Origin of the sequence: Microvirga sp. VF16 (genome assembly GCF_016864375.1) — a bacterium.
GTDB lineage: Bacteria > Pseudomonadota > Alphaproteobacteria > Rhizobiales > Beijerinckiaceae > Microvirga.
This window is the reverse complement of the sequence record NZ_CP069354.1, coordinates 57,672-113,986: the sequence shown is the minus strand read 5'-3', so window position 1 is coordinate 113,986 and position 56,315 is coordinate 57,672. Positions and strand designations below refer to the sequence as shown.

General features: G+C 62.7%; 53 protein-coding genes (2 of these 53 cut by a window edge). 25 read left to right on the top strand and 28 right to left on the bottom strand.

Annotated features, from left to right (window positions below; genetic code table 11):
* Both JO965_RS00545 and JO965_RS00540 read left to right on the top strand, forming a co-directional pair.
* Nucleotides 1–488 carry the 3' portion of a recombinase family protein gene (locus JO965_RS00545; protein WP_203441796.1) on the top strand. The gene continues 169 nt to the left of window position 1, outside the view, so 488 of the gene's 657 nt are visible here — the last part of the coding sequence; the start codon falls outside the window, past its left edge; the stop codon is at nt 486–488.
* 457 nt (nt 489–945) lie between these two features.
* Nucleotides 946–1,164, top strand: a complete 219-nt coding sequence (locus tag JO965_RS00540) for a hypothetical protein (protein WP_203441795.1) — start codon at nt 946–948, stop codon at nt 1,162–1,164.
* Between the two features lie 68 nt (nt 1,165–1,232).
* On the opposite strand, the gene JO965_RS00535 is transcribed toward JO965_RS00540, so the two are convergent.
* Nucleotides 1,233–1,721 carry a DUF805 domain-containing protein gene (locus JO965_RS00535; RefSeq protein WP_203441794.1) on the bottom strand — a complete coding sequence of 163 codons (489 nt, stop codon included), beginning with the start codon at nt 1,719–1,721 and terminating at the stop codon, nt 1,233–1,235.
* Nucleotides 1,722–2,549: 828 nt separating this feature from the next.
* On the opposite strand from JO965_RS00535, the gene JO965_RS00530 reads away from it, so the two are divergent.
* Nucleotides 2,550–2,813: a hypothetical protein gene (locus JO965_RS00530; protein ID WP_246776695.1), complete on the top strand. Its 264-nt coding sequence runs from the start codon at nt 2,550–2,552 to the stop codon at nt 2,811–2,813.
* Between the two features lie 1,635 nt (nt 2,814–4,448).
* Here JO965_RS00530 and JO965_RS00525 read toward each other — a convergent pair.
* From JO965_RS00525 to hemP, 13 genes are all read right to left on the bottom strand, one after another.
* Nucleotides 4,449–5,372 (bottom strand): GntR family transcriptional regulator, encoded by a 924-nt coding sequence (locus tag JO965_RS00525; RefSeq protein ID WP_203441793.1) that lies wholly within the window; start codon nt 5,370–5,372, stop codon nt 4,449–4,451.
* Nucleotides 5,373–5,474: 102 nt separating this feature from the next.
* Nucleotides 5,475–6,440 (bottom strand): tripartite tricarboxylate transporter substrate binding protein, encoded by a 966-nt coding sequence (locus tag JO965_RS00520; RefSeq protein WP_256451902.1) that lies wholly within the window; start codon nt 6,438–6,440, stop codon nt 5,475–5,477.
* A gap of 62 nt (nt 6,441–6,502) precedes the next feature.
* Nucleotides 6,503–9,202: an aconitate hydratase AcnA gene (gene acnA / locus JO965_RS00515; RefSeq protein ID WP_371826824.1), complete on the bottom strand. Its 2,700-nt coding sequence runs from the start codon at nt 9,200–9,202 to the stop codon at nt 6,503–6,505.
* Between the two features lie 427 nt (nt 9,203–9,629).
* Nucleotides 9,630–10,907 carry a trehalase family glycosidase gene (locus JO965_RS00510; RefSeq protein ID WP_203441792.1) on the bottom strand — a complete coding sequence of 426 codons (1,278 nt, stop codon included), beginning with the start codon at nt 10,905–10,907 and terminating at the stop codon, nt 9,630–9,632.
* 18 nt (nt 10,908–10,925) lie between these two features.
* Nucleotides 10,926–11,975, bottom strand: a complete 1,050-nt coding sequence (locus JO965_RS00505; protein WP_203441791.1) for an ABC transporter ATP-binding protein — start codon at nt 11,973–11,975, stop codon at nt 10,926–10,928.
* Nucleotides 11,976–11,986: 11 nt separating this feature from the next.
* Complete coding sequence (locus JO965_RS00500; protein ID WP_203441790.1) at nt 11,987–12,847, bottom strand: carbohydrate ABC transporter permease; 861 nt, start codon at nt 12,845–12,847, stop codon at nt 11,987–11,989.
* Nucleotides 12,844–13,695, bottom strand: coding sequence for a carbohydrate ABC transporter permease (locus JO965_RS00495; protein ID WP_203441789.1), 852 nt, complete (start codon nt 13,693–13,695; stop codon nt 12,844–12,846). The genes JO965_RS00500 and JO965_RS00495 overlap by 4 nt, the downstream gene beginning before the upstream one ends.
* A 64-nt stretch (nt 13,696–13,759) precedes the next feature.
* Nucleotides 13,760–15,043, bottom strand: a complete 1,284-nt coding sequence (locus tag JO965_RS00490; protein WP_203441788.1) for an extracellular solute-binding protein — start codon at nt 15,041–15,043, stop codon at nt 13,760–13,762.
* A gap of 68 nt (nt 15,044–15,111) precedes the next feature.
* Nucleotides 15,112–16,116, bottom strand: coding sequence for a LacI family DNA-binding transcriptional regulator (locus tag JO965_RS00485; protein ID WP_203441787.1), 1,005 nt, complete (start codon nt 16,114–16,116; stop codon nt 15,112–15,114).
* 258 nt (nt 16,117–16,374) lie between these two features.
* Entirely contained in the window at nt 16,375–17,193 is an 819-nt protein-coding gene (locus JO965_RS00480; RefSeq protein WP_203441786.1) for a heme ABC transporter ATP-binding protein, read from the bottom strand.
* Complete coding sequence (locus JO965_RS00475) at nt 17,190–18,269, bottom strand: iron ABC transporter permease (protein WP_203441785.1); 1,080 nt, start codon at nt 18,267–18,269, stop codon at nt 17,190–17,192. Before JO965_RS00475 ends, JO965_RS00480 begins: the two co-directional genes overlap by 4 nt.
* Entirely contained in the window at nt 18,266–19,135 is an 870-nt protein-coding gene (locus tag JO965_RS00470; protein ID WP_203441784.1) for a hemin ABC transporter substrate-binding protein, read from the bottom strand. Before JO965_RS00470 ends, JO965_RS00475 begins: the two co-directional genes overlap by 4 nt.
* 12 nt (nt 19,136–19,147) lie before the next feature.
* Nucleotides 19,148–19,318 (bottom strand): hemin uptake protein HemP, encoded by a 171-nt coding sequence (gene hemP / locus JO965_RS00465; RefSeq protein ID WP_203441783.1) that lies wholly within the window; start codon nt 19,316–19,318, stop codon nt 19,148–19,150.
* Nucleotides 19,319–19,708: 390 nt separating this feature from the next.
* Between hemP and JO965_RS00460 the strand changes: the two genes are divergently transcribed.
* The 4 genes from JO965_RS00460 (at nt 19,709) to JO965_RS00445 (ending at nt 22,458) form a co-directional block, all read left to right on the top strand.
* Nucleotides 19,709–20,047 carry an antibiotic biosynthesis monooxygenase gene (locus JO965_RS00460; RefSeq protein WP_203441782.1) on the top strand — a complete coding sequence of 113 codons (339 nt, stop codon included), beginning with the start codon at nt 19,709–19,711 and terminating at the stop codon, nt 20,045–20,047.
* Nucleotides 20,048–20,052: 5 nt separating this feature from the next.
* Nucleotides 20,053–20,550, top strand: a complete 498-nt coding sequence (gene hutX / locus JO965_RS00455) for a heme utilization cystosolic carrier protein HutX (protein WP_203441781.1) — start codon at nt 20,053–20,055, stop codon at nt 20,548–20,550.
* A gap of 116 nt (nt 20,551–20,666) precedes the next feature.
* Nucleotides 20,667–21,422, top strand: a complete 756-nt coding sequence (locus JO965_RS00450; protein WP_203441780.1) for a HugZ family protein — start codon at nt 20,667–20,669, stop codon at nt 21,420–21,422.
* A gap of 106 nt (nt 21,423–21,528) precedes the next feature.
* Nucleotides 21,529–22,458 (top strand): YihY/virulence factor BrkB family protein, encoded by a 930-nt coding sequence (locus JO965_RS00445; RefSeq protein WP_246776694.1) that lies wholly within the window; start codon nt 21,529–21,531, stop codon nt 22,456–22,458.
* Here the strand turns inward: JO965_RS00445 and JO965_RS00440 are convergent.
* On the bottom strand, nt 22,455–22,619 hold the full coding sequence (locus tag JO965_RS00440; RefSeq protein ID WP_203441779.1) for a hypothetical protein: 165 nt from the start codon (nt 22,617–22,619) through the stop codon (nt 22,455–22,457). The two genes, JO965_RS00445 and JO965_RS00440, sit on opposite strands and share 4 nt — an antisense overlap.
* A gap of 232 nt (nt 22,620–22,851) precedes the next feature.
* On the opposite strand from JO965_RS00440, the gene JO965_RS00435 reads away from it, so the two are divergent.
* The 3 genes from JO965_RS00435 to JO965_RS00425 all read left to right on the top strand — a co-directional run bounded on the left by JO965_RS00435 (nt 22,852) and on the right by JO965_RS00425 (nt 26,315).
* Complete coding sequence (locus JO965_RS00435) at nt 22,852–23,334, top strand: Hsp20 family protein (RefSeq protein WP_203441778.1); 483 nt, start codon at nt 22,852–22,854, stop codon at nt 23,332–23,334.
* A gap of 78 nt (nt 23,335–23,412) precedes the next feature.
* Nucleotides 23,413–23,928 carry an Hsp20/alpha crystallin family protein gene (locus JO965_RS00430; RefSeq protein ID WP_203441777.1) on the top strand — a complete coding sequence of 172 codons (516 nt, stop codon included), beginning with the start codon at nt 23,413–23,415 and terminating at the stop codon, nt 23,926–23,928.
* 293 nt (nt 23,929–24,221) lie between these two features.
* On the top strand, nt 24,222–26,315 hold the full coding sequence (locus JO965_RS00425) for a PQQ-dependent sugar dehydrogenase (protein ID WP_203441776.1): 2,094 nt from the start codon (nt 24,222–24,224) through the stop codon (nt 26,313–26,315).
* Between the two features lie 142 nt (nt 26,316–26,457).
* Here the strand turns inward: JO965_RS00425 and JO965_RS00420 are convergent, their stop codons facing one another.
* Nucleotides 26,458–27,009, bottom strand: a complete 552-nt coding sequence (locus JO965_RS00420; RefSeq protein WP_203441775.1) for a sigma-70 family RNA polymerase sigma factor — start codon at nt 27,007–27,009, stop codon at nt 26,458–26,460.
* A gap of 288 nt (nt 27,010–27,297) precedes the next feature.
* Between JO965_RS00420 and JO965_RS00415 the strand changes: the two genes are divergently transcribed.
* The 9 genes from JO965_RS00415 (at nt 27,298) to JO965_RS00375 (ending at nt 35,965) form a co-directional block, all read left to right on the top strand.
* A complete protein-coding gene (locus JO965_RS00415; RefSeq protein WP_246776693.1) occupies nt 27,298–27,738 on the top strand; it encodes a hypothetical protein in 441 nt (146 codons plus the stop codon).
* A 207-nt stretch (nt 27,739–27,945) separates the two neighbouring features.
* Nucleotides 27,946–28,560 (top strand): ribonuclease D, encoded by a 615-nt coding sequence (locus JO965_RS00410; RefSeq protein ID WP_203441774.1) that lies wholly within the window; start codon nt 27,946–27,948, stop codon nt 28,558–28,560.
* A 50-nt stretch (nt 28,561–28,610) separates the two neighbouring features.
* A complete protein-coding gene (gene lptC, locus JO965_RS00405) occupies nt 28,611–29,405 on the top strand; it encodes an LPS export ABC transporter periplasmic protein LptC (RefSeq protein ID WP_203441773.1) in 795 nt (264 codons plus the stop codon).
* Complete coding sequence (locus JO965_RS00400; protein ID WP_246776692.1) at nt 29,402–30,046, top strand: LptA/OstA family protein; 645 nt, start codon at nt 29,402–29,404, stop codon at nt 30,044–30,046. The genes lptC and JO965_RS00400 overlap by 4 nt, the downstream gene beginning before the upstream one ends.
* Before the next feature lie 33 nt (nt 30,047–30,079).
* On the top strand, nt 30,080–30,943 hold the full coding sequence (gene lptB, locus JO965_RS00395; RefSeq protein WP_203441772.1) for an LPS export ABC transporter ATP-binding protein: 864 nt from the start codon (nt 30,080–30,082) through the stop codon (nt 30,941–30,943).
* Between the two features lie 278 nt (nt 30,944–31,221).
* The gene (rpoN, locus tag JO965_RS00390; protein ID WP_203443994.1) at nt 31,222–32,646 is read left to right on the top strand and encodes an RNA polymerase factor sigma-54; all 1,425 of its coding nucleotides are present in this window, start codon (nt 31,222–31,224) and stop codon (nt 32,644–32,646) included.
* 114 nt (nt 32,647–32,760) lie between these two features.
* A complete protein-coding gene (hpf, locus tag JO965_RS00385) occupies nt 32,761–33,339 on the top strand; it encodes a ribosome hibernation-promoting factor, HPF/YfiA family (RefSeq protein WP_203441771.1) in 579 nt (192 codons plus the stop codon).
* An 83-nt stretch (nt 33,340–33,422) separates the two neighbouring features.
* A complete protein-coding gene (gene ptsN, locus JO965_RS00380) occupies nt 33,423–33,881 on the top strand; it encodes a PTS IIA-like nitrogen regulatory protein PtsN (protein WP_203441770.1) in 459 nt (152 codons plus the stop codon).
* Nucleotides 33,882–33,976: 95 nt separating this feature from the next.
* Nucleotides 33,977–35,965, top strand: coding sequence for a methyl-accepting chemotaxis protein (locus JO965_RS00375; protein ID WP_203441769.1), 1,989 nt, complete (start codon nt 33,977–33,979; stop codon nt 35,963–35,965).
* A gap of 68 nt (nt 35,966–36,033) precedes the next feature.
* Here JO965_RS00375 and JO965_RS00370 read toward each other — a convergent pair whose 3' ends face one another.
* The 3 genes from JO965_RS00370 to JO965_RS00360 form a co-directional block, all read right to left on the bottom strand.
* A complete protein-coding gene (locus JO965_RS00370; RefSeq protein WP_203441768.1) occupies nt 36,034–36,756 on the bottom strand; it encodes an SIMPL domain-containing protein in 723 nt (240 codons plus the stop codon).
* 92 nt (nt 36,757–36,848) lie between these two features.
* Nucleotides 36,849–37,937: a polyamine ABC transporter substrate-binding protein gene (locus JO965_RS00365; protein ID WP_203441767.1), complete on the bottom strand. Its 1,089-nt coding sequence runs from the start codon at nt 37,935–37,937 to the stop codon at nt 36,849–36,851.
* 99 nt (nt 37,938–38,036) lie between these two features.
* Complete coding sequence (locus JO965_RS00360; RefSeq protein WP_203441766.1) at nt 38,037–39,191, bottom strand: aminotransferase; 1,155 nt, start codon at nt 39,189–39,191, stop codon at nt 38,037–38,039.
* A 767-nt stretch (nt 39,192–39,958) separates the two neighbouring features.
* Between JO965_RS00360 and JO965_RS00355 the strand changes: the two genes are divergently transcribed.
* The 3 genes from JO965_RS00355 to JO965_RS00345 all read left to right on the top strand — a co-directional run bounded on the left by JO965_RS00355 (nt 39,959) and on the right by JO965_RS00345 (nt 43,918).
* On the top strand, nt 39,959–40,963 hold the full coding sequence (locus tag JO965_RS00355; protein WP_203441765.1) for an iron ABC transporter permease: 1,005 nt from the start codon (nt 39,959–39,961) through the stop codon (nt 40,961–40,963).
* Nucleotides 40,960–41,742 carry an ABC transporter ATP-binding protein gene (locus JO965_RS00350; protein ID WP_203441764.1) on the top strand — a complete coding sequence of 261 codons (783 nt, stop codon included), beginning with the start codon at nt 40,960–40,962 and terminating at the stop codon, nt 41,740–41,742. Before JO965_RS00355 ends, JO965_RS00350 begins: the two co-directional genes overlap by 4 nt.
* 211 nt (nt 41,743–41,953) lie before the next feature.
* On the top strand, nt 41,954–43,918 hold the full coding sequence (locus tag JO965_RS00345) for a nucleoside-diphosphate sugar epimerase/dehydratase (RefSeq protein WP_203443993.1): 1,965 nt from the start codon (nt 41,954–41,956) through the stop codon (nt 43,916–43,918).
* Here the strand turns inward: JO965_RS00345 and JO965_RS00340 are convergent.
* The 6 genes from JO965_RS00340 to JO965_RS00315 form a co-directional block, all read right to left on the bottom strand.
* The gene (locus JO965_RS00340; RefSeq protein ID WP_203441763.1) at nt 43,851–44,792 is read right to left on the bottom strand and encodes an NAD-dependent epimerase/dehydratase family protein; all 942 of its coding nucleotides are present in this window, start codon (nt 44,790–44,792) and stop codon (nt 43,851–43,853) included. The two genes, JO965_RS00345 and JO965_RS00340, sit on opposite strands and share 68 nt — an antisense overlap.
* Entirely contained in the window at nt 44,789–45,805 is a 1,017-nt protein-coding gene (locus JO965_RS00335; protein ID WP_203441762.1) for a glycosyl transferase, read from the bottom strand. Before JO965_RS00335 ends, JO965_RS00340 begins: the two co-directional genes overlap by 4 nt.
* Before the next feature lie 3 nt (nt 45,806–45,808).
* Complete coding sequence (locus JO965_RS00330; protein ID WP_203441761.1) at nt 45,809–46,816, bottom strand: NAD-dependent epimerase; 1,008 nt, start codon at nt 46,814–46,816, stop codon at nt 45,809–45,811.
* A gap of 143 nt (nt 46,817–46,959) precedes the next feature.
* Nucleotides 46,960–48,351: a M10 family metallopeptidase C-terminal domain-containing protein gene (locus JO965_RS00325; RefSeq protein ID WP_203441760.1), complete on the bottom strand. Its 1,392-nt coding sequence runs from the start codon at nt 48,349–48,351 to the stop codon at nt 46,960–46,962.
* Between the two features lie 297 nt (nt 48,352–48,648).
* Entirely contained in the window at nt 48,649–49,590 is a 942-nt protein-coding gene (locus JO965_RS00320; RefSeq protein WP_203441759.1) for an MBL fold metallo-hydrolase, read from the bottom strand.
* Between the two features lie 94 nt (nt 49,591–49,684).
* Nucleotides 49,685–52,231 carry an ABC transporter ATP-binding protein/permease gene (locus JO965_RS00315; RefSeq protein WP_203441758.1) on the bottom strand — a complete coding sequence of 849 codons (2,547 nt, stop codon included), beginning with the start codon at nt 52,229–52,231 and terminating at the stop codon, nt 49,685–49,687.
* A 380-nt stretch (nt 52,232–52,611) separates the two neighbouring features.
* Between JO965_RS00315 and JO965_RS00310 the strand changes: the two genes are divergently transcribed.
* The gene (locus JO965_RS00310; protein WP_203441757.1) at nt 52,612–53,166 is read left to right on the top strand and encodes a hypothetical protein; all 555 of its coding nucleotides are present in this window, start codon (nt 52,612–52,614) and stop codon (nt 53,164–53,166) included.
* 11 nt (nt 53,167–53,177) lie between these two features.
* Here JO965_RS00310 and JO965_RS00305 read toward each other — a convergent pair whose 3' ends face one another.
* On the bottom strand, nt 53,178–54,035 hold the full coding sequence (locus JO965_RS00305) for a GNAT family N-acetyltransferase (RefSeq protein ID WP_203441756.1): 858 nt from the start codon (nt 54,033–54,035) through the stop codon (nt 53,178–53,180).
* A gap of 136 nt (nt 54,036–54,171) precedes the next feature.
* Here JO965_RS00305 and JO965_RS00300 point away from each other — a divergent pair, with 136 nt between their 5' ends.
* Both JO965_RS00300 and JO965_RS00295 read left to right on the top strand, forming a co-directional pair.
* Complete coding sequence (locus tag JO965_RS00300) at nt 54,172–54,669, top strand: MmcB family DNA repair protein (protein ID WP_203441755.1); 498 nt, start codon at nt 54,172–54,174, stop codon at nt 54,667–54,669.
* Between the two features lie 227 nt (nt 54,670–54,896).
* Nucleotides 54,897–55,439 (top strand): DUF6790 family protein, encoded by a 543-nt coding sequence (locus tag JO965_RS00295; protein WP_203441754.1) that lies wholly within the window; start codon nt 54,897–54,899, stop codon nt 55,437–55,439.
* A gap of 4 nt (nt 55,440–55,443) precedes the next feature.
* Here JO965_RS00295 and JO965_RS00290 read toward each other — a convergent pair whose 3' ends face one another.
* Together JO965_RS00290 and JO965_RS00285 are read right to left on the bottom strand one after the other, a co-directional pair.
* Complete coding sequence (locus tag JO965_RS00290; protein WP_203441753.1) at nt 55,444–56,001, bottom strand: ActR/PrrA/RegA family redox response regulator transcription factor; 558 nt, start codon at nt 55,999–56,001, stop codon at nt 55,444–55,446.
* 84 nt (nt 56,002–56,085) lie between these two features.
* Nucleotides 56,086–56,315, bottom strand: the final stretch of a protein-coding gene (locus JO965_RS00285) for an ActS/PrrB/RegB family redox-sensitive histidine kinase (RefSeq protein ID WP_203443992.1). It continues 1,126 nt past the right edge of the window; 230 of the gene's 1,356 nt are visible here — the last part of the coding sequence; its start codon lies off the right edge, out of view — the gene reads right to left on this strand; it ends in the stop codon at nt 56,086–56,088.

Below are 56,315 nucleotides of genomic sequence, written 5' to 3'. Positions count from 1 at the left end.
TTCAGGCGGCTATCACCCTCTGTAAGAAACGCAAGGCCACCCTCGTTATCGCCAAGATGGACAGGCTCTCTCGTGATCTCGCGTTTATCGCGAACCTCATGAAGAGTGGCGTTGAGTTCGTGGCCTGTGACAACCCCCATGCCAATAAGCTCACCATCCACATCCTTGCTGCCGTGGCCGAGCACGAGCGGGATATGATAGCCAAGCGCACATCTGAGGCTCTCCAGGCCCTCAAGCGTTCTGGCAAGCGCCTTGGCTCTCCCGAGATCGAGAAGGCACAGGCCAAGAGCCGGGAGGTCAGGACCGTAAAGGCTGACCAGTTTGCGGCAAACGTCCTGCCTGTCATTGAGAAGCTCAAGGCTCAGGGGTTCACGACCCTGAGGGCTATCGCCTCTGAGCTAAACGAGAGGAACGTTAAGACTTCTCGTGGTGGCGAATGGTCTGCCAAGCAAGTGCAGCTTGTCATTGAGCGTGGACACCGCGCCTAATGTCTGAAGGGTAGATCTATCCGTGCTCCTTCCCCTCATCGTCGCTGGATACCCACGAGACCTGAGAGGGCAGAGGCATACTGTGATTGAGAGCTTCTCTTGCTGCCAGTGAGGAGATTGGGTCCCTTTTTGGGTCCCTCCGCTGACCTTTGGCTTTCCTGGACCCACCCACCCGGTTCTTCAGAAAAGAGCTAAAGCCCCAAGCGTTGTTGTTAGCCGCTGCCGTGCAGTGTCGTGAATTTTATGGGTCCCATCTGTAGGGGAAACGCAGGAGCCACCGCTGTCCTCTAAGATTGAGGTAACGGTTATTTGGGTTTCCCATACGTCGCCACAAATAATAGAGATAGGTATTAGTCAGTAATTACTATGTGATTATGTGCGGGAAATACTTATTGCCGACTTTTTTCCTGCGGGTTATAGACACCTTATTGCCTTATTTGAGAAGAAGGAGATGGCAATGACTAAGGGGTCTTATAAGCACTTTCCCGATTTCTATATTACTTGGCACAAAGAACACGGGGCGGCGGCTACCGCGAACACATTAGCGGCAGTAGAACTTCTGCAATCGTCTGGTTACGATCTACACAACGGCCCAAGTATCTTGCTTGCTGCTTCTGAGTTGGAAAGACTGTATGCCGTTATAGATGAGGCCGGGTTATCTACGGTGACTTTATAGAACTAGAGAGGCCCCATTGTTTCCGCAGGGGCCTTTCTTCGGGTAGAACACATACCAATTGCTATATACTATCTACTGCTACTGTACGATTTCCATACAACCCGATTGCTTGGCACCTTAGCGGCTTTAAACTCCGATGCCTTATGAAACGGACCAAAGCGGTTCGCCTCCTGTTGGCTTGGGGCTAGATAGAGCCACAGAGATACACAGATGCCGAATAGCCCTCCAATGACGGCCAGCACCGGCGAAAGCCAAATCATCGCTACTACCCCAACCCACACGGCTGTTAGCCAGATTAGATGTAAGGCTGAGAAGCCAAGGTCATGAAGGCGTTTTGCTTGGAGAGCGTAGAGGCACCAATAGCCTACCGCTTGGAATGTGAGGAAGGTGATCCACCAAGGCAGGGCATTGCCGACAACGCTAATCGATGACGCCATCACTACCTCATGTATGCCGCCTACGATGCTTAAGATCACCAAAACGAGCATCGAATAGCCAAAGTAGGTCAGACGACCAATTCGGCCCTTGAAGCTGAAGAGAATGTCATCGAAAGCCATCGCACCCCCCTTGCGTTAGATAGCTGTTCTAAAGCTAAGCTTAGGGTCCGAGAGTTCCTAGCGTCAATCATGGCAGGCTCCCTTAATCACGTGGTTCTCAGTCAGCCTTGAAAGCTTATCCGCCACGTTCCTGAGCTTGTCTTCGGGGGTTCTTTTGCCTCTCAGAAGCTGGTTCTGCTATAGTCGTTCCAGGGGCGTGCGGTCTTGTATTGAAGATTACAAACTGCGTTTCTCATCCCCCCAAAGGATAACCAAAAGCTTTCTGCCTCATACTTGCCAAGATTTCAGTGAGGCATCTACTTCCTTCTAGTGAATGTCATAGGAAGTGACATGCGTGAGAGTGACCCTTTTCCTATCGAGACGCTTCCACCCAGAATCAAAACTGCTGTCCTTACGGAGTTTCATGGACGTTGCCCCACCGTCCTGGAAGTAGCCAGCACACCTGACTCGCACTGGCTTACAGTACCGAACATGGGTCGCTCATCCCTTGCCCAGCTACGCTCCGTGACAAGGGGGGTGCGCCGGAAGGTTGGGATACCTACCCTATCAGGATTGACCGATACCGAATTGCTGACACACGTTCGGCACTTAGAAACACAACTCAGCCAGTTCAGCGGCGAACTTAAGGCATACCGGGCCGAACTTCACATGAGAGGCATCACCCTTCCTCGTGTCTTATAAGAGCCAGAAGCCTTTAGGTGTTTTGCGCTGCTCTTTGTGCCAATGCTTTCAGCCCTCCTGAAGGCAGAGAGGCGGCTCCAGGGAAGAGGCCCAAGCTTTCCTCATGGAACACTACTTTTCGGAATTGATTGGCTCGCAGGGGAGCCCATGCAGAAAGAAGCCATGCCAAAATACTTCTTCAATATACATATCGGTGAGGATGTTCTCAGCGACCCTGAAGGGCAGACCCTCCGCGATCCCGATCAAGCGTGGGAAGTAGCTAAAGCGATGGCTCAGAACCTGATGGACGCTCAGTTTGAGAGGCCGATTAACTGGGCGTCATCCCATGTTGAGGTGAAGGACGATCTGGATGAAATCGTCCTAGAGTTTCCATTCTTGGAAGCTCTTCAGTTTCCGCAGCAGTCCCACTAGGAACCTTCAAGGCTTCCACAAGGCGTTTCGGGGTAGCAGCCATCCACAGTCTCCCTTACGGCTTATCGACGAACCCACAGGCTCTATGAGATGTTCCATTTTTGTTCTCATGGAGATTCGCCGTGCCCATCCGCCAACGCAAACTGACCGCTGAGCAGGTTCTTGAGGCCCGTCTAAGGTATGCGTCAGGGGAGCGGGAGTGGGGAAAGCTCTCGCGGGATTACAGTGTGAGCCGAGGGGCGATCAAAAGCGCCGTAATGGGCGAAACCTTCAAGGACTTGCCGATGCCACCCAAGAAGGCGCTCCACGATAGGCCCTTCCCGTACGGATAGTTCGCTCAGGAGCCCCGATAGCACCTGTCCATGTCTCTGAGAGACAACCTTCTGTCAGAAGTATTTCTGTTCCACTGTGTGAAGATCTGGGTCAAAAAAACTGTATCATTGCTGCGGCTACCGGGATGTTCTGAACAGTGGCGCAGGCTATCCCCTTGGGCGGCATCTATTTTTCCCAGATTCATTGATGCGCCGGCACAACATTTAGGGCCTTCAGCGAGGCGACCTTGATCCGGCGAAGCGTGGCCGTTGTGAATCCTCTGAAAGGATTCTCAGAGGAATCTCTGTGGCTTAGCTACTTTTCCACATACTTAACAATCTTCCACTATATATAGTTGGAACCGTGAGCCACGACACAAGTTCTTGACGTAGGTGGGGTCCAAAAATTACCTTGCTGAAAGTTCGCGGCTACGTCGAACGAAGGTGATTCGGAGGCCATCTAGAAGAAGAATAACGAGCACACAAGGGTTAGTGTTCAGATAACTCAAGGTTTTCCCGTCGCTGCGGCTGCTCTTTTCCTACGAGCTTCAGCAGCCGCTGAAGGATAGTCGGCATAAGCTGCTATCAATCCGTAAGGAAACCTTATGAGACCACTAACTTGCCCGATCCACCAGCCTGTAAGCGTCACGGACTATCGGCGCTATCGGTTAGGAAAGTGGGAGTATGTGCGCTCTCACTGCCGGGGAATGCCTAAGCGTTAGCCTAAGCACCCCCCGTAGTGCGCAGTCTGGTTGAGGATCAAAGGTTGGTCGCCTTCCTCACCCGGACACCTGAAGGGGGGCGAGAGATCGTCCCCTTTTTCTTTGCTCCACATGGAGCGAAACTGATTGAACAATGCGTCAAACACGCAGCGAATGTTCGGTTCCCACGTACATTGGCTTATCAACTGAATGTTGACAAGCGGGCAACATAAGTGCCGCTCGTGTCAAATAAGACCCCCGCCAGGGAGGCTAAATTCCGCTCCCGACACAAATGCTTACCGGATAGATCGGTGTTGAAGCATTGTGGACAAGGCCACGAACGTGATCCCAGGTATGCAGCTTAGACAATCACCGCCCGCTCTAAAGGAGCCGGCCGAAGGTCACACATTTGCTCACACAGGCTTTACAGGGTGTTACCAAAGTGTTGTAAAATAAGGCTTCTGAGCAACCGATTTCGGTATGTTTGGCCTCTCCTGGGCACCAACCCTTCTCTAAGGGTTGATCTGCAGAGAAATCCAAAGCGATCGAGCTTTGAAGCTCCCCGATGGGGCGAATGGCTCGTTGTGTTCGATTCCGGCCCTTCCTCTTCAATTTGGACACATTCAACGTGAGAGAATGGGCCTGATCTCCTGAAGATTCTCGATGGTATGTTCCAGGTGGCGGCGGAGCGCCTGTGAGGCGTCGTGGTTCCTGCCGCGCTCCAGCAGGTCGAGTATCTGCAGATGCTCCTCGCATTGCTGGCGATAGCGCTTGCGGTCGATCATCGAGCGATAGGAGAGCAGGCGGCGCACGCGGTTGATGCGCCGAACCGCTTCCAGGAAGAACGGATTGCCGGAGGCACCGATGATGGCCTCGTGAAATCGCACGCCGCGTTCATGGAGAGCGTCAGCGCTATCCGTCTCGATGGCGCCATTGAGAAGCCGGAGCTCTGCCTCGCGACAGCGTTCTGCCGTCTCGGGATCGAGATGGTAGGTAGGCTCCAGCAAGGCGGCGGGTTCGAGAGCGAGGCGGACCCGATAGGTCTGTTCCAGGCTCTCGGGCGTCGTCAGCATGGGAGAGAAGGACCAACCGTAGCCGGGGCGGCGCTCGGCCCATCCCTCCTGGGCAATCCGGCTCAAGACCGTGTTCAGCTGCGCCTTCGTGACCCCGTAGGTTTCTTTGAGATAGGCCTCGGAAGCCGGGTCGGGCAGGCCGCCATGAAGATGATCTTCGGCGATCCTGAAATAGATCTCGGAGGTGTCGTCCCGTTTGGCCAGCCCGAGGGCCTCCGCCGACGGAGTCTTCGCATCGGAAACGAAATAGCCGCGGTTGCGCTCATGGACGAGGACGCCCTTGGCCGCGAGGAGCTGCAGGGCCTGTCCTACGGGAAAGCGGGAGACGCTGAACCGCTCCGCCAGTTCCTGGGCGGTGATATGGGCCCCGACAGCCAGTCCCGATCCCCGGATATGATCGAAGATCTGCGCGGCGAGCCCGTCGGTCATCTCCCGCTTGCTGCCTGCTGCACGTTCACTGACCGGGACACTCATCGAAGAAGCCTGACCTCGCCACGGGAAATCACTTTGTCTCTTAAGCGATTCCCCGCGGTATAGCACCGGGAGACCGAAAATCGATCTCCCGGCCAGTCGTTATCAGGACTTCACGAGGCCGATCGACTTCAGGACGTCGCCGACGCGGGTCTGTTCCTCCTTCAGGAAGGTTTCGAACGGCGTACCCGCCAGATAGAAGTCCTCCCAGCCGCGCTGCTTGAGGATCTCGGCCCATTCCTTCGACTTGACCAGCTTGTCGATGGTCTCGGCATGGGCCTTCTTCTGGTCCGCCGTGATGGCCGGAGGCGCCATGATGGCGCGCCAGTTCACGACCTCCACGTCCATGCCCTGCTCCTTCAGGGTGGGAACATCGGCGCCGGTCAGCCGCTTGCCGGACGAGAGGGCAAGCGCCCGCAGCTTACCGGCCTTGATCTGGCTCTCGAACTCGCCGTAGCCGGAGACGCCGGCCGTCACGCGCCCGCCGAGCATGGCCGCGAGAGCCTCGCCGCCGCCCGAGAAGGCGATGTAGTTGACCTTCGCCGGATCGGACCCGGCCGCCTTGGTGAACAGGGCCGCGAGGATATGGTCCGCACCGCCAGCGGAGCCGCCGGCCCAGGTCACCTTCGCCGGATCGGCTTTTGCCGCGGCCGCGAGCTCCTGAACGTTCTTGATCGGCGAATTCGCCGGCACGACGATGACGAGCGGATCGCCCGTGAGACGCGCGATCGGCGTGACCTGATCGAGGCCGACCGGCGACTTGTTGCTGAGGATCGCGCCGATCATGGTGATGCCGTTGACCATGAGCTGGTTCGGATCGCCTTTTCCGTTGTTGACGAATTGCGCGAGGCCGATGGTGCCGCCGGCGCCGGTGACGTTGGTGACCTGAACGCTCTTGGCAAGCCCGGTCTGCGTCAGCACCTGCTGAATCGAGCGGGCTGCGGAATCCCAGCCGCCGCCGGGGCCGGCCGGGGCCATGATCTTGAGTTCCTGCTGCGCGAAGGCCGATGATGCGACGAGCGTCAAAGCGGCCACGGCAACGCCGCGAAGTGTCTTGCTGAAGTGGCTCACGAGTTCCTCCCTTTAAGGTTGCGTGAGATGGTGAGCGCGAAGCGGATTTTTGCCGCTCAGCGTCAGGTGTTCGGCGAAGCCTCTCGCCGGGTTGTTTCACCGTTGCCGGTGAATTCAGGTGCAGGCTTCTCGCGGCTTGTGGCCTCCGCGTTGACGACGCGCTGCAGGATGAGGGGAATGATGCCGCCGCTCTTCAGGATCTCGACCTCGAGGCCGGTTTCGATGGCAGCAATGGCAATGAAGGTTTCGCTCGCGCCCGATGCGCGCCGGATCGTGACGGGCACGGCGCAGCGCGGGCTGATCTTCGCGGCATCGGCATCGATGAGAATTTGATCGCCGGGCAGAAGGTGCAGATCGTTCGGATGCCGCTCTGCAGGCAGGCGGAGAGGCAGGATGCCCATGCCGATCAGGTTCGAGCGATGGATGCGCTCGAAGCTCGAGGCCAACACCGCGCGCGCGCCGAGAAGCGCCACGCCCTTCGCCGCCCAATCGCGCGACGATCCCATGCCGTAGCGCTCTCCCGCCACGACGACGACGGAGGCATTCTCGCTGGCATAGCGCTCGGCGGCGCGCCACAGGGGCAGGTGCTCGTCCGTTCCGACATGAATCGTGAAGCCCGGCGCGATCTGCGGGTCGAGCAGGTTGCGCACCGACTTATTGGTGAACAGGCCCCGGACCATCGCTTCCCAATTGCCGCGACGGGAAGCGAAGACGTTGAGGTCACGCCGGTTCTCGCCGCGCTCGATGAGATAGTCCGCAGCCTCTCCCGTTTGCGGAATCTGTCCGGCCGGCGAGATGTGATCGGTGGTGACGTCGTCGCCGAGCACGAGCAGCGGATGCGCCGCATAAGTGCCGAGCAGCGTGCCCTTGCCGAACCCTGCGAAGGGCGGACGGCGGATATAGGTCGAGGCCGGATTCCAGGGAAAGAGATCGGTGGCAGGCGCATCGAGCACCCGCCATGTCTCGCTGGCCTCGGCCTCGTCGTACGAGGTCTCGTAATCGCCTGCATCGATGGCCATGGCGAGCGCTGCATCGATCTCGCCGCCGGTGGGCCAGAGATCGGTGAGTCTGATCTCCTCGCCGGACGACGCGCGCCCGATGGGATCGGTCAGGATGTTGCGGTTCACGTCGCCCGCAAGGGCAAAGGCGACGACGAGAGGAGGCGAGGCCAGGAAGCCTGCTTCGAGCTGCGGGTGAACGCGTCCCGGAAAGTTGCGGTTGCCGGACAGAACGGCGACGGGAAGGATGCCGCGCTCCGTCATGGCTTGCTCGACCACGGCAGGCAGCGGACCGGAATTGCCGATGCAGGTCGTGCAGCCATAGCCGACGATGCCGAAGCCGACCGCCTCAAGATCCTCCAGCAATCCGGCGCGGCGCAGATAGCGTTCGGCTGTCGGCGAGCCCGGCGCGAGCGATGTTTTTACCCAGGCTGGCGGCGTGAGGCCGAAGCTTCGCGCCTTGCGGGCGACGAGGCCCGCGGCGACCAGGAGCCTCGGATCGGACGTGTTGGTGCAACTCGTGATCGCCGCGATGGCCACGGACCCGTTGCCCAGTTGATCATCCGAGATCGGACGGCCCGCGAGCATGGGAGCAAGAGCTTCGACAGTCTTACCTGCTGGAATGCGGTCCTGCGGTCGGCGCGGCCCGGCGAGGCTGACTTCGACCTCGTCGAGATCGATCTCGATCGTGTCCGTGAAGCGCGGAGACGCTTTAGGATCGAACCAGAGACCCTGCCGCTTGGCATAGTCTTCCACGAGACGGATGTGATCGGCGCTGCGGCCCGTTTCACGCAAATAGCGCAGTGTCTGATCGTCGATGGGAAAGAACCCGGAATTGGCGCCGAATTCCGGAGTCATGTTGGCGATGACGGCGCGGTCGCCGGCGGAGAGTGTCGAGACGCCCTCGCCGTAGAACTCGACGAAGCGGTCGGCGAGATCGATGCGACGGAGGCGCTCGGTGACCGTCAATGCCAGATCGGTTGCGAGTACACCGTGACGTAGGCGTCCTAGGAGGCGCACACCGACGACGTCCGGCACGCGGATCATCACCGGCATGCTGAAGAACACGCTCTCGGCTTCCAGTCCGCCGACGCCCCAGCCGAGCACCCCGATGCCGTTGATCATCGGCGTGTGGCTGTCGGTGCCGATCAGGGTGTCCGGCATGGCCCATGACACGCCATCCCGCTCGGCCGTGGTGACGACACTCGCCAGGCGCTCGAGGTTGAGCGTGTGCATGATGCCGGTGCCGGGCGGATGGACGCGGAATCCAGTCAGCGCCCGTGTCGCCCATTTCATGAAGCGGTAGCGCTCGGCGTTGCGTCCGTATTCGCGCTCCATGTTGAGGCGCAGGGAATCGCGGGAGCCGAACACGTCGACCCCGAGGGAATGGTCGGTCGAGACATCGACCGGCAGGACGGGATTGAGCCGGCTCGAATCGTGCCCGGCCTCGGCGAGGGAAGCCCGCATGCCGGCAATGTCGACCAGAGCCGGGCCGCAGGTGGTGTCATGCATCATGACGCGGCCGGGCAGGAACGGGATCTCCTCGTCGCTGCGCCCGGTCTCCAGCCAGCTCAGGATCGCGGCCCTGGCCCGCGGCGCATCCTCGCCTGCGTTGCGCAGCACGTTCTCCAGCATGATCCGCAGGATATGCGGCATGAGTTCGAGGTCGCCTCCGGCCGCTGCCGGGAGGTCGACGATACGAAGCCGCCGCCCATTGACGTCCATGGTCGATACGCCGGCTCGGATTTCCGATCTGTGGATCATGGGTAGATATTGCATAATGAAATTTAGAAATGCAAATAGTTTTTTGCATTTTATTGATTCAATATGCCAAAGTGGTTCGCCGTGCGCCGCGCCCCAAGCTGGGCGACGCGTCGATGCTGTTGTACAAGAGATCTCAAAAATCCCTCGTAACCACTGATTTTGCTATGAATATGAGCGCTTTGGCACCGTGCCGAGAAGGCGCTATCCCTTCCTGAGGGTTTGCTGCGAAGCCTGAAAAAGGCTCAGCAACAGCACATCGCGCCGACCGTTAAGCTGGCGTTCCTAGCCTTGGTAGAACTGCGGATGCCGTTTTTCGAAGGCGCGGACCGTTGGTCCGCGCCTGACAATGCTCCAGAGCAATTCCTGGACAACCAGACTGATGACCGGGTACGGGTGCCTGACCTTGCAGCCGTCTTGACGCCCGCCGTCAGGTTCGCCGTCCGAGCACCATGTAGGCAGCGGCCGTCCAGGAGAAGGTGTCTCCGCCAAGACCCTCTCCTGTCGTCGGATCGAAATATTCGCAGAAACCTGCCTTCTCGATGGCTCGCACGGTTCCGCGCTCGATCCGCCGCGCAAGATCCTCGGACCCGTTCAGGCGCAGGCCGTCCGAGATAAGCCAGTTGACGACGGCCCAGACGGGGCCGCGCCAATAGCGCTTCGGTTCGAAGGATGGCGAGAAGGCGGGCGTCGAGGGAACGCCGACGACCATGCCGTCGAGCCAGCGTTCGATCTCCTCCGCGATCGCCTTCCGCTTCGGCTCATCGAGGGTCAGGGCGACGAGAGGAATGAAAGCGGCCTGCGTCGGCGTCTCGATATCCTGTCCTGAGATCAGGTCGAGATTGACGAAACGCGACAGCTCCGGCCGCCAGCGGCTGGCAAGACCGTCGAGGAGCTTTTCGTGCATGCGCGCGAGTTCCGACTTCTCGTCGTCGGACCCAAATGTTTCTGCGAGATGCATGAGATCGGCCGTCGCGCGTGCGAGAACGCCGGTCATCTGCACGTCGGCGATCTTGAAGGGGGCAGCCGCCCATTGCCGCTTCGGATCCCAGCCGCAATCGCGATAGGTATCGACGAGATGGATGAAGCGCTGGTAGTCCTCGTCACGCGGACGCATAGAGGCATCCACGTGGCCCGTGTCCTTGCGGCGGATCGTGGTCGTCGTGGTCGTAGGCACGCGGGCGAGCGCCGCGTCCCAAGCCGGCGAGTTGTCGCTGCCGCTCTCCCAGGGATGAAGGATCGAGACGACGCCGAGTCCCTCAGGATCGCGTGCCGATAGCCACCAGCGATGCGAGCGCAGGGCCGCCTGGAACAGCGCCTTCGTGCGTGCCGCGGCATCGGCCCTGCTGGTGGCGAGAGCCGCTTCGTGAACATGACGCAGGGCCATGCCGAAGACCGGTGGCTGCGTGATGCCGGAGGTCGGAATGCGGTGGTGCGTGCCCCACACGTCCGGGCCAGGAAAATACGTATCGCTCGGCGCATGGAACACGATATGTGGGATCATGCCGTCGTCCCACTGGCCCTCGATCAAGCGCTCAAGCTCGCGATAGGCGCGGTCCACGTCGAAGAGGGCAAAGCCCATGGCCACGAAGGCGGAATCCCAGTTCCACTGGAACGGATAGAGCCGGTCGGTCGGGACTGTGTATCCACCGCGATCGTTGCGCGCGAGAATGGTGCGCGCGGCTTCTTCCTTCGGAAGCATGGTCATTTGAAAAATTCCTTTAATTCAAACCCGGGCGAGCGCCCGCCCGGTGGTGCTGTCGATCCAGGTCACGCGCGCGGGATCGACATTCAGGCCCACGCGCTCGCCGGCATTCACTTTTGCCGTCGGCGGCGCGACGATGCGGGCGAGCTGGCCGTCGATGGCACCTGTCAGGAGCAGGTGCGAGCCCATCGGCTCGACGACGCGCACATCGAAGGGAATGCCGGAGCCGTTGGGGCTCAAGCTCGCATCCTCGCCGCGCAGTCCGAGTTCCATGTCCTTGCCTGTCGATGGGCATGGCAGCGCGGCCTCGCCGATCCTCGCTGTGCCATGGCTGCACTGGACCTTGATGAAGTTCATCGGCGGCGATCCGATAAAGCCGCCGACGAAGCGGGTCGCGGGCGTGGCGTAAATCTCGAGCGGCGAGCCGATCTGGTCGATCTTGCCGCCGTACATGACCGCAATCCGGTCGGCGAGGCCCATGGCCTCGGTCTGGTCGTGGGTCACGTAGATGGTCGTCGTGCCGGCCTCGCGCAGAACGGCCTTCAGCTCGGTGCGCATCTCGAGGCGAAGCAGCGCATCGAGATTGGAGAGCGGCTCGTCCATGAGCAGAACGGCCGGCTCGACGGCGAGCGCGCGCGCCACCGCCACGCGCTGGCGCTGGCCGCCCGAGAGTTTCGCCGGGTAGCGGTCGAGATAGGTTTCGATGTGGAGCAGGGCGGCCGCGCGCTCGACCTTGCGTTTCACATCGGCTTGAGAGGCTTTCTGCATGCGCAGGCCGAAGGCGACGTTCTCGAACACGGTCATGTGCGGGAAAACGGCGTAGTTCTGAAAAACCATCGCGAGGCCGCGCTTGCGCGGTGCGAGGTCGCTTACGTCCTGCCCGCCGATCACGACGCGGCCGGCGGTCTGCGTCTCGAGGCCCGCGATGATGCGAAGCAACGTGGTCTTGCCGCAGCCGGAAGGACCGAGCAGGGCGACGAACTCGCCGTCGTTGACGGTGAGCGAAACCTCCTGCAGGGCGCGGAAGGTGCCGAATTCCTTGACGACGCGGTCGATGACGATATCAGCCATGGGACGATCCGTTACTTACTGGCAATGCCCCACACCGCGAACAGGTATCGCCTGACGGCGAAGATGAAGAGCACGGAGGGGATGATGAGGATGAAGCCGCCGGCGAAGCGGTAATGCAGCGGGCTCTCGGCGAGAATCCGGAGCAGATAGGCGGTGAGCGTCCGTTCGCGCACGGTGAGGATCGAGGCGGCGAACACCTCGTTCCACGAGATCACGAAGGCGAAGATTGCGGTTGCGGCAAGGCCCGGCAGGGCCAGCGGCAGGATCACTTTGATGAAGGCCTGGAAGCGCGTGCAACCGAAGACCCAGGCCGCTTCCTCGTATTCGCGCGGGATGCCCATGAACAGGCTCTGCGTGACGAGTGCCGCGAAGGGCAGCGCCAGCACCGTATGGATCAGCGAGACGCCGACGGGCGTGTCGTAGAGTCCTAAGCGAATGAACGAGACGGTGAGCGGCAGCGCCAGGATGGCGAGTGGGAAGGCGCGGGTGAGGAGAACGAGCAGCCGATAGGCGTTCTGTCCGCGGAAGGTATAGCGCGCCAGCGCATAGCCCGCGGGAGCACCGAGCGCGATGGAGAACACCACCGTCAGTCCCGCCGCGATGAGCGAATTGACGAGGGCGTTGAACACGCCCTCGATGGCGAGGAACTGGCTCATGGCCGCAAAGGACAGATCCGTGGGCCAGATCGATTTCGGCCAGCGGAACACGCCGAGCCTGCCGCCGAAGGCGCCGAGCGCGACGAGATAGATCGGCACCAACACCCAGGCGATGAGGGCCGCAAGGCCGGTCCAGAGAAGCAGGCGGCGCGCGGAGGGAAGAGCCATGCTGCGGCTCGTCGAGGTGGATTTCAGTTCGGCAGCGCTGCTTGTCATGGGAGCTGCTCCGGACGCGTTCTCAGCACGCGCAGATAGACGGCGGTGGCGGCGAGCGAGATCGCCATGATGAGAACCGCATAGGCCGCGGCGACGCCGTAATTCTGGTTGTCGTTCTGCCAGACATAGGCCTCGCCGGCGAGAACGGGGAAGTTGCGCCCGCCGAGCGCGTACACAACGGCGAAGACCTCGAAGGCGAGCACCGTGCGCAGGATCAGCGCCGATTGCAGGCTGGGTTTCAGGAGTGGCAGGGTGATCTTCGTGAAGCGCGTCCAGGGCTTCGCACCGAAGATCTCGGCGGCTTCCGCAAATTCCTTCGGGATCAGCTGCAGGCCGGCAATCAGGATCACCAGCACGATGGCCGTGGCGCGCCAGAGTTCGGCCAGAACGATGGCGAAGAACAGGGCGACGGGAGTCTCCTGCGAGAGCCAGCCGACGGGCCCTTGGATGAGCCCGAGCGCATAGAGCGCGGAGTTGAGATAGCCGGTGTTCTGCAAAAGCGCGAGCCAGGCGAGACCGGCGGCGAGATCCGAGATACCGAGCGGAATGGTGAGCACCCACAGGACGAGATCCCGCCCCTTGTCGAGCTTCGTCACCATGGTGGCCATGGCGAGCGCCAGCACCACCTGGAGCGGCACGACCACGAGGGTGAGCAGGAAGGTGTTCTTGACGGCGAACGAGAAGTTCAGGTCGCCGGCCATGCGCCGGTAATTCTCCAGCGACATGCCCTCGCCTGCGGAGAATGACAGCCACACCGTCTGCACCAGCGGCACAAGAAACAGCGCAGCGAGAAAGACGACCGATGGCGCGATCAGCGCATAGGGAATCCAGGATGTGCGCGCAGGCATGGAAAGCCGCTCCACTCGCGAGGAGGTGGCCCGGCGAAACGCATTCCGCCGGGCTTTTGCTATTTTACTGAACGGCGCAGGCGCCCTGGCTCGGCTTGTCGGGAGCCCAGCACGGCGCGCCGGTTTCCTTCATGAGCGCGTCGAGCACTTTCGCCTGGGCTTCGAGCACGTCCTTCACCGGCTCGTTGCGCAGCACGATGCGCTGGAACGAGTCCATATAGACCTTGTTGAACTCGCCGCCCTTGGCGCCGAGGCCGACAGGCAGGAGCGAGACGAGCGCATCCTTTGCATTCTGCGTTGCATCGACCGCGCCGGCGAGCAGCTTGATGCCAGGCGCAAGATCCGGCGGCAGCTGGGCCTTCACGACCGGGAAGAAGCCGACTTCCGCGGCCGTCGCCAGCTGCGTCGCGGGCTTCGTCATGTGCTCGATCACCGCCACGGCGCCTGCGCGGTTCGGCGCATCCTTCGGAATGGCGAGGCCGGCGATCACCGGCATGTAGCCGCGCCCCTTCGGGCCTGCCGGCGCCGGGAAGGCGACGAACTGGTCGGGCTGCAGGGTGAGCGCTTCCTTCACGCGGGCGATATGGTCCCACGCGACCCAAACTTCGCCTGCGAGCAGCGGCTCCTGCATGAAGTTGTAGTTGGTGGAGTTAGGATTCGACACCGCCCAGATTTCCTTCAGAGCATTCCATCCGGCTTCGGCATCGGCCGACTTGAAGGTCGTCACCACGCCGCCGGTGAAGGAGGGATAGAAATAGCCCTGGAAGAAGCGCGGCAAGAGGCCCGTCGGGCCGGCCGGGAAACCGAGGCGGCGCTGGCCGGTCTTGTCGACGATGTTCTTGCCCCATTGCTGCAGCTGCGCATAGGTGAGGTTGTTCACGTCTGCACCCGCCGGCAGGTATTGCAGCGCCTGCTTGTTGGCGACCATCACGTAGGTGGCCTGCATCCACGGGATGTATTGCTGCTGGTTCGTTCCGAGCTTGCCGAGATCCATCAGGCTCGCCGGAATGCCGCGATCGGTCAGCTTCGCGGCGACATCGTCGACGGGCTGGAGATCGGCCGGCACGTGCGGCTGCAATTCGCCGTGCAGCGCGCCGACGACGCTCGCCGTGCGCTTGCCCGCCTGCGTCTCTGCCTTCATGCGGACAGCGAAGGCAGGCGGTTCATCGACGACGTATGTGACCTTGCCGGGCAATCCCTTCAGCAGGACCTCGCGGACTTTCGTCGCTTCCTCGATGGGACGAAGCTGTGTCGAGTAGAAAATCGTTTCCTGCGCCTGAGCGACCGTGAGCCCTCCGAAAAGGGCGGCCGCGGCGGCAATGGCGCGAAGCGATACCGGATGCGTCATTTCCTTCCTCCATCGGTCCCTTCTTAGTGCCGCTCGACCCGGGGCCGGAAAGGTCGAGGGCATCAGGCTCAGTTCGCCGTTCCGTGAGTGGCCCTCGGAACCTGCCGAACCGGCAGAATGGTTTGCAGCTCACGGGCATCGCGTCCGCCAAGCCGCGCAATCAGCATCTCCGCCAGCTGCCGGCCGACATCGGGCGCGGCGATCTCCATGCTCGACAGCGGCGGGTCCGTGAATGCAGCGGACGGCAGATTATCGTGACCGATCACGGCTATATCGCGCCCGGCAGCAAGGCCGCGCTCCTTGAGCGCGCTCAAAGCGCCGATCGCCATGCTGTCGGTCGCGCACAGAAGAGCCGTGGGAGGCGCGTCCTGCTGCAAAAGCCATTGCGCGGCCTCGTAGCCGCCGGCTTCCGTCGGTTGCGCCGTATATTCGATTGGCTCCGAGTTCATCTCTTCAACGGCATCCAGCCAGCCCTTGCGGCGCAGATGAGCGAAAGTGAAGTCCTGCGGAGCCGCGATATGGGCGATGCGCCGGTGGCCGGAGGATGCAAGCTGTCGAGCGGCATCCCGGAAGCCGGCCTCTCCGTCGCCGTCGATGAAGGCGTGCTCTTCCGGCTGGGCGGTGCGGCCATGGGTGACGAAGGGAATGCCGCGCTCCTTCATGAAGGCGACCCGCTCGTCCTCGAGCCGCGTGCGCACGACGATCACCGCATCGGCGCGCCTTCCATCGAGGAGACGTCGGTAGGTGTCCATCTCGCCGGCGCGGCCGGCGGTTGGCAGCAGCATCAGGTCGAGCCCTTCCTCGGCAAGCCTCTGGCCGCAGGCAGCGAGCATGTTCAGGAAGATCGGAGGGCCGAAGCGCCCCGGCTCCGTCGGCAGGGTTACGGCCACCGCTTCGGCCCTGCGCCGGCGCAGGCTGCGCGCGGCCGGGTTCGGCCGGTAATTCATGGCCTGGGCTGCCGCTTGCACCCGCTCGCGGGTGGCCGGCGCCACGTCGGAATAACCGTCGAGGGCGCGCGATACCGTCGTAATCGACAGGCCGAGCGATTGCGCAAGAATCTTCAGGTTCGACACAGGGTTCAAACTCTCCTGGTGCTCATAAATAGATCTCCAAAACGTTTTGGAAAGTCAACATTCCCAGATTAGGTCCTTGGTATAGGGTTCAGACTAATGGGGATGCAGAGGGGCCGGGCCTCAGTGCCTGGCCAGGAATGACACCCCTCATCGCCGGGCTCGTACCGACCCTCGATTAGAAAAACGCTGCACCTTTTGGATCGGGATCACCAGCACAAAGCCCGCGATGACGAAAGTGGTGAGTTTTCGGTCAGAAGCTCAGCCTGACCAGGCCGCATCAGAACGCAGGCCAGCCGGGGCCAGAGTCCACGGGCTCGGTGGCAGGACCGACGGGATCAGGTTCACACCGAAGATCTCCGTCAGCATGGGGGGCGTCAGCACCGTCTCGGGTCGTCCTCGCGTCACGAGCCGCCCTCCATGCATCAGGACCAGGTCGTCCCCCATGCCGGCGGCGAGTTGGAGGTCGTGCAGCACGACCATGACAGCGAGGCCGCCCTGCGCGAGGCTCTTTGCCGTTTGCAGCAGAGCGAGCTGGTGCTTCAGGTCGAGGCTCGCGATGGGCTCGTCGAGAAATAGCATCTGCCGCGACTCGACGGTTCTGCCTGCCTGCAGCTGCGCCAGCACGCGGGCGAAGTGAACCCGCTGCCGCTCCCCGCCCGAGAGCGTCTGATAGTTGCGATGCGCAAGATGCATCACATCGGCCTGCGCCAGCGCATCGAGGACGAAGCGCTGCCGGTCGCTGCGTGACAGCCCGCGTCCGATGCCCTCGACGCCGAGGCTCGCGACCTCGAAGACCGTGAAGGGAAAGCTGAGATCGGAAGCTTGCGGCATCACCGCCCGACTATGCGCAAGACGCCAGGCTGGAAGGGAACGCAGGAGTTGCCCATCGAGGCGAACCTCGCCTTCCGTCGGCGAGAGTTCGCCGCACAGGATGCGCAAGAGCGTCGATTTGCCGGCCCCGTTCGGGCCGATGACGATGGTGAAGGAGCCACTTGCGATGGATAGATCGACGACTTCGACCAGCATGCGTCCGCCGCTGCGATAGGAAACGCCTTTCGCTTCCAGAAGCACGCTCATGGGGCGATGCCTCCCTGACGCCGGAGCAGGAGCCAGAGGAAGAACGGCGCGCCGATGGCGGCGGTGAGAATGCCGATGGGGAGTTCTGCCGGCGCGACGATGATGCGCGCCACCGTATCGGCGGCAACGAGCAACGCGGCGCCCAGAAGGGAGGAGGCGGGAAGCAGCATCTTGTGATTGGCGCCGGCCATGAGGCGCAACACATGCGGCACGACGATCCCCACGAATCCGATCATGCCGGCAGCAGCTACAGAAGCACCGATAGCCAGCGCGACAAACAGGATTGCAGCGGCCTTCACCCGCTGCACTGGGATGCCGAGATGAAAGGCTTCCGCCTCGCCGAGCGACAAGGCGTTCAGCCCTCGCGCCAAAAAGGGCATTGCCAGAAGGGTGGGCAGGACGAACGGCGTCACGGCGATCACCTTCGTCCAGGTCGAGCCGCTCAAGGAACCGAGCGTCCAGAACGTCAGATCGCGCAACTGGCGGTCGTCGCTGAGATACGAGAACAGGCCCATGCCCGCGCCCGCGAGCGCAGCAAACGCGACGCCTGCCAGCAGCATGGTGGCAATCGAGGTGCGCCCGCTGCGGGTGGCGACGAGATATAAACCGAGCATGGTGATCAATCCGCCGGCAAAGGCACCGATGGGCAGAGCACTGAAGGGCAGGGAGCCGACGAGCGGCGCAAGCAGCTTGTCGCCGAGCACGATCGTCGCGGCGGCGGCGAGCGCCGCGCCGGCCGAGACGCCGATGAGACCGGGATCGGCCAGCGGATTGCGGAACAATCCCTGCATCATCGCGCCAGACGAGGCGAGCGCCGCACCGATCAGAAGACCGAGCAGCAGGCGCGGCAGGCGCACCTGGAGGATGATGAGCGCATCGCCTCCCGGCGCGACATGACCGGTAAGTGCATCGCCAAGGACGGAGAGAACGCGGGATAGGGGAATACCCGTTGCGCCGAGACTTAGACCAAGGAGGCTCACCAGGAAAAGCAGCACCCCGAGCGTTACGAACAGAAGCGTCCGACGATCATGCAAGGCTGAACGCCGATGGTCCTGCTCCAGGGCCAACGCCGTCATGGCTTGGCTGCGACGACCTGATCGGGATGAAGCGCCGCCATCAGGTCGCGCGCCGCGGCCGGCGTGCGCGGGCCGAAGCCGAGAAGATAGAGTGAATCCATGACGATCAGGCGCCGCTGCGCGGCCGCCGGCGTTGCGGCGAAAGCTGGCGAGGCGAAGGGATCGGACGCCGCGCCGCCGGGACCGTGGTTCATCATCACGACGGCTTCGGGTGCCGCCGCGATCAGGCCCTCGTCGGACAGGGGCTTCCAGCCGGTGAGTGACGAGGCGACATTGGTGGCGCCGGCAAGCGCGAACATGGCATCGGCAGTCGTTCCCTGTCCGCCGACGAGCGGTCGTCCGTTCTGAAGCGACAGGACGAAGAGCGCCTTGGCCGGCCGCGTCACCCGCGCCCTGGCTTCGGACAATTGCACAAAACCCTTCTTTATTTCGGCGATGAGCTCGGCGCCCTTCTCGGCGGCATTCACCGCCTTGGCGATGACTTCGACCCGCTTCGTGATTCCAGCAGGGCTCGGCTCGTCCGTGATGCGGACGATGGGAACGCCGGCCTGCTCGATCAGGCGCAGGGCATCGGGCGGGCCGGCGCCCTCGGAGGCGATGACGAGTGTCGGATTGAGGGACAGGATGCCCTCGGCCCCGAGCTGGCGGACATAGCCGATATTCTTCTTCGTCTTGAGCGCCTCTTCGGGAAAGAGGCTTGTGGAATCCACCCCGACGATCTCATCGGCCTGGCCGAGGCGGTAGAGGATCTCGGTAGCCGCCCCGCCGACGCTGACGATGCGTTGTGCGGGTTCGGCGCGGAGCATTGAAGCATAGAGCAGAACGGGCGGTGCCAGAAGCAGCGTGCGGCGTGACAGGATGGGCATGAAAGCGGCTTTCTATTTGGTGAGGATCAGCTTGCCATTGGCCGTGATGCGCAGGCGGTAGCGTTCGCCCCTGTGAACCAGAACCACTTCGCGCCCGCTCCCGACCAGGCTCGCAATATCGACCTCTTTCACGAGTGTCGGCCGGTCGGTTTTGGCATTCGAGAGCGAAGGCGGGGTATGCACGGCTGTCTCCAGTTTATACTTGTTCTAAATTAGCAAATATTCGCCACTGTTCAGTATTCGCAGTTTAGAATTATGTAAAACTGCGACCGTCAGAGTTTATATTGACGCAGTTACTTGATTTGGATATCGGATGCAAACTCTTCTCTTCAGGGAGAGGGTTAAGATAGCCAGCCAGCGCGAACCTGATTTCTGCGCAAGCCATCCATTCGCTCAAGAATAACAATGTCAAAGACCGGGATCGTCGGGATGTTTACCTTCCTGTCTGAGGGGCCTCGCGCATCCGTGTCACCCTTCGCCGTTCAGATTGACGCGCCTCCGGCTCCGGTCCGTGCAGACCGTGACAGGCGCCGGCCTCTGATCTCATCCCATCCGATACGGAGATAGGTTTCGATGTTCATCGCCATGAACCGCTTCAAGGTCCTCAAGGACGTCACGCAAGACTTCGAGCAGCGCTGGCTGACTCGCGAGAGCTATCTGCATGAACTCGACGGCTTCATCGAATTCCATATGCTGCGCGGGCCGGAGCGCGAGGACCATGTGCTCTATTCCTCGTACACCCTTTGGGTCTCGAAGGCGCATTTCGAGGCCTGGACGCGCTCCGAGCAATTCCGCATCTCCCACATCCGCGCCAGCAGCGACTCGGACAAGCCGATGACCCTCGCGCATCCGGAATTCGAAGGCTTCGAGGTCATCCAGTCGATCGGCCGCATGCCCACGGCAGCGGAGTGAGCGCGATGGCGTCAGCAGAAGAGCTGATCCGGCAGGATCTTGCGGCAAAGCCTGATGGAATTCTCGAGACGATCGCGGAAGAGCGCGCCGTTCCCATGCAGGCCGTGCTGGATTGCTTGGGGCCGGAGAACACGCAACGTGCCGATGGCGCACGCTTCGAAGAGATCTGGCAGGATCTGACCGGCTGGGGCGAGATCACCTTCGTGATCCACACCCGCGACGGCGTCTTCGAGTGCAAGGGCAGCGTTCCGCCCGGATCCCTCGGCCGCGGCTATTTCAACATTCACGGCGACAGCCCCATCGGCGGGCATCTGAGGATGGACCGCTGCCGGTTCGTCTATTTCATCGACCGGCCATTCTTCGGCAAGCGCTCCTGCTCGGTCCAGTTCGTCAACCAGGATGGCGACGTCATGTTCAAGGTCTTCGTCGGCCGCAACGAGGATCGGAGCCTGAAAGAGGACCAGCTTGCTCGATTCGAGACGCTTCGCGAACGGCATCGCTAGCGCATCAATGGATGCTCCAGCGAAGGAACCGGGCGCCGGACCCAAAAGCGTTGTTCACTTTTGGTTCCGATGCTCTAGGGTGTATAACCCTGATAGAGAAAGCCGGAGGATGCGAGATGGCAAAAGACCCGACTTTGCCCGTCGATGACGAAGCTCGCGCTCTTGCAAAGAAGCTGATGCGCACCGCCCGCTCCGGTGCGCTCGCCACCAACGACGCTGAAAGCGGCATGCCGTTTGCCAGCCTCGCTCAGGTCGGAACGGATCTCGACGGTTCTCCCATCATCCTCACCTCGCAGCTTTCGGTACACACGAAGCTGATCGAAGCCGATCCGCGCTGCTCCCTGCTTTTGTCCTCCATCGGCAAGGGCGATCCGCTGGCGCATCCGCGCCTGACGCTGCAGGCAACGGCAGAGCGGCTGGAGCGGGAAACGGATGAAACGAAGAGCATCCGGCGCCGCTATCTGCTGCAGCATCCCAAGGCCGAGCTCTATGTCGACTTCCCCGATTTCAGCTTCTGGCGCCTCAAGATTGCATCCGGCAGCCTCAATGGCGGCTTCGGCCGAGCCTATCGCATGACGGCGGAGGACCTGCTCACCGACATGTCCGAATTCTTCGATTTCTATGAATTCGAAGCCGGAGCTGTCGAGCACATGAACGCCGAACACAGCGATGCGGTATCGCTCTATGCCACCCAGCTCTGCGGCGCCCGCGAGGGGGCATGGCACCTGATCGGCATCGATCCCGAAGGCATCCAGATGGCACTGGGCGACGAAATCCTCCGCCTAGCCTTCCCAAAGGCCCTGACGGGACCGCACGAGGTGCGCCCCATGCTCATCCGCTTGGCGAATGAGGCTCGGAGCCGGATCTCGTAGACGTCCAAGGACGGGTGGGACAACCATGGGTCTTGCCATGCGGCGTCCTTGACCGCATCAAGGGACCGGATCGCGCAACTTCGTTCGCACGGTCCGCCGATCCACGATGTCCAAGCCGACGATGCGACTAGCCCCCTTTTCTCCCCGCGCCCGATCGATCCTTGCCGCCCTCGCCGATTCCGGCAGGAGCTTTGCGCGCAACGACGGGTTGGCCATGGCAAGCCATGTGGCGCTCTCGCTGGTCATCGCCCTGTTCCCATTCCTGATCTGCGTCGCCGCCCTGGCGGCGTTTCTCGGAGCGGGACGCATCTCGACGCATATCGTCCACCTGCTCTTCGATTTCTGGCCCGAAGGAGTGGCCGGCCCTCTGGCGCGGGAGGCCGATAAGGTTCTGATTCCGCGAAGGAACGTGCTGACAATCAGTATCGTCCTGACACTGCTCGTCGCCACCAACGGCGTCGAGAGCCTCCGGGTCGCCCTGTGTCGGGCCTATGGCGTCGAGCGCTTCCGGCCCTGGTGGCAGGCGAGGCTCATCGGTATCGGCTTCATCCTGATCGGGGCAGGAGCGCTCGTCGCCTCCTCTGTCCTGGTCGTTCTATGGCCGTCGATCTGGCGCTGGGCCGTGTCCTACATGCCGGATCTCAAGGGCCTCGGCCCGACCTATGACGTGGTCCGCTACGGCCTAGCCTCCATCGTTCTGGTGATGGGGCTCTCCGCCACCCATCTGTGGCTGCCCGATACCCGCCCGCGTTCCTGGGACGTGGTGCCCGGCATCGTCGCGACCCTGGTCCTGTGGCTCGCAGGAGCAAGCCTCTATGGCGAGTTCCTGGCGAACATGACCCACCTGAAATCGACCTATGCAGGCTTGGCGGGGATCCTGACGGCCCTGATCTTCCTGCAGCTTTCCGCCGCGATCTTCATCTTCGGGGCGGAGCTCAACGCCGCTCTGCGTCGGCGGAAACAAGCCAATGAGGCGCCGGAGGAATCCTTTTCAGCGTCACCGGATGATGAGCCAGTCTCTGTGCCGCAGCTCTAGGAGCTCACGCCTTCGTCCCGGTTCCTTTCGCAATCCCGTTTAGGGGTCTGCTGCGGAGCCTGTTGCTGCTGGGCCATGATGGGATCGTTATTGGGAGCTTCCGTTGCATGAGACGGAGCGGCGAAAGCTGTCAGGACGGCAAGGGAGAGAATGCGGAGCATGATCTGTCTTTCCTTGGTCGAAGCGCCCGGATGCTAGCGCTCGTCGGATGCGATGGCCAGACAATTTCACAGGCGTGCCGACCCATGATGATTGGCTTTCTGTCTCCTCTTGAAATCCGGAAAATCCGTTCCTAAAATCAATATTGCTGAGGCCTTTCAAAGGCTTGGCATTTCGGGCGCCGGCGGGTGTCCGGCGCTCTCACGTCCATGTTGCTCATTGGAGGATATGGTAATGAGATCAGCTTTCGACTTCTCTCCCTTGTATCGCTCGACGGTTGGTTTCGACCGGCTGTTCGATATGCTCGACCAGTCCGCCCAGGTCGAGTCCATGACCAACTGGCCGCCCTACAACATCGAGAAGGTCGGCGAAGACCAGTATGTCATCACGATGGCCATAGCGGGCTTCTCTCCCGATGAGATCGAGCTCACCCAGAAAGAGAGCCAGCTTCTCGTGACCGGCCAGAAGAAGGGCTCGGACGAGGGCAAGCAATATCTGCACCACGGCATCGCCACCCGCACCTTCAAGCAGACCTTCAATCTCGCCGACCACGTGAAGGTCACGGGCGCGAATCTTGAGAACGGCCTGCTGACGGTTGAACTCAAGCGCGAAGTGCCCGAAGCGCTCAAACCGCGCCGGATTGAGATCAGGTCCGGTGCCGACGCGAAAGGTTCGGGCCGGCATCCGCAGCAGATCGAGCACGGCAAGGCTGCTTAAAGTTCAGCATGACATTCAAAGAGCGCCGGCCTTAAGCCGGCGCCGCAACCCTCAGCTTAAGTGAAGGAGGAAGGCACCATGAACATGCGTGATCTTATTCCCTGGGCTCGCAACCAGCAGATGGCTCCGAGCCGCTATCGCGACGAGAGCGATCCCTTCATGACCCTGCATCGCGAAATGAACCGCCTCTTCGACGATGTTTTCCGCGGCTTCGACATGGCCTCGCCTGGCAGCACCAACCGCATGGCGGGCTGGCCGCATGTGGAGGTCGTCGAGACCGATAAGGACGTGCGTGTCTGCGCAGAACTACCCGGTCTTGAGGACAAGGATGTCGAAGTCCTGATGGGTGACGGCGTCCTGACCATTCGCGGCGAGAGGAAATCCGAGATCGAGGACAAGGAGCGCGCCTTCAGCGAGCGCTATTATGGCCGCTTCGAGCGCCGCATCCCGCTCGCCTGGGAGGTCGAGGAAGACAGGATCGACGCCAGCTTCAAAAACGGCGTTCTCACCGTGACCATGCCCAAATCGACCGAGAACCGCCCGGAGGTGAAGCGCATCGCCATCAACCGCGCGGGCGAGGAAACCAAACACTGATCGTGATCAGGGGCGCCCGGATTGTCGGGCGCCTCGACCGAGCACCCACCTCATTGGTTCCTAAGCCCTGTCTGAACCGGCGGCATGTCCCCTCAGGCGAGAATTCCTTAGAGGGATCAGGCAATCTCCGGGTTACCAAGTGATGGGCCTCAAGGAAATCGAGCGTCCTGGAATCGATGCTATCGAGATGTTCTGTCGAAATCGAGTAATGGTTAGTTATAACGTATAATTTATGTCAATGATTTCCTTTGTTATGACCATGGCGTGGGGGCGTTCACGAAGAGGAAACGCCCATGGTCAGCAAAACAACCATCAATGGTGACAACACGTCGAATGTGCTTCGCGGCACCGATGCCGCCGATGTGATCTACGGCTTCACGGCTCATTCGCAGGCGACTTCGATCCAAGCGACAAAGCTTGCCTCGTACACCCTGGAATCGCTCGAACTTCCGAGGCCTCTGGTCATCGCGAGCACACCGAATGATCCGGATCACTTGTTCATCGCCGATCATACAGGCATCGTGAAAGTCCTGGATCTCAATTCAAACCAGACCCTCACCTCGCCGTTTCTGGACTTGACAGCCGAAGTGGCAACCGCGGGTGAACAGGGCTTGCTCGGTTTTGTCTTCGATCCGAACCATGCCGAAAACGGCTATGTCTATCTCTACATGAGCACCCGGTCGAAGGATGTGGAGATCCGGCGCTATACGGTAGCGGCCGACAATCCGCTCAAGATCGATCCCGATAGCAAGCACGTTGTGAAGAAGATCGATTTTCCTGACAGCGGTAGCGGTATACGCCACCGCGGTGGCTGGATCGGCTTCGGCCCCGATGGCTATTTGTATGTCAGTATCGGCGATGCCGAGAACGGAGCCAATGCGCAGAGACTCGATAACCCGTTCGGCAAAGTCCTGCGGCTCGACGTGAGTGGCGACGGCTTTCCGGGCGATCCCGGCAGAAATTACATTGCTCCCTCAGACAACCCGACCGCCATCGCGGGCATCGCAGGCGATGCGTCCGGTACCGGGATCTACGCGGCAGGACTGCGCAATCCCTGGAAAGGCAGCTTCGACCGCGCCACCGGTGACTTGTATGTCTCCGACGTAGGTCAGGCCACAGCCGAAGAAATCAACTGGATCAAGGCAGGCGCCAATTATGGTTGGAGTCAAACCGAGGGCACGTTCGATCCGGCAGCCTATCCTTTTTATACAAACCCTATCCACGCCTATGGCCGCAGCATCGGAACGGTGATCGTGGGGGGATACGTCTATCGCGGACAGGAGGACGCCTTCCACGGGCAATATTTCTTCAGCGATCTCTACAACAGCAAGGTCTGGACGATGAACGTGGCCGGACCGGATCGGTCGGTGACCGATGTCACGGCGGATGTCAGAAACGATCTCGAGAATTACAGGAATCCAGGCGTCTATGGCGAGGATGCCTTGGGCAATCTCTATCTGGCGATGTTCGGCGGTGACATCATCCGCCTGTCTCCCCAGACCACCTCTCTCGATCAGGCCGATACGCTCGATGGTGCCGGCGGAAACGATGTCATCTATGCCGGCGCCGGCAACGACAATGTTCTGGGAGGATCCGGAAACGACGAACTGAACGGCATGGCGGGCAACGATTCCCTCGACGGTGGAATCGGACAGGATCGCATGATCGGCGGACGCGGCGACGATATCTACGTCATCGACAATGCCAAGGATGTTGTCCTCGAGAGAACCGGGGAAGGGCAGGATACCATTCGGACCAAGGTCAGCTTCGCCTTGGCGGATACGATGTCCGTCGAGATTTTGTGGACGACGAACACCTCCGGCACGGCTGCGATCGACCTGACCGGCAACAAGCTGGATAACAAGATCTCCGGCAACGCGAGCGGCAATGTTCTGACAGGCCTCGGTGGCAAGGATCTCATTCGGGGCCTCGCCGGCGGCGATACGATCGCGGGCGGCTCGAACGACGACGATCTGCATGGCGATGGTGGTGATGATCACATCGAGGGCAATGCAGGCGACGACAAGCTGGAAGGCGGCTCAGGCATCGACCGGCTGACGGGAGGCTCCGGTGCCGATACCTTCGCATGGCTATCCACCGGGGGGACCGGCTCCTCCGCATCGAGTGCTGACATCATGCTCGATTTCGATCGCACCGAAGGCGACCGGTTGAACCTGGTGAAGATCGACGCGAGGGAGGATCGGGATGGCGCGCAGGCCTTCACCTTTGTCGGAACGGCCGAATTTACCCGTTCCGGTCAGGTGCGCTTTGGTGTCGATGGCGAACAGACACTCATCTTTCTCAACACGGATGCAGACGGCGAGGCTGAAGCTGTGATCTGCCTTGCCGGACGGCATGATGTGAAGGCCGATTGGTTTCTGCTCTAACGCATCGTGCGGACCCGACGGATCACGCCAGCGAAAAGTGGACCAGGTTTACGCTGACTCGGCCCTCTGGGTCCGCGTCCAACGATGCGCTCCTCAAAGAACGAAGCACCGTGAGTGCCGGCGTCATTTGGTGAGCCGGCACTCACGGTGCGGCGTGCATGAAAAGAGCGGCCCTCACGAGGTTGTCGGGGCCGAGATCGTTCTCGGCATCGAGGTTCAGTATTTCCGACAGGCGATTGCGGGCACGGTTGATCCGGCTCTTGATGGTTCCGATATTGGTGCCGCAGATCCGTGCCGCGTCCTCGTAGGATAAGCCTTCAGCGCCGACGAGCAGAAGGGCCTCGCGCTGATCGACGGGAAGCTTGCTCAAGGCCTTAAGCATATCGGTGAAATCGAGCCGCGCGCCCTGCTCGGGCATCACCGCCACCTTCTCGGCCCACGATCCTTCCGGATCCTCGACCTCGCGCTTGCTCCGCCGGGCCTGGGTGAGAAAATCATTGCGCAGGATCGTGAAGAGCCAGGCTTGCATGCTGGTGCCGGGCTGAAACTTGTCGAGATTGCTCAAGCCCTTGAGCAGGGTGCTCTGCACGAGATCGTCCGCCCTGTCGACGCTGCCAGAGAGGGAGATGGCGAAGGCCCGCAGATGAGGAATGGCGTTGAGCATCTGCTGCTTCAGGGAGTTTTCGACTGACACTCTTCCAACTCCTCCGATTCGGACCCGTAAGAAGACCCTCCCGAGCAGCTTGCCGCATTAACCTATGCGAAGTCTGACATTGTTCCCTTGAGAGAGGCTTACCCTAGGCCGGAAATCGCCAGAGGGACAAGGGAAAGAGATCCTAGAGCTTGCTCACGAAGACGTGTCCGCGAATACTAAGTGAGGGAGCAATTGGCCTTGTCCCATAACCCAGGTGTCAAAGACAAAAGCGGAACATCGCGGCTTGGCATGCCGTTGTCATCAAAGTTCCAGTTATTGGAGGACGCCATGGGCGTTTCGTTCAAGACTTTGATGGGTGCGGGTTTTATTCTTGTCGGTGCCGTGGCCTTTCAAACCGCTCCGGCCGAAGCCCAGCGGGGCTGGGGTCGGTACGAGGGCGATTACTACGCTCCGCATGGACTGAGACAACGCTATTATGCTCCCCGCTATTATGGCGGTGCTCGTTACGGCTATTATGGGCGCCGCGGTTATTACGGCGGTCGTTACGGCTATGGCTATCCCTACGGCTATTACCGGCGTCCCAACTACGGCGGTGCGGTTGCGGCCGGTGTGATTGGCGGCCTCGCTCTCGGAGCCATCGCAAGTGCTGCGGCCAATCCCTATTATGGTCCGGCCTATTACGCTCCGCCGAGATGCGCCTTCGAGCGTCGCCGCGTCGTCAATCCCTATGGCCGTGTGGTCGTGCGCCGGATCCGGACCTGCTATTGAGGTCCTCCCAAAGGTCGACACTGGGAAAGCTCCGCCTAATGCGGGGCTTTTCTCGTCCATTGAAGCCGGTGCCGAGACAGGTTAGAGGCTTGTCTGGAGCATTTTTCGGCGAAGTGGATCCGGTTCGCCGGCAAAAATGCGGCAAGGTATAGAAAAGAGCTGATTCCACCCACGTGGAAGCAACTCTAGCGCATTTTTGGATTTGCCATGACAGTACGCTTCCACCGCGGCGACCTCCCCGCCAGTTACAAGCCCGGTTCCGCGATCGCCATCGATACCGAGACGCTCGGTCTCAATCCGCATCGGGACCGGCTCTGTGTGGTGCAGATCTCGACAGGGGACGGCACGGCGGATGTGGTGCAGATCCTCAAGGACGGCCCTTTGCCGGAAAACCTGATCCGCGTGCTCTCCGACGAGAGCGTGCTCAAGATCTTCCATTATGCCCGCTTCGATCTTGCGGTTATCTTCCATACCTTCGGAATCATGCCGCGCCCGATCTATTGCACCAAGGTCGCCTCGCGGCTCGTGCGCACCTATACCGACCGCCACGGGCTGAAGGATCTGGCGCGCGAGCAGCTCGGGGTGGAACTGTCGAAGCAACAGCAATCCTCCGATTGGGGTGCGGAGACCCTGACCACGGCCCAGCTCGATTACGCCGCTTCCGACGTGCTGCATCTCCATGCCCTGAAGGACAAGCTCGACCGTCTGCTGGAGCGCGAGAACAGGCTCGGCATTGCCCATCAATGCTTCAGCTTCCTGCCGACCAGGGCCCAGCTTGACCTTCTCGGCTGGCCGGACACGGATATTTTCGCCCATTCTTGACGCGCGCTTAAACTTTCCCGCATAAAACCCATATCCGTCATAACATCGCCATGTCCCTCCGGCATGGCGCCGTGCCGATGATGAGGCGGAAGGGGTTGGACAAGGTGGCGGGAATTCAGGGCACCACGATGCGTGATGGCCCGGCCTCGAGGTCGGCTGTACGGTCGCGCGCCTTCAATAAGGCTCGTCGCCATTCCCGCTGGGTCCGGTTTGCCAAGATTGCGATTCCCCTCGGCTCCCTGATGGGCATGGCCGGCGTCGGCGTTGTGGCTTATTACAACCCGTTCCAGCAGATCGAGAACCTGAGCTTTGACTCCATCGGAGTGAGCGGCACCAACGTCACCATGGAAAGCCCGAAACTGAACGGCTTCAAGAATGACAACCGCCCTTACGAGGTGACGGCCAGCGCGGCCACACAGGATGTGCGCAAGCCCGACCTCGTGCAGCTCAAGGATCTCAGGGCGCGCATCGTGACCGATGAGCGCGGCAGCGTCGCGAAGCTTCAGGCCGATTCCGGCACCCTCGACACCAAGAAGGAGACGATGAGGCTGCGCGACAATATCGTGGTCACCACGGACTCTGGCCATGAGGTCAAGCTCCGTAGGGCCTTCGTGCGGTTCAAGGCTGGTTCGGTGGTCTCCGAGGATCCCGTCAGCGTGTCCTTCGGCAACGGCACCATCGAGGCGGAGGGGCTCGATGTCTCGGACAATGGCAAGGTCATGAGCTTCAAGGGCCGTGTCCGCACCGTCATCCAGCCCTCGTCGGGCTCTGCCTCACCCACCTCGGAAGCAATCGGCACGGGCTCAACAGCGCCTGCACCCCAACAGACAAGTATCCGTCCATGATGAGTTTCACACGCGCCGCCCTGGCCATCGCGCTTCTCACCCCGGTTCCGATGCAGGCCGCCTGGGCCCAGGCCAGCAAGGAGCGCGCCGTTGGCTTCGGCAATTTCGGCTCCAGCAAGGAGCCGATCAAGATCGACGCCAACAAGCTCGACGTCTTCGACAAGGAAGGCCGCGCGGTCTTCTCCGGCGACGTGGTCGCGGTTCAGGGCGAGAGCACTATGAAGTGCACGGTCATGACCGTGTTCTACGAGCAGCGAGACCAGAATGGCGGCCAGGCCGCGCCGGCCGCGCAGACGGCCGATGACAGCGCCATCAAGAAGATCGACTGCAAGGGCCCGGTCACCATCGTGTCGCGCACCCAGGTGGCGACGGGCGAGAACGCGACCTTCGACCGCGGCTCCAACAAGATCCTGCTTTCCGGCAACGCGACCCTGAGCGACGGGCCGAACGTCACCAAGGGCGAGCGGGTGCTCTACGACATCAATACCGGCGTGGCGAATATCGAGACTGCGCCCGGCGGCCGCGTGAGGGCGCTGTTCGTGCCCGGCCAAGGCGGGCCTGCCCCGACCGGAGCCGGTGGCGGAGCGCCTGCCGCAGGCGCGGCCAAGCCGAAGCCTCAGCAAAGGCCGGCCACGAACTAGAGCGGGAGGTTATCTCCCGCTTTTCCCCTTTTCATGATCGACGATGAGCCTGTGAAACCGCTTTTCAACCGTTCTCAAACCGGTCCCTCCGACGTGAGCCTCCTGGAACCCCATCCGGTCAGGTCGAGCCCGCATGTCTTTCATCGCGCCGAGAGCGAAGCCGTGTTCGGCGGCCCTGGAATCCTGGCGGTCAAGGGTCTGCAGAAGAGCTATCGCGGACGCACTGTGGTGCAGGATGCGGGCCTGAACGTACGGGCGGGCGAGGCCGTCGGCCTGCTCGGCCCCAACGGCGCAGGCAAGACCACGATCTTCTATATGATCACCGGCCTCGTCGGCGCGGATCGCGGCGTCATCAGCCTGGACGGGCACGACGTGACGAGTCTGCCTATGTATCGCCGCGCCCGTCTCGGCATCGGCTACCTCCCGCAGGAGGCCTCGATCTTCCGCGGCCTCAACGTGGAAGACAACATCCGCGCCGTGCTCGAGATTGTCGAGCCGAGCCGCAAGGAGCGCGAACGCAAGCTCGATGCGCTCCTCGACGAGTTCAACATCACGCGCCTGCGCAAATCGCCCTCCATCGCGCTCTCGGGTGGCGAGCGGCGGCGCTGCGAAATCGCCCGGGCGCTCGCGGGCGAGCCGACCTTCATGCTCCTCGACGAGCCTTTCGCCGGCATCGATCCCATCGCCGTGGGCGACATCCAGAACCTCGTGCGGCACCTGACCCGGCGCGGCATCGGCGTGCTCATCACGGACCACAATGTCCGCGAGACGCTGGGCCTCATCGACCGCGCCTATATCATCCATTCCGGCCGCGTCCTGACCGAGGGCACGCCCGATGCCATCGTGTCGAACGAAGAGGTGCGACGCCTCTATCTCGGCGAGGATTTCCGCCTCTAGAGCATCGGACCCAAAAAGTGGACCCACTTTTGGGATCCAATCCGATGCTCCACTCTTTGAAGAGCGCATCGTTCGGTGCGGACCCAGAGGGCCGCGTCAGCGAAAACCGGGTCCACTTTTCCGCACGACGCGCTAGCACATCATCGGTGGAAGAGACCTTCCGGCCTTCACACCCGAGGATGTTCTAGGAGAATTCACCTTTTGACCTTTGGCGAGTGAGCGCAGTAAAACTGTTTAGGCATGCAAGAAGCATGCCTGATGGTTCTCCGGGTGCGTTCATGTGTGCGATGCAGCGGCTGGAGCTGCGCCAGGGCCAGTCCCTGACGATGACTCCCCAGCTCGTCCAATCCATCAAGCTGCTACAGCTCTCCCATGCGGAGCTGGCGGCCTATGTGGAGGCGGAGCTCGAGCGCAATCCGCTTCTGCAGGAGGGGGAGACCCCAGCGGATGCGCCTGTGCCGAGCCTCGCCCATTTCCTGCGCGCCAAGCAGAAGGCAGAAGCTGCGAGGCCGAGGCTCGTGCCCGGCCCGCCTCCATCGCGGGGGGAGGCCGTGCCGGCTTCAGGCGGGCAGGCGGCAAGCGCAGGCCACAGCGAGCTCAGGCCCGAAATGGGAGACGTACTCGCCCAGGCGACGAACCTGAGCGCACATCTGGAGGCGCAGCTCGACCTCGCGACGGCAGATCCGAAGCTTCGCATGATCGGCGAGCACCTGATCCACAATCTCAACGAGGCCGGATATTTCACCGAGGACTTGGCGGAGTTCGCAGCCCGGCTTCAGGTGACGCCTGAGGAGGCCGAGACGGCGCTGCGGCTCATTCAGAGTTTCGAGCCGTCCGGCGTCGGTGCACGCAATCTGGCTGAATGCTTGAGTATTCAGTTACACGAACGCGACCGGCTCGATCCGGCCATGGAAGCCCTTCTCGCCCATCTCCATCTCGTCGCCCGCCAGGATTTCTCAGGCTTGAGGAAGGTCTGCGGTGTCGATCAGGAGGACCTCGCCGACATGCTGGCCGAGATCCGCCGCCTGGAGCCCAAGCCCGGCCTCGCCTTCGCGCCCGCTGTCATTGACGTGCTCGTGCCCGATGTCCTGGTGCGGACCACCCCGGAGGGCAGCCTGAACGTCGAGCTGAACCCGGATACCCTTCCCCGCATCCTGCTCAACCGCTCCTACTATGCCGAAGTTGCGAAGGTGGTGCGCAAGGACGAGGACAAGAGCTTCCTCTCCGATTGCCTGCAGACCGCAAGCTGGCTGACCCGCAGCCTGGACCAGCGCGCCAAGACAATTCTGAAGGTGGCCGCCGAAATCGTCCGCCAGCAGGAGGGGTTCTTCCGCCAGGGTGTCGCAGCCTTGCGTCCCATGACGCTCAGGAGCGTGGCGGAAGCCATCGGCATGCACGAATCCACCATCTCCCGGGTGGCGGCGAACAAGGCGATCGGAACCGAGCGCGGCACCCATACGATGAAGTTCTTCTTCAGCGCCGCGACGGGGGAAGGCGAGCATTCCGCCAAGGCCGTCCGTCACCGAATCAGGCTGCTGATCGAGGCCGAGCGTCCGTCCGATGTGCTCTCGGATGAGGCAATTGCCCAGAAATTGAGAGCAGATGGGATCCAGGTCGCCCGCCGCACGGTGGCGAAGTACCGGGAAGCCCTTCGCATCCCCTCCTCGGCGGAACGGCGCAGGAGGTACAAGCTGAAAGCCTGACCTGTCGATTCTATGCCATTTCAAGGCTTGCATTGGCCTCCATTCGGATCATCATCGTCTCAAAGCGTCACTTTGAAGGATCGCAGCAAAGCGACGACGCAGGAGGAGAACACGATGACATTGAGGGTGTCGGGCAAGAATCTCGATATAGGCGAAGCCCTTAGGTCTCAGGTCCAGGATCGGGTGGCCAGCGCGCTGTCGAAATATTTCGACGGGGGCTATTCGGGTCATGTGACCGTCACCCGCGATGGCACCGGCTATCGGACGGACTGCGTGCTTCACCTGACCTCGGGCATGACCCTGGAGGCCTCCGGCGCCGCCCAGGACGCCTACGCCAGCTTCGATCAGACGGCGGGCCGAATCGAGAACCGCCTGCGCCGTTACAAGCAGCGGCTGAAGGGGCGTTCCGGTCCAGCCAGTGGACGTGCAGGCAATAGCGTCGAAATGGCTTATGCCGTCCTGGAGGCTCCCAGCGACGAGGCGGTCGAGGAGGAGGCGTATCATCCGATGGTGATCGCCGAGACCACGAAGCCCCTCCACAATCTCTCCGTCAGCGACGCTGTGATGCAGCTCGATCTCACCGGAGCGGCGGCTCTTGTGTTCATCCACGCTAGCACCGGCCGCGTGAACGTCGTATACCGCCGCGGCGACGGAGCGATCGGTTGGGTCGATCCGCCGCTTGCACAGCCTTGACGGGGGTTACCTCTTCTTGGCCCGGTTCTTGCGTGGAACGGTGAGAGGCCTTCCAGGCTTCACATCATAATGCAGCGTGATCGATGCCTTTGCTGGATTTTCTAGACCCTCGGGCCGTTCTGCCCGCCCTGCGCGTCAGCGGCAAAAAGCAGGCTCTTCAGGAACTGGCCTCCCAGTCGGCCCGGCTCACCGGTCTTCCCGACAACGCCATCTACGAAGCGCTCCTGCAGCGCGAGCGCCTCGGCTCGACCGGGATCGGCGAGGGCATCGCCATTCCTCATGGCAAGCTGCCGGGCCTGACCCGCATCTTCGGCCTCATCGCGCGGCTCGACAAACCGGTCGATTTCGAGGCTCTCGACGGTCAGCCGGTCGATGTGCTCTTCCTGCTGCTGGCTCCTGAAGGAGCAGGAGCCGATCATCTGAAGGCGCTGGCACGGGCGGCGCGGGTGCTGCGCGAACCGGGACTGATCGAGCGGGTTCGGGCGACCAGGGATGCCAATGCGCTTTATGCCATCATGACCGAACTGCCGAAGGCCGCCTGATTCCTGCGGCAAGCAGGCTTCTAACCTAACGTAAATCTCTCTTTAACACGTCCGCCCCAATCTTGCCGCAAAGTCCTAAAGGGGGATTCGGGGGAATGTCGTCTCTTGCTCGTGTGAGGCGGCCGTCGGTGCGGGTGCGCGTTGCCACGTTGAGTGGCGTCATGGTGCTCGGCTTTGCGGTCATCGGTGCGGTGTTTCAGACGGGCCGCAATGAGGTCGAACAGGCGCTGTCGGCGCAGCAGACCTACTCGGCCCTGGCTGAGAAGGCCAACAGATTCCGGGGACAGGCCGACGCTTTGAAAGTGACCGCCGGGGAATGGACGGCGAGCCGCCTCGGTCATCATGGCCAGGCCTTCATCGACCGGCATAAAACCCTCGTCACCCAGCTTGACGAAATGAGCGCCGCCACCGGTGCCGGCCTGATCGAGCCCGAAGTGTCGGCCCTGAAGCAGCATTCCGCGGCCCTGATCAGTCAGGGCACAGCCCTCAACAAGCTCTACGTCGCCATCGGCACCAAGCCCGACGAGGGTGCGCAGGGGCGCCTTCTCAAGGCGGAAGGCAATCTCGAGAAGCTCGTGCGTCCCATGACGGCGAGCGGCGAGGCCATCGCCTGGCGTCTCTGGGCGGCCATGCTCGGCATGTTCAACCAGGAGGCCCGCGCCCGCATTCTGCTCGAGGAGAGCATCCTGGGTGCCTTCGAGGTCGAGCAGGGGCGCTTTACGCGGGCGCTCGCCCAGCTCTCCGGCGATCCGAAAGACAAGGCGGCGATCGAAACCGCGAGTGTCTCTTTCCAGGAGGCCTTCCATGCCTGGGGTGAGCTGGAGCAGCAGGTCTCCGGCCAGGGCGAGAAGCTGATGGGGCAGTTCGATCTGCTCGTGCCTGCTCTCGATCAGCTCCTGGCTAAGGTCCGCGCCGAAGCGAACAAGACCGAAGAGCAACTCACCGCCTCGCAGCATCGCACCTTCGCCCTGATCCTTTGGGCCATGGGCGCCACGCTGCTGTTTGGCCTGATCCTCAATTTCATCGTGGGGCGCTCGATCTCCCTGCCTCTGACCCGCCTTCAGCAGGCCATGCGGCGGCTGGCGGATGGCGATGCGGCGAGCGAGATCCCATTCACCGGCGCGACCGACGAGATCGGCGCCATGGCCCGCACGGTCCTGGTCTTCCGCGACAATGCCCGCGAGCGCGAGCGGCTGACGCGGGAGCGCGAGGGCATGGCGGCGATCGACGCCGAGCGGGCCCATACGATCTCCAACGCGATCATGGCCTTCGATGCCTCGGTCGAGCAGATCCTCGCCGAGGTCAGGCAGGTCACGGGCGATCTCGCCAAGGCCTCCGGGCAGCTCGAAGGATCGGCCAACCACGTGACCCAGCAGGCACAGATCGCGGGGGCGGCGTCCACCCGTACGGCGCATAACATGTCGGCGGTGGCGAGCGCTGCGGAGGAGCTCGACGCGTCCCTCGCCGAAGTGGCTGCCCAGACCAACGCTTCGGCGCAGGCCTCCGAGCGCGCGGTGGCGGAAGCGCGCGGCGCCTCCGGCAGCATGTCGACTCTCTCGACGGCAACGTCGCAGATCGGCGAGGTGGCAAACCTCATCCGCTCCATCGCGGCCCAGACCAATCTGCTTGCGCTCAACGCCACCATCGAGGCCGCACGAGCCGGCGAGGCCGGAAAGGGCTTCGCCGTGGTGGCCTCTGAGGTGAAGGACCTCGCTGGCCAGACCGCCAAGGCGACGGAAGAGATCGCCCGGCAGATCGAGGCCGTGCAGGCAGCCTCCCGCGAGACGCTGGTGGCGCTCGGCACCGTGCAGGCCTCCGTCGAGGATCTGGCCGGGGTCGTCTCCACGGTGGCCGGAACGGTCAGCCAGCAGACTGCGGCGGTGTCCGAGATCGCCCGCTCCGTGGCCCAGGTGTCGACGGAAGCGCAGGCCGGCACCTCCGCCATTGAGACGACTCAAGGAGTCGCCTCGCAGTCGCTCGACGCTGCCCGGAACGTGGCGGATCTCTCGGTGGCTCTGGAGAGCCAGGCCCAGCGCCTCGGCGCCGAGATCGGCCAGTTCCTCCAGAGCGTCAGAGCGGCTTAAGCAATCGGGCGTTGCCGGACGCGAGCGCTATTTCCCTCCCCGCAAGAGGGAGGAGAGCTAAGGCCGCCTCAAGGCTTCTGCGCCATCTCCCAGACGAGCTGGACATTGGCCGTGTAGCGGATCGTGGCCGGCGGGACGATCGGAACCGACTCGGCGCCCTTGGCCATCGCCATGGACATGCGCATGTCGGGCTGCGGCTCGAAAGGCTGGGCCGAGCCGTCTCTGATCTCCAGAAGGCGGCCCAAGGAGACGCCGGCAGCCGCCGCATAGATCTCCGCCTGACGGCGGGCGTCGCGCACGGCTGCCTCGCGGGCCTTGTCGCCACCCTCTTCCTGCTTGTCGAGGCCGAAGGTGACCGACTGGAAGGTCATGTCGCCACTGGCCAGGATCTCGCCGGCGAGGCGTCCGACGCCGTCGAGGTCGCGGGTGGTGATCCGGAGCTGATGGTTGGCCGAGAATTTCGGGGTCTTCACTTCCTTGCCGTCCGGTCCAACCTGCTGCGGCGTCTGGAAGACCTGGAAGTTGGCGGTCCGGATGTCCTCCTTCTTGATGCCAAGGCTCTGGATGCGGGCGAGAACCCGCTCCGTCGCCGTATTATTGGCGCTGGTCGCCTGGGCCACGGTCTCGGCCTGCGTCGCCACGGTCACGTGGATGCGGGCGAAGTCCGGCTTCAGCTCCGCCTCACCGGTTCCCATCACGCTGATCGTCGGCTGGCGCGGCGTCGGGGTCTGGGCGAGCGCCGGGGAGGCGATACTCAAGGCAACGAGAGCGGCGGCAACGGCAAGGCGCATGACGAAACGTCCTTCTTACATAAAAAAAGCTCCGCCCGTAGGCGGAGCTTTCAGGGCATCGGGACAATGCCAAGGCAAACCTGAGCGGCGGATTAACGACCAGTCTTCACGCGGGTCCAGAGCCGGGTGACGGTACGCTGCGAGCGCTCGTCATAGGCTGTGTTGGTGAAGAGGCGCTTCATCGTGGCCTCGTCCGGATAGATGCCGGGATTGTCGAGGATCGCCTTGTCGATATGCTGCTTGGCGGCGAGATTGCCCGAGGCATAGGACACGAAGTTCGTGTTCATGGCGGCGATCTCGGGACGCAGCATGAAGTTGATGAATTCATGCGCCTCGGCGGCATTCTTGGCATCCGCCGGGATCACGAAGCTGTCGAACCACATCAGCGCGCCTTCGCGCGGGATGACATAGCCGACCTCGACGCCGTTCTTGGCTTCTTCGGCGCGGCTCTTGGCCTGGATCATGTCGCCCGAATAGCCCACCGCCACGCAGATGTCGCCGTTGGCGAGCGCGTTGATGTACTCAGACGAGTGGAACTTCTGGATGTTGCCGCGGACGCGGAACAGGGCATCGCCCGCCTTGTTCAGATCTTCGACGCGCTTCGAATCCGGATTGAGGCCGAGATAGGCCAGCACGCCGGGGAAGAGGTCCTCGGGGCTGTCCAGCATGTAGATGCCGCAGGCCTTCAGCTTCGACGAAATCTCCGGCTTCAGCACCAGGTCCCAGGTGTTGAGCGGCATGTCGGCCCCGAGAATCTCCTTCACCTTCTTCACGTTGATGCCGATGCCGGTGGTGCCCCACATGTAATTGACGGCATATTGGTTGCCGGGGTCGAACACGGCGAGACGCTGCGTTACCTCCGGCCATTGATTGGCGAGGTTCGGCAGCTTGGCCTTGTCGAGCTTCTGGAACACCTTGGCGCCGATCAGGCGCTGCACGAAGGGGCCTGAGGGCACGACGATATCATAGCCGGACTTGCCGGCGAGCAGCTTGGTCTCGACGATCTCGTTGTTGTCGTAGGTGTCGTAGACCACCTTGATGCCGGTCTGCTTCGTGAACTCGTCCAGCGCCTTCGGATCCACGTAATCGGACCAGTTATAGACGTTGACCACACGCTCCTGGGCGGTGGCGGCGGTGACAAGGCCGAGGCCTAAAGCAACCGAAGCGAGAAGACGGAACATCAGGGGTGGGAACTCCTCAAGAGCGAGTGACAACAGGGGCAGGCTAGGAAATTCTGAGCAAAGAAACAATGTCCAAGTTGTTGGCAGGCCAGACGGATTTTAGGCGGCCTTTCTGATCGCCTTCGCCAGCCGCTCCAGCCCGGCATCGAGCGTCGAATCTTTCTTGGCGAAGCAGAAGCGGACCACATTCTTGACCGCGCCTTCGGCATAGAAGGCCGAGACCGGGATCGCCGCGACGCCGTGCTCCGTGACGAGGCGGCGGCAGAAGGCGACATCGTCGGTCTCGCCCAGAGGTGCGATGTCGATGTTGACGAAATAGGTGCCCTGGCTCGGGATCACGTCGAAGCCCAACGTCCGCAATCCATCACTGAATCGGTCGCGGCTGCGGGCGAAATTTTTGCGCATGTCCTCGAAATAGGCGTCGTCCTTCGCAAGGCCGTAGGCCACCGCGGCTTGCAGGTTCGGCGCGGTGGTGAAGGTGAGGAACTGGTGTGATTTCGCCAGCACCTTCATGATATGCGGCGCGGCCGCCACGAAGCCGACCTTCCAGCCGGTGAGGCTGAAGATTTTTCCGGCCGAGCCGATCTTCACCGAGCGGTCGCGCATGCCTTCGAGTCCCAGCACTGGCTGATGCTTGTGGCCGTCGAAGACGACGTGCTCCCAGACCTCGTCCGAGATCGCGATGGCGTCGAACTTGCGGCAGAACGCGGCGAGAAGATTCAAGTCCTCGTTCGAGAACACGGTCGCGGTCGGGTTGAGCGGATTGTTGAACACCACCGCCTTGGTTCTGGGCGAGAAAGCCTTGGCGAGCGCCTCCTCCGTCAGGCGGAAATGCGGCGGCTGAAGCGTCACGAATTTCGGCACGCCGCCGGCGAGCCGCACGAGGGGCAGATAGGCGTCGTACATGGGCTCGAACAGCACCACCTCATCGCCCGGCTCGACGATGCCGAGGATCGCGCCCGCGAGCGCTTCGGTTGCGCCTGACGTCACCATCACTTCCGTGGTCGCGTCGAGGTCGACGCCCTGCCAATGCTTGTAATGGGTGGCAATCGCAGAGCGCAGTTCCGGGATACCCATCATCGACGGGTACTGATTATAGCCATTCAGCACCGCATCCGCCGCCGCCCGCCGCACGTCCTCGGGACCGGGATCATCCGGGAAGCCCTGGCCGAGATTGATCGCACCGGTCTCCCGGGCGAGGCTCGACATGACTTCGAAGACGGTAGTGGGCAGGTTGGCAAACAGTCGGTTCATGCCGCTCTCTCGTTGATGGATCGTCGTGGCGTCGAGGTGCTTCGTATCACGGAGTTGTGGGAGATCGAACCGGCATTCATCCAGAAAAGACAAGCACCTTCGGGCTCGGAGCCGTTTTAAGCTCCGAGCCTTTGAGGCAATCGAGGGTGGCGCGACAGGCAGCCCGGCTCGATATGCGCTGGTGTGGGATGGAAGAGCCGAACTGCCTCTTCGCGCACGGCTCTTTTAGGCGGACAGGAGAGGCCGGCTCAGTCGACCGCCGCAGGCGGTGACCGTCTGCGCGACGGCGGCCTGCGACCGATCCCGACTACCAACCCAGCATCCTGGGCCTCCCGTCGAATGAGGCTGCGTCACCTCAGCCACGGGACCGTGCCTGCTCCCACACTGCGACGCCTCGCGAGCGCGCCCCTCGATAGGAGCAGATCTACGCAATGATATAGCCAAGATCAGGATCATTGTCAAGAACAAAATGAGAACATAGCATTACTCCGCTCGGCCGGTCCTCTCCCCGACGTCATGGCCGGGCCTGTCCCGGCCATCCCGCTTTAAAGAGGCGCCGCGCTCCCCCGCATCGGGATCACCGGCACGAGGCCGGTGATGACGGTGGAGAGCAAAGTGTTCTCCCTCCTATCGAGTGGGAGAGGGAGAGGCGCTATACGCGTGCAACGATCTCGGATCGCCTCTGGCGTCCGGAGACGACGCGAGGTGGGGTGCTTTGTCATCTCCGCGTTTCATGCTCTATCGACGAGAGCAACGAAATCGTATCCATGTCCCTCGCCCGGTCGCCCCTCCTCCTCGGTCTGATCGCCTTCATCGGCGCTTTGAGCATCGCGTCCCTCGTCATCGGTCCGGCGCCGATCACGGTGCCCGTGGCGCTGAAGGCGCTCGTGGCGGATCAGGGGGCGGCGAGCATCGTGGTGCGGGAGATCCGCCTGCCACGCACGCTCCTTGCTCTGCTGATCGGCTGGATCTTCGGTCTCTCGGGGGCGGGGCTGCAGGGCCTGCTGCGCAATCCGCTCGCCGATACGGCGGTGTTCGGCGCGCCGCAGGCGGCGGCCTTCGGGGCGGTGCTCGTGATCTATTCCGGGTTGATCGGCACCCTGTCCTGGGTCCTGCCTTTCGCGGCGATTGCGGGAGCGCTCCTGTCCATCGCCCTGGTCGTGGCGGTGGCGGGACGAAGCGCCACCATCGTGGTGCTGGTTCTCGCCGGCCTCGCGGTCGGCAGCCTGGCGGGGGCCGGCACGTCGCTCGCCATCAGCCTCTCGCCCAATCCCTTCGCGGTGACGGAGATCGTGTTCTGGCTTCTCGGCTCCTTCGAGGACCGGTCCATGATCCATGTGGTACTGGCCACGCCCTTCATTCTCCTCGCCTCCATCCTGCTCCTCTCGGCCTCGTCGGGCCTGCGGGCATTGGCGCTCGGCGAGGACACGGCGCAGAGTCTCGGGATCAACGTGCCGCTCCTGCGGGGCCTGATCGTCGCGGGCGCCGCCATCGGCACGGGAGCCTCGGTGGCGGTGGCCGGGTCCATCGGCTTCGTCGGCCTGGTCGTGCCCCATCTCGTGCGGCCCTTCGTGGGCTACGATCCGGCCCGCACCCTCGTGCCGGCAGGACTCGCTGGGGCAGCCCTGCTGCTCGCGGCCGATATCGCCGTGCGGCTCATCCCGTCGAGCGCGGAGATCAAGATCGGCGTGCTCACGGCCCTACTCGGCGTTCCGTTCTTCCTCTGGGTCATTGCCCGGCGCAAGGCGGAACTGGTGGAGACGCCGGCATGATGCGTCTAAAGGCCCGCTCCCTGATGGTGAACCTGGGGGCCCGCCGCGCCCTCGATCGGATCGACCTGTCCCTGGAGCCGGGACGGCTTACGGTGATCATCGGTCCCAACGGCGCCGGCAAGACGACCCTGCTGCGAAGCTTGGCCGGGCTGGCGGAGCCTGCACAAGGCGATGTCAGCCTGGACGATATGTCTCTTGCCAAGATGCGCGCCTCGGAGCGGGCGCGCTCCATCGCCTATCTGCCCCAGGGTGGCAGCGTGGCCTGGCCGCTGCCGGTGGCAAGCGTCGTCGCCCTCGGCCGCCTGCCCCATGGGGAAACGCCTGACGGCCTGTCGAATGCCGGCCGGGAGGCCGTCGCTGTGGCGCTCCAGTCGGTCGGACTGCAGGGCTTCGCGCACAGGCCGGCCACGGCACTATCCGGCGGCGAGCGTGCCAGGGTGCTGCTCGCCCGCGCTCTCGCGACGCAGGCGCCGGTGCTTTTGGTCGACGAGCCCGTTGCGGCGCTCGATCCGCGCCATCAGCTCGTCGTGCTCGATGTCCTGAAGGCCCGGGCCCGGGCGGGCGCGACGGTGGTCGCCATCATGCACGACCTGACGCTCGCTGCCCGCTTCGCCGACGATATCGTGTTGCTGAATCAGGGAAAGATCGCAGCCTTCGGGCCGCCGGAGACGGTTCTGACCGAGGCCCGGCTCGCGGAGATCTTCGGCATCCGGGCGCGGGTTCTGGGGCAGACGGGCGGTCTCGTGGTGGTGGCGGAAAGCCCCCTGCCGGATGCATAGCGCATCGTGCGGAAAAGTGGTTCCGGTTTTCCGCTCCGAACGATGCGCCAGTCAAAAATGAGCATCGGATGGATCCCAAAAGTGGATTTGCACTTTTGGGATCCATCCGATGCTCTGACGATGGCATTTGCGCGCATGCCGCCTGTGATGGTCTTACATTGACAAAGGCATGAGCCCAGCCGATACCCCGGGGCTGGGGTATGGCAAGGTTATGAATCAGCAGGGTCTCAAGAAAGCGCTTATCGTTGTGCATGATCTCGTGATGACGGGTGTGGCCGTCGTCGCGACCTTTTACGTGCGCTTCGAAGGTCCGTTCCTGAATGAGCGCCTTGCTCATCTGCCGGTCTTTCTGCCGCCCTTCATCGCCTTTGCCGGCGTGGTCTACTGGTTCTCCCAGCTCTACAAGTCCAAGTGGCGCTTCGCGTCCCTGCCGGACCTGTTCAACATCTTCCGGGCCGCGACCATCCTGGCGGTCACCCTGCTGGTGGTGGACTACATTCTCGTCTCGCCGCAGCTGAGGGGCACCTTCTTCTTCGGCAAGATCACGATCGCCCTCTACTGGCTGATCCAGATGTTCCTGCTGGGCGGCCCCAGGCTGGCCTTCCGCTACATGAAATATGCCCGCTCGCGCCATACCCTGCAGCGCGACGCCAGCACGCCGACCCTGCTGCTCGGGCGCGGCAGCGACATCGAGGTGATCCTGCGCGCCATCGAGGCCGGCACGGTCAAGAAGACGCAGCCCAAGGGCATCCTGTCCTGGCGCACCGACGATCTCGGGCAATCGATGCGCGGCGTTCCGGTTCTGGGCACGTTCAACGATCTCGACCAGGTCATCCAGGATTTCCACGAGCGCGGCACGCCGATCCGTCGCCTGCTGGCGACGCCGAGCGCCCTGATGCCGGAGGCGCACCCCGACATGCTGCTCGCCCGCGCCCGCCGCCTCGGCCTGCCGCTGGTGCGGGTCACGAGCCTCGGCGAGGGCATGCGCGATGCCGAGCTGGCGCCGCTGGAGATCGAGGACCTGCTCCTGCGTCCCACGGTGCAGATCAATCGGCAGCGTCTCGAAAACTTCATCCGCGGCAAGCGCGTGCTGGTCACGGGCGGCGGCGGCTCGATCGGATCGGAGATCTGCACCCGCGTCGTCGCCTTCGGCGCCAGCGACCTGCTGATCCTGGAAAGCTCCGAGCCGTCCCTGCATCATATCCTGGAAAACCCGACGCTGCTCTCGAGCGACACCAACGTGGATGGCGTCATCGCCGATGTGCGCGACCGGGAGCGTGTGCGTGAGGTGATGAACGAGTTCCAGCCCGAGGTGGTCTTTCACGCGGCCGCCCTCAAGCACGTCCCCTATCTCGAAAAGAACTGGACGGAAGGGATCAAGACCAACGTCTTCGGCTCGGTGAATGTGTCCGATGCGGCGGTGGAGGCCGGTGCCGACACCATCGTCATGATCTCCACCGACAAGGCCATCGATCCGGTCTCCATGCTCGGCGCCACCAAGCGCTTCGCCGAGATGTACGGACAGGCGCTCGATGCCGAGTTCATGGGCCGCAACGGTGCCACCCGCATCATCGCCGTGCGCTTCGGCAACGTGCTGGGTTCGGTCGGTTCCGTGGTGCCGAAGTTCAAGGCGCAGATCGCCCGCGGCGGGCCGCTTACGGTGACTCACCCGGACATGGTGCGCTACTTCATGACCACCCGCGAGGCGGCGGATCTGGTGCTCACCTCCGCCTCCCATGCGGAGGAGAGCCGCGCCGTCACGGAGCGCACCAACGGCGACGAGCGCGCCTCGGTCTACGTGCTCAAGATGGGCCAACCGGTGCGCATCTATGAGCTGGCCGAGCGCATGATCCGGCTTGCCGGCTACGAGCCCGGCGAGGACATCGAGATTTCCGTCACCGGCACGCGCCCCGGCGAGCGGCTGCACGAGATCCTCTTCGCCCGCGAGGAGCCCCGCACCGAGATCGGCATCGACGGCGTGATGGCGGCCAAGCCCATCTTCGCAGACCGCGACCGGGTCGATCAGTGGCTGCAGATCCTCAACCGCGCCATCGCGAATGGCGATCGTGTCCTGGCCGAGCAGGTGTTCGAAGATGCGATCCCGGAATTCAAGCGCCGGACGCCTGCGCCCCAGCCTGCCGTGCCAGTTCAGCAAGTGCGTCTCGCGTCGAACTGACCGGCTGCCAGCCCAGATCTCTCAAGGCCTGAGGGCTGGCGACCAGCGAGCCCGCCAGACGCTCATAGGCCTCGCTCCGGCCTGCGAGGGAGGCTGCCCCTTTGAGGACGAAGGACGGCACCGGGATCAATCCCGGTTCGCGCCCCAAACCCTTGCGCAGAGCCGTGACCATCTCGGGGATCGTCACCGGCTCCGGATCGGTCACGATGAAGGGGCGCTTCAAGGGCCCCGGCGCTTTCAGGACCGTATCCACGGCCGCTGCCAGATTATCGAGGGAGAGAAGCGAGCGCTTGGCCGTCAGCCCGCCAAGCGGCAGCGGCCATGGCGATTGCGCGAGGGTCAGGAGGGCCGCCATGTTGCCCTTCACGCCGGGGCCGTAGACGAGGACGGGACGAAGGGCCGCCCAATCGAGCCCGAGCGCGCTCAAGCCCCGTTCGGCCTCGAGCTTCGAGCGACCATAAGGATCGGTGGGCTGTGGCTCCTGGGTTTCCGTTAGAATGCCCTCGGCCGTCGGGCCGGCCTGGGCACGGATTGAGGACAGGAACACGAAGCGTTTCACGCCGGCCCGCTCGGCCGCCTGTGCCAGCCTGACGGTCGCCTCCGTGTTGATGGTCCGGTAATCGTCCTCCGGCCGCCCCGACATGGCATGCGCCAGGCCCGCCGAGTGGATCACCATGTCCACGTCGCGCAGGGCCGCCGCCATGTTGTGAGGCGAGGCGATATCGCCGATCACCGCGCTCGACGCGCCGGCCGGCACCTCGGACGGGCGGCGCAGCAGCACTCGGATCCGGTAGCCGCGCTTCGGCAGTTCGTTCAGAAGGTGCCGCCCGATGAAACCCGTGGCGCCGGTCAGCGCGATCAGGGGTGCATTCATCGGGAAACCTCCAGTCTGGGCTGAGAGAAGCGTCTGAGAACAAGACCGACGAGAACGGCACCTGCGACGAGCGCCGCGATCTGCACGGCACTCGAGGGCCAGACAAGGGTCATAGCGGCCAATCCCGCCAGGACAAGGTTGAGCCCGAACACATGACCGCTGACCTGCAAGACCGAGAAGCCGTTGTCGGTGGCCTTCTGGTAGAAATGGCTGCGATGCGCCTCCCACACTTTCTCAGCCTTAGCGAGACGACGCAGCAGGGTGATCGTGGCATCCATCAGATAGTAGAGCGGCAGCAGGATCGCTGCGGCGAGCGCCCCCGTGCCCGCAAGCTGCAGCAGCATCCAGCCGACGAGAAGGCCGATCGGCAGCGAGCCGACATCGCCGAGGAAAAGCCGGGCGACGGGCTTGTTGAAAGGTGCAAAGCCGAGGAGCGCACCGCAGAGGGCGGGCGCGATGAAGAGCGTCTCCCATTGAGCGCGCTGAAACAAACATGCAACGGCCAGGAAGGCGGTGATCGGTACCATTTCGGCGACGGTGATCCAATCGAGCCCGTCCATGAAGTTGGTGAGGTTCACGAACCAGACGCCGCCGAAGATAAGCAGGGCGTGTTCCACCGGCAGGGGCACCGAGTCAGGCAGGATGCGAACCTTGCTGCCCACAACAACAACCGCCACGGCCACGATCTGCAGCAAGAGACGAAGGATGGCGGGGAGGGGACGGATATCGTCTACCGTGCCCACAAGAGCCAATCCGAGAGCGGCGGCGGCCACGGGATAAAAGCCGGACAGAGTCCATGCCGATAGTCCAGCTCCGGCAGCGATCAGGGTTGCTCCGACGACCGCGATCCCACCGCCCTGAGGGGTCGGCAGCTTGTGGCTTGAGCGTGCATTGGGCCGCGCCAGCGCGTAGCGGATGAGCAGCGGCTTCAGAACGACAATCAGCAGCGCCGAGAGAGCGGTTGAACCGACCAGAACAGCAATCTGGAGCGCAAACAGCAAGAAGAAATCCATCGCTCAACGCCCATGATATTGCTTGTACCAATCCACAAACCGCGCAACGCCCTCCTCAAGTGACGTCGCGGGCGCGAAGCCCACATCGCGGCGCAGGTCGCTCACGTCCGCACGCGTCTCCAGCACATCGCCGGGCGGCAACGGCACGTCCACGCGGATTGCCTTCTTCCCCAGCGCGTCTTCGATCAGAGCGATCAGGTCGTTCACTTCCTCGGGGCTGTCGTTGCCGATGTTGTAGACCCGGTGCGGCGCCGGGCTGATGGCCGGATCGGGCGATTCCGCATTCCAGGCGGGATCGGGCGCGGGCGGCCTTTCCACCAGCCGTACGATGCCCTCCACGATGTCGTCCACGTAGGTGAAGTCGCGCCAGACCCGGCCCGCATGGGCGACCTGGATCTCACGGCCTTCGGCGATGGCATGGGTGAACTTGTAGACCGCCATGTCGGGACGGCCCCAGGGACCGTAGACGGTGAAGAAGCGCAGGCCCGTCGCAGGAAGGCCGAACAGAGAGGCGTAGGAATGCGCCATCATCTCGTTGGCCTTCTTGGTGGCGGCATAGAGGCTGATCGGGTGATCGGCACTATCGTGCTCGGAGAAGGGCAGCTTGCCGTTGGCGCCATAGACCGAGCTCGACGAGGCATAGACGAGGTGCTGGATCTCCCCATGCCGGCAGGCTTCCAGCATGTTCATGAAGCCCATCAGGTTCGAGGCAGCGTAGGGCTGAGGATCGACGAACCGCACCCCCGGCTGGGCGGCGAGGTGAATCACCTTCTCGAAGCGATGCTGCTGGAACAGCTCGCGGGTCGCCTGCGCGTCGGCAAGGTCCAGGCGCTCGCCGAGAAAAGTGTTGTGCGGGGTCAGGTTTCCGAACCGCGCCTCCTTCAGGCTCACGTCGTAATAGGGCGTGAAGCTGTCGACACCGACCACCTGATGGCCATCGGCCAGGAGCCGCTGCGCCACATGAAAGCCGATGAAGCCTGCCGCGCCGGTGACCAGGATGGGAGCTGACATGAAAGGGTCCGGATGATGAAGTGGCCGGCACCTTAGCGCATCGTGCGGAAAAGTGGACCCGGTTTTCACTGGCGTGGCCCTACGGGTCGCTGACGCGGATCTTCGGTCCGCGCCAAACGCAACCGATCGGCTTCTGTCCGGAATCAGATGACGAAGAAGTCCTTGTAGGTCATGGCCAGCTTCTTGGAGAGACTGGCGATCTCCACGGCCTTGCCCTTGCCGGAGCCGTCAGCGTCGTAATAGAGCACACCCTTCTTGCTGTCGTAGACGATGTAGTCGTTCCTGTCTTTGGCCTTCGAGCCGATGGTAAAGGAACTGCTCTTCAGCGCCGCTGGCTTGGCTTCCGTGCCCGACTTGCCGAGCTTGGTGAACACGGCATTGTCGAGCCAGATCGAGTCGTCTGTCACCTTGAAGTCGGCGATCTTGTCCCTGTTGGACTTCGTATCGGGTTTGGTGTCGAACACGAAGGTATCCTTGCCCGTGCCGCCGGACAAGCTGTCGCTGCCGGATCCGCCCCAGAGCTTGTCGTTGCCGCCATTGCCGTAGAGTTTGTCCTTGCCGCTATGGCCATAGAGCTTTTCGCCGCGGGACGAACTCCTGATCACATCGGCACGGTTGATCCACAGATCCGCGTCGATGGTGGCGACGGTGGACCGAGAGACATCGCTGACGATGATCTGAAAGGAGATCGGCGCAACGGAAGGCGATGCGCTCTCCAGGTGAGGCGCCTGGGTGAAGATCAGATTGCGTATGGCGGCCTGCACCTGTGCCGGGGTGCCGCTGATCGTATAGGTGCCGGTCAGGGAATTGTAGGTTCCGCCGCCGAGGCTCGAGGCGAGGAAGGATCCTTGTTTCGGATCACTGATGACGACGCTCACCGTGAGGGGATCTCCGTTCGCGTCGGCAATGCCCACCAGCGAAAAGGGATTGTCCATGTCCGAGATCGTCTTCCGCCGCAGATCGCCCGTGATCTCGGGAGGAAGATTCAGACCGCCTGTCCCACCGCCCTTGCTCCCGCCGACATTTCCTTCGCCGTGATGGGGGAGCCATTTCGTGACGGTCACGATGCTTGCATCCACGCCCTCGCCATTCTCGCCGCCGCCCGTATTGGAAATTCCAACATAGATCTGCCGGTAAAAATCGTCCGCGAGCGTTTCCGAAGTATTTCGATAAACTAGGGACTGAATGAATGTCGCGGCGATGAGGCCCCGTGGGTACTCGCTTTCGTTCTCATAGTCGAAGAAGAGATGGAAATTGTAAGTTCCGCTGCCGCCAGGCGCGATGATGCCGCTATACCCGCCGATGGTGATGATACTTCCGACATTCAGGCCATTGGTAGCGGAGACCCCTCTCGTCGTATCGAGTTCGAGGCGGTCATGAACCGGGTCGGCCAACATCACGGCGACCTGTATGTCGAGAATGCCCCAACCGGTATCGACCGTGGAGTTGGACCCCCAGTCGAGATAGACGCCCACGTTGGGGCTGATCCTGTGCCAATCGCCATCCAGGTTCGTTGAGAAGATGGTCGTGCCCATCGAAAATCCTCGCAATCCGTTCGCGGCATCTGCTCTTCGCTTCCAAGCGACGAGGTGGCCCTACGGAACCGTCCGCTCATGGCATGATATAACGAATGAAATATAATAATGAATAGCGAATGGACCGATATACTCTTCCGTATAGGAAGAACGTTCTGCCAAGGGCCCTATTCCGCACCTCAAGGAAACCGACGAGGGCTCCACATATGCAATTTGCATATGTCTGGATATCTGAAGGACGCTTTCGGGAGTCTGCGGTGCATCGTCAGGGGCGGACGCTTGGTTCCGCACGATGCGCTAGGTGGCAAAATCCTTTAGGGGAAGCGATCGCCGCTCCTCTGTTGTCGTCGTGGAAGTCTTTGCACAATCCGTGTCGAAGTCGTTTTCCACCGGCTCGAAAATGAAGGATTGGCGTTCGCGTGCCATGAAGGCGGTCGGCATCATGGCCTGCATCTCGGCCTCGGCGGCATGCAGGAAGGAGTCGTCATGGCCGGGATAGAGATGGAAGATCGCGAGTGACTTCACACCGGCCGCTTTGGCAAGCTCCACGCCCTTCTGCCATGTGGAATGGCCCCAGCCGCGACAATAGGAATATTCGGCGTCGGAGAACATGCCGTCGAAGATCATGAGATCGGTGTCGCGCACGAAGTTCGCGAGGCCGGGATCGGGCCAGATGTCGCTGTGCTCGACGTCGCTGATGTAGCAGACGCTGCGGCCCTGGTGGCCGATGCGAAAGCCTGTGGCTCCGCCGGGATGGTTCAGGAGATGGGTTTCCACCCGCGTGCCGTCGTCGAAGGTCAGGGGCTCGCCCGCTCTGAAACCGTGGTGCTCGAAACGGGCGGGAAGCTGGCCGAGGCGAACCGGAAAGAGCGGCGGGGCGAAAAGGCGGCTCAAGGGCTCCATGGCGCTCTCGCCATCCAGATTGCCGCAATAGGTGCGGATCACCCGCTCCTTGGCGAGAAGGGCTGGCTTGAAGAACGGAAGGCCGCTGATGTGATCGAGATGGAGATGACTCAGGAGAATGTCGATTTTTTCGGGGGCAGTGGGGCCGAGTTCCATGCCCAGCGCGGACAGGCCGGTTCCCGCATCGAGGATGAAGAGCCGCTCGCCGCAGCGGACCTCGACACAAGGGGTGTGCGAGCCGAACTCGACGAATTGGGGGCCGGATGTGCAGGTGGAGCCGCGTATGCCCCAGAACCGGACCCGCAACGCGTCAGAGGATGCAACTCGCCTTACCATGTCAGGATCATGACCAATCGAAAACCCTGCTTATGTGCGCTAGCGCACATCGATAAGCTGCCCCCGAGGGGGATGGCCGGTCAAGGTAAATGTGTCACGCACTCAGCACCTCCAGGGTCCTGGTGCGGCGATCCATCACCGGTTCACCTCGCTCGAAATGGATAACCGCGTCGAACGGCGGTTGATCCATGGCCGGCGAAATCGACGGCGTCACCAGGATCAATCCCCGCCCGACGAGGGCGCGGCGCAGATTGGCGACGAGCTTGTCGGCGGCAGGTCCCGGCAGACCGTCGAGCGCCCGCTGCACCACCAGAATGCTGGGTCGGCGCACGAGGCAGCGCACAAGATCGACGGCGGCGACCTCGCTCGAGGTCAGATCGTCGCCCTGCGGATCGATGGGCGTATCGAGCCCGATGCGCGAGACCTCGCCGTCGAGACCCCTCTGCGTCAGGACTCGACGCGTCACTTCGTGCACCGACTCGAGAGCGCCGGCCTGATCGGCCGCGATGCGCCCGAAGAGCAGGTTATCCTGAATGCTGGCCGCCGCACAGAAGCGTTCCTCGTCGTAGAACTCGATCGAGGGCTTCAGGCTCACCGGCAGCATGCGCGCGAAATCGGCGCGGGCAACGAGGATCTGCTCTTCCATGCAGGTTTCGAGCAGACCGAGGCGATGCCGGCTCTCGTTGTAGCGTAGCGCGAGGCCGATCAGGCGCTCCCGGTCCCGCGAGGTCTGATCGCTGCGCCGTTGCTCATTCTTCCGGTCGACGAGGTCCTGAAAATAGGGGCGGTCCGCCGCCGAGAAGAACGAGAAGCGCTCAAAGAGCGGGGAGCCATCCGGAATGTCGGAGAAGATCTCGATCATGCTGGTTGCGATCGAGAGCCCCATCCGGGCGAGCGGCTTTGTCAGCTCGTTGGCTTCCAGGATCGCCCGCACGAAGGGATGGCCGGCCAGACGATCCTCCTCGAAGGCATCGCCGATGGGCTTTCCGAACAGCAGGTTCTCGCCGATCGTGGCGTAGCGGTTGTAGCGTTCAGCGCTGAAGGAATCGACGAAGCGGTCGAGCTGCTCGGCCGCCAGCACCGCCTGCACGGCGCGGCGCGCTTCCACAATGGCGGCGGCGAATTTCGGTTCCCGTTCCGGATCGATGGTTCCGGACAGGCCGCGCGCATGGGTCAGCCGGTCGAGACCGGCCACGACGATGGCCTCGGAGAGACGGTGGCCGAGCTCGCCCTCCGGCACGGAGGCGCCGTAGAGCAGATTGTCCTTCAGGCTGCCATCGATCAGCACCGTGTTCCCGGCAAAGGCGATACGCCGGCTGCGCTCGACCGGATCGGCGGCGGCGAGATCGATGCCGCCATAGGTAAGGCGGCCGAGGGATGGAGGGATCTGGCCGCTCATGAGGGCCGCCAGGAGCCGCGGGCCCGCATCCCCGTCACCGACCAGGGCCACATGGGACGGGAAGGCGAGGTTCAGGTTGACCGAGGTGACCCGCGCGCCGCTGGCCGGGTCATAGGCCGAGACGCCCTGGGCCACGAGCGCGCCACTCTCGGGCAGGCCGGCCTTGCCTTTCAGGGCCGCACGCAGCTTCAACGGCACCAACCCCTTGCCGAGATCGATGAGCAGCGCCCGCGCCCTTAGGGCCAATCGGTGCCATTGGACGACCTCCCGGGTGCCATAGGCGGCGAGCGCCGCGGCAAGGACGCAGGCAGCCACCGTTCCCGCGGTCGTCGGACGGGCTTGGGAGAACCAGGCACCCAAGGCCAACACGGAGAGGGGCGCGATCATGAGCACGGCCGCGGAGGCCGCCTCGGCAAGCGCCAGGCGGTACTCCCGTTTCATCACCGGCCGGTGGCTTCCCACCAGCGCCTCGCGCACCCGGTCGCGCTCATAGGGCGCGGTGCCGTGGGCGCGCAGGGCCGGGATGCGATGCTCCAGCTCCGCGAAGACGCCCTCGGCCTCGTCGCCTTCCCGGTGCCGGGCGGCAGTGGCGTCGAACCGCAGGAGCGAGCGGCGCGCGCCCACGATGGCTCCCAGCGCCAGAATCAGTGCCAGAGCCGCGCCGAGATGCCAGTCCATGACGAAAATATAGGCGCAGGCGAGCCCGATCATCCCGCCGAGCTTCACCGGCACCAGAAGGCTCGAGCCCAGCACGCCGCTTTCGCGAGCCAGGCCCCGGCCGGCCAGCGCCGTCACCATGGCGATCTCGTCATGGGACGCGGAGGGCACTTTGAGGATGACGTCGAGGGCTGCCGATTGGGTGCGCGTGAGCATTCTCAGGCCGATGCCGACCGTCAGCCATTCGAGCCCGATCAAGACCAGGCCGAGAAGCATGGGGATGAGCAGGATCCCGGCAATCGAGGCGAGCGCGAAAGCCTGAGGACCTAGGATGAAGCCGGGAAACAGGACGATGGGTTCAGGCCAGAGCTCGACCGGCGGGCTGATGGCGAGCCGCAGAAAGGCCGCTGGTGCATCCCAACCGCCCGCCGCTCCCGTCGCCCGGTCGACGACGATGCGCACGAGATCGAAGCCGACGAGGATCAGAACTCCTGCCAGGACCAGAAGGCTCAATCCGACGAGATGGCGAAAAGGAGATGCTTTCCACGCCAGGCGCAGTGGGTCGCGCTCTACGACAACTCCCAAGGACAACTCCAACGATCGATCAGGTTCAGTGACGTTAGCGCATCGTGCGGAAAAGTGGATCCGGTTTTCGCTAACGCGGACCTCCGGTTCCGCATCAACGATGCGCCGCTTAAGGGATTGAGCATCGGACCCAGAAATCCCTTTTGGGTCCGATGCTCTAGAGAACCTAAATCATTTTTCGACGAATGGGATGAGCTTCGCCGTTAAAAAGTGCGCTCCAGCACAAAACTGCGGGACCTCGTGCCGGAAAAGAGCGCTTCTGAGGCCCAAGACCGATCCGAACTGTGCCGATTTGCCCCTCGTCGCGCCGCGCTTCAACGCTATGTCACCCCCCTTGGTTCTCTGCTTTTGCCTTTCACGGAGGATCGGTGAACTCGCCCATGACGTCTCCCCTGCCGCTCGATCCGGTTTTCCAGCTCGTCCTTGAGGTTCCGACCCGCACGCCGAGCCCGGACCTGCCGCGCCGTCTGACGGGACTCTTCAAGGAACTGGCTCTGCAGGAGCCGGCCCGTCCGGTCGAGGATATCGAAGACCAGATCTGGGCCCTGTGGGGATCGCACGAGGACCGCCTGGCCGAGGAGACCATGATGGCGGCCGTGGAGGCCTTGGGTTCGGGCTCGCTTAAGATGGCGAGGCCCCTGCTCGATCATCTGGTCGCCAAGCACCCGCGCTGGGCGGAGGCCTGGAACAAGCGGGCAACGCTCGCCTCCATCGAGAAGCGCGATGCGGACAGCCTGCTCGACATCGCGCAGACACTGGAACTCGAACCGCGCCATTTCGGCGCCATCGCCGGCTTCGGCAATATCTGCCTGCGCAACGGTCATCTCAACGAGGCCCGCGCGGCGTTCCAGATCGCATTGTCCATCAATCCGCATATGGACGATCTGCGCGACATGCTGGAGAACCTGTCACCGCATCACCTGATGCTGCATTAGCATCGGCTGGTCTACCCCAGCTCGAAGGTCGTGATTCCGTAGGTGCGCAACAGCGGCAGGTCCGGCGTTTCGCCGCGATACATCCGCGCCGTCTCGAACACGGGCGACAGGCCGTGGCGCGTGGCGAGCCGAATGGCAGCCTCGTTCGGCTCGGGCAGATCCAGGAACACTGCATCGCCTTTCGCCTCCGAAGCCAGCGTTCGAAACAGCAGGTCGGCCTCGCGCTCGCTGTCGGCGAAGAGCGGCCCGATCTTGTAGCCGCTCCGGCAGGCGCGGATGACGCCGTAGCCCTTCATGATCCCGTCTTCCAAGACGGCAAAGGCGCTGCGCGAGTCGGGCTTGAGCCAGCAGCGCAGAAAGATGTCGCGCGGTGCGGGAAAGAACGGCCGGTCGTAGGCGAGAACGGCGTCCACGATCTCCGGCGTCACCCGCCGCAGGCATTCGTTTCGAGGCGCTTCGATCTGAGGGGTGCCGCCGAAGCGCACGTTGCGATGGGCCAGGACGAAGCCGGATCGCCCGTAATTCGCCTGCTGCGCCACCACACCGTCGAGGCCTACGGTACGATTCTCGAGAGAGACCATGCCGGCCTGCCAGACGCGATAGCCGAATCCGCGTCCGCGTTGGTCCGGCCGGACGATGTAGAGGCCCAGAAAGCCGAAGCTGTCGGCGTAGCGAACCACCGAGATCGAGGCGATGGGCTCGTCGCAGAGACAACCCATCAGGAATCCCGCCGGATCAGCCGCATGGAAACATTCGGCATCGTTAAGTCCGGGGTTCCATCCCTCGGCGGCGGCCCACTCGATCGCCAGATCCAGATCCTCGCGGGTCATGACGCGGATCGTGAGATCGTCCAGATTTTCGCGTGTCATGTCGGGCCTCGTCGTGGCTCTTGTGAGAGGGCCTGCTGCCTCAAGTGTATCTGAGAAGAGAGCCGCCGTTGAGACTGATCGCAAACGCGACAATGGAGCCATTGCGGGACTGCCGCGAGGGCGTACCTTAGGCGCCATGTCCGATTCGCCCGCCATTCTTCCCCGTCCCATCATTCTGCCCGTCGACGGCCGCCAATCCACCGTTGCCGCCGGTGTCCAGCGCGGCGTGCGCCGCCTGTTCTCGGAGCTCGGCCACGTCACCTTGCCCGAATTCACCCTTGCCAATGGCAGACGCGCGGATCTGATCGCGCTCGCGCCCGACGGCGCGCTCACGATCATCGAGATCAAGTCGAGCGTGGCGGATTTCCGGGCCGACCGGAAATGGCCCGATTACGAGGATTTCTGCGACCGGTTCTATTTCGCCGTGCCGGAAACCGTGCCCTTCGACATTCTGCCTGAGGATCGCGGCCTCATCGTTGCCGACGGTTTCGGGGCGGCGATCATGCGCGAATCGTCCCGCCATCCGCTCGCCGGTGCGCGCCGCAAGGCCGTGACCCTGCGCTTCGCCCATGCGGCGGCTTCGCTGCTGCATGCCCTCGCGGATCCCGACAGGATCGCGGACGGACGGCTTTGAGGCTCTCTCGACTGTCATTCCGGGGCGAGCGAAGCGAGAGCCCGGAATCCATAAACACGACGTTTCAGAAAGAGGCGAGTAGCGTTCCGCCTGCTTCTGCATCGTCAGCGGTTATGGATTCCGGGCTCGCCTGCGGCGTCCCGGAACGACAGTGGAGGGGTTTACCTTAGGGTGTGCTTGGCCATAATCCGCTGCATTGGCAGGCTGTGACGATTGTGGGGGCAATCATGGAACAGGTCATCAGGTTTCTGCTCAGCAATTTCACGCTGACGCTCTTCGTCATCGGGCTTATCGCATCGCTTATTGCCCTGCTGCGACACCCGCGCCCCTGGAGCCGGGCGACGGTGACCGAGGCCTTGTTGTCCTGGTTCCTCTTCTTTTCGCTTGGGGTCAGCTTCCTCTACAATTTCGTCATGCACGTCTTCTTCTCCGAGATGGCGGCCGCTTTCATCGGCTGGCAGGCCAGCCCGTTCCAGAAGGAAGTCGGCTTCGCCAGCCTCGGCTTCTCCGTCGTCGGGTTCATGGCGTTCAAAGGCGGCACCGGCATGCGCCTCGCCGCACTCGTCGGCCCGGCCTGCTTCCTCTGGGGTGCTGCGGCCGGCCATGTGGTGCAGATGGTGGAGGCGCACAATTACGCGCCCGGCAATGCGGGTGTGATCTTCTACACGGACATCCTGCTGCCGGTCTTCGGATTGATCTTGCTCTGGATGCAGAGAGGAACTGTGACGATCACGGAGACAGGAATGCCAAAAACGGCGTTCCCTCGCTGAGGGATCAGCGAGGAGCGCGCTTGGCGAGAATCCGCTGCAGGGTCCGGCGGTGCATGTTGAGGCGCCGCGCCGTCTCCGAGACGTTGCGGCCGCAGAGTTCGTAGACGCGCTGGATATGCTCCCAGCGCACCCGGTCTGCCGACATGGGATTTTCCGGTGGTAGGGCACGCTCGCCGGGCTGGGCCATGAGGGCGGCATGGATCTCGTCCGCATCGGCGGGCTTTGCCAGATAATCGAAGGCGCCCATCTTCACCGCCGTGACGGCGGTGGCGATGTTGCCGTAGCCGGTGAGGATGACGCCGCGGGCATCCGGGCGGCGGTTTTTCAGGCGTTCGATCACATCGAGCCCGTTGCCGTCGCCGAGCCGCATGTCGATCACGGCGAAGGCCGGCGGTTCGGTCTCGATAGCGGCAATTCCGTCCGACACGCTTTCGGCCACGCGAACCTGATAGCCGCGGCCCTCCATGGCGCGGGCAAGACGGGTCGAGAACGGCCGGTCGTCGTCGACGATCAAGAGGCTCTTGTCGGCGCGATCTTCGAACGCGGCGGGCGCATCGGCCATCAGAACTTCTCCTTGCATCTCAAGTGTGAACCCCTCTCATGAGGCGAGCCTGTCCGGCTCTTCTCTCATATGGGAATTCTTCCCCTAACCTTTGAGAGACAGCTTGGACTCTCCCTGCGGCGAAATTGCCGCACCTCGGTCAAACGCATGACGCGGCCAAACGATCCGTGCGATGGCTCCGGAGGCGGGCGGAGCGGCATTCGTCAGCGTCAGCTCGGCGCCCGAGCGCTCGATCAAGGTCTTGGCGATGAACAGGCCCAGTCCCAATCCTCCGCCCTCCTCGCTGTTCTCGGTTCGCTCGGCGGCGCTTCGGG

Bases quoted from the DNA above. Each gene is read 5' to 3' on its own strand.
- JO965_RS00540 (WP_203441795.1), top strand. From the start codon at position 946: ATGACTAAGGGGTCTTATAAGCACTTTCCCGATTTCTATATTACTTGG.
- JO965_RS00535 (WP_203441794.1), bottom strand. From the start codon at position 1,721: ATGGCTTTCGATGACATTCTCTTCAGCTTCAAGGGCCGAATTGGTCGT.
- JO965_RS00530 (WP_246776695.1), top strand. From the start codon at position 2,550: ATGCAGAAAGAAGCCATGCCAAAATACTTCTTCAATATACATATCGGT.
- JO965_RS00525 (WP_203441793.1), bottom strand. From the start codon at position 5,372: ATGAGTGTCCCGGTCAGTGAACGTGCAGCAGGCAGCAAGCGGGAGATG.
- acnA (WP_371826824.1), bottom strand. From the start codon at position 9,202: ATGATCCACAGATCGGAAATCCGAGCCGGCGTATCGACCATGGACGTC.
- JO965_RS00510 (WP_203441792.1), bottom strand. From the start codon at position 10,907: ATGACCATGCTTCCGAAGGAAGAAGCCGCGCGCACCATTCTCGCGCGC.
- JO965_RS00505 (WP_203441791.1), bottom strand. From the start codon at position 11,975: ATGGCTGATATCGTCATCGACCGCGTCGTCAAGGAATTCGGCACCTTC.
- JO965_RS00500 (WP_203441790.1), bottom strand. From the start codon at position 12,847: ATGACAAGCAGCGCTGCCGAACTGAAATCCACCTCGACGAGCCGCAGC.
- JO965_RS00495 (WP_203441789.1), bottom strand. From the start codon at position 13,695: ATGCCTGCGCGCACATCCTGGATTCCCTATGCGCTGATCGCGCCATCG.
- JO965_RS00490 (WP_203441788.1), bottom strand. From the start codon at position 15,043: ATGACGCATCCGGTATCGCTTCGCGCCATTGCCGCCGCGGCCGCCCTT.
- JO965_RS00480 (WP_203441786.1), bottom strand. From the start codon at position 17,193: ATGAGCGTGCTTCTGGAAGCGAAAGGCGTTTCCTATCGCAGCGGCGGA.
- JO965_RS00475 (WP_203441785.1), bottom strand. From the start codon at position 18,269: ATGACGGCGTTGGCCCTGGAGCAGGACCATCGGCGTTCAGCCTTGCAT.
- JO965_RS00470 (WP_203441784.1), bottom strand. From the start codon at position 19,135: ATGCCCATCCTGTCACGCCGCACGCTGCTTCTGGCACCGCCCGTTCTG.
- JO965_RS00460 (WP_203441782.1), top strand. From the start codon at position 19,709: ATGTTCATCGCCATGAACCGCTTCAAGGTCCTCAAGGACGTCACGCAA.
- hutX (WP_203441781.1), top strand. From the start codon at position 20,053: ATGGCGTCAGCAGAAGAGCTGATCCGGCAGGATCTTGCGGCAAAGCCT.
- JO965_RS00450 (WP_203441780.1), top strand. From the start codon at position 20,667: ATGGCAAAAGACCCGACTTTGCCCGTCGATGACGAAGCTCGCGCTCTT.
- JO965_RS00445 (WP_246776694.1), top strand. From the start codon at position 21,529: ATGTCCAAGCCGACGATGCGACTAGCCCCCTTTTCTCCCCGCGCCCGA.
- JO965_RS00440 (WP_203441779.1), bottom strand. From the start codon at position 22,619: ATGCTCCGCATTCTCTCCCTTGCCGTCCTGACAGCTTTCGCCGCTCCG.
- JO965_RS00435 (WP_203441778.1), top strand. From the start codon at position 22,852: ATGAGATCAGCTTTCGACTTCTCTCCCTTGTATCGCTCGACGGTTGGT.
- JO965_RS00430 (WP_203441777.1), top strand. From the start codon at position 23,413: ATGAACATGCGTGATCTTATTCCCTGGGCTCGCAACCAGCAGATGGCT.
- JO965_RS00425 (WP_203441776.1), top strand. From the start codon at position 24,222: ATGGTCAGCAAAACAACCATCAATGGTGACAACACGTCGAATGTGCTT.
- JO965_RS00415 (WP_246776693.1), top strand. From the start codon at position 27,298: ATGGGCGTTTCGTTCAAGACTTTGATGGGTGCGGGTTTTATTCTTGTC.
- JO965_RS00410 (WP_203441774.1), top strand. From the start codon at position 27,946: ATGACAGTACGCTTCCACCGCGGCGACCTCCCCGCCAGTTACAAGCCC.
- lptC (WP_203441773.1), top strand. From the start codon at position 28,611: ATGTCCCTCCGGCATGGCGCCGTGCCGATGATGAGGCGGAAGGGGTTG.
- JO965_RS00400 (WP_246776692.1), top strand. From the start codon at position 29,402: ATGATGAGTTTCACACGCGCCGCCCTGGCCATCGCGCTTCTCACCCCG.
- lptB (WP_203441772.1), top strand. From the start codon at position 30,080: ATGATCGACGATGAGCCTGTGAAACCGCTTTTCAACCGTTCTCAAACC.
- rpoN (WP_203443994.1), top strand. From the start codon at position 31,222: ATGTGTGCGATGCAGCGGCTGGAGCTGCGCCAGGGCCAGTCCCTGACG.
- hpf (WP_203441771.1), top strand. From the start codon at position 32,761: ATGACATTGAGGGTGTCGGGCAAGAATCTCGATATAGGCGAAGCCCTT.
- ptsN (WP_203441770.1), top strand. From the start codon at position 33,423: ATGCCTTTGCTGGATTTTCTAGACCCTCGGGCCGTTCTGCCCGCCCTG.
- JO965_RS00375 (WP_203441769.1), top strand. From the start codon at position 33,977: ATGTCGTCTCTTGCTCGTGTGAGGCGGCCGTCGGTGCGGGTGCGCGTT.
- JO965_RS00370 (WP_203441768.1), bottom strand. From the start codon at position 36,756: ATGCGCCTTGCCGTTGCCGCCGCTCTCGTTGCCTTGAGTATCGCCTCC.
- JO965_RS00365 (WP_203441767.1), bottom strand. From the start codon at position 37,937: ATGTTCCGTCTTCTCGCTTCGGTTGCTTTAGGCCTCGGCCTTGTCACC.
- JO965_RS00360 (WP_203441766.1), bottom strand. From the start codon at position 39,191: ATGAACCGACTGTTTGCCAACCTGCCCACTACCGTCTTCGAAGTCATG.
- JO965_RS00355 (WP_203441765.1), top strand. From the start codon at position 39,959: ATGTCCCTCGCCCGGTCGCCCCTCCTCCTCGGTCTGATCGCCTTCATC.
- JO965_RS00350 (WP_203441764.1), top strand. From the start codon at position 40,960: ATGATGCGTCTAAAGGCCCGCTCCCTGATGGTGAACCTGGGGGCCCGC.
- JO965_RS00345 (WP_203443993.1), top strand. From the start codon at position 41,954: ATGAATCAGCAGGGTCTCAAGAAAGCGCTTATCGTTGTGCATGATCTC.
- JO965_RS00340 (WP_203441763.1), bottom strand. From the start codon at position 44,792: ATGAATGCACCCCTGATCGCGCTGACCGGCGCCACGGGTTTCATCGGG.
- JO965_RS00335 (WP_203441762.1), bottom strand. From the start codon at position 45,805: ATGGATTTCTTCTTGCTGTTTGCGCTCCAGATTGCTGTTCTGGTCGGT.
- JO965_RS00330 (WP_203441761.1), bottom strand. From the start codon at position 46,816: ATGTCAGCTCCCATCCTGGTCACCGGCGCGGCAGGCTTCATCGGCTTT.
- JO965_RS00325 (WP_203441760.1), bottom strand. From the start codon at position 48,351: ATGGGCACGACCATCTTCTCAACGAACCTGGATGGCGATTGGCACAGG.
- JO965_RS00320 (WP_203441759.1), bottom strand. From the start codon at position 49,590: ATGGTAAGGCGAGTTGCATCCTCTGACGCGTTGCGGGTCCGGTTCTGG.
- JO965_RS00310 (WP_203441757.1), top strand. From the start codon at position 52,612: ATGACGTCTCCCCTGCCGCTCGATCCGGTTTTCCAGCTCGTCCTTGAG.
- JO965_RS00305 (WP_203441756.1), bottom strand. From the start codon at position 54,035: ATGACACGCGAAAATCTGGACGATCTCACGATCCGCGTCATGACCCGC.
- JO965_RS00300 (WP_203441755.1), top strand. From the start codon at position 54,172: ATGTCCGATTCGCCCGCCATTCTTCCCCGTCCCATCATTCTGCCCGTC.
- JO965_RS00295 (WP_203441754.1), top strand. From the start codon at position 54,897: ATGGAACAGGTCATCAGGTTTCTGCTCAGCAATTTCACGCTGACGCTC.
- JO965_RS00290 (WP_203441753.1), bottom strand. From the start codon at position 56,001: ATGGCCGATGCGCCCGCCGCGTTCGAAGATCGCGCCGACAAGAGCCTC.